General features: G+C 35.1%; 71 protein-coding genes and 5 pseudogenes (1 of these 76 cut by a window edge). 72 read left to right on the forward strand and 4 right to left on the reverse strand.

Translation table 11 applies throughout. The features are described 5' to 3' along the window. The 26 genes and pseudogenes from mutL to JKP73_RS09980 form a co-directional block, all read left to right on the forward strand. Nucleotides 1-1,626 carry the 3' portion of a DNA mismatch repair endonuclease MutL gene (gene mutL / locus JKP73_RS09865; RefSeq protein ID WP_200411162.1) on the forward strand. It extends 249 nt beyond the left edge of the window, so only the last 1,626 of its 1,875 coding nucleotides appear in the window; the start codon falls outside the window, past its left edge; it ends in the stop codon at nt 1,624-1,626. Nucleotides 1,627-1,682: 56 nt separating this feature from the next. Further along, complete coding sequence (locus tag JKP73_RS09870; protein WP_021291498.1) at nt 1,683-2,132, forward strand: Dps family protein; 450 nt, start codon at nt 1,683-1,685, stop codon at nt 2,130-2,132. A gap of 24 nt (nt 2,133-2,156) precedes the next feature. Next, the gene (miaA, locus tag JKP73_RS09875) at nt 2,157-3,092 is read left to right on the forward strand and encodes a tRNA (adenosine(37)-N6)-dimethylallyltransferase MiaA (RefSeq protein ID WP_021291497.1); all 936 of its coding nucleotides are present in this window, start codon (nt 2,157-2,159) and stop codon (nt 3,090-3,092) included. Between the two features lie 38 nt (nt 3,093-3,130). Then, on the forward strand, nt 3,131-3,355 hold the full coding sequence (hfq, locus tag JKP73_RS09880) for an RNA chaperone Hfq (protein WP_021291496.1): 225 nt from the start codon (nt 3,131-3,133) through the stop codon (nt 3,353-3,355). Between the two features lie 265 nt (nt 3,356-3,620). After that, the gene (locus JKP73_RS09885; protein WP_160807204.1) at nt 3,621-4,097 is read left to right on the forward strand and encodes an SRPBCC domain-containing protein; all 477 of its coding nucleotides are present in this window, start codon (nt 3,621-3,623) and stop codon (nt 4,095-4,097) included. A 197-nt stretch (nt 4,098-4,294) separates the two neighbouring features. Further along, entirely contained in the window at nt 4,295-4,789 is a 495-nt protein-coding gene (locus JKP73_RS09890; protein ID WP_200411163.1) for a DinB family protein, read from the forward strand. 63 nt (nt 4,790-4,852) lie between these two features. Beyond that, a complete protein-coding gene (locus JKP73_RS09895) occupies nt 4,853-5,215 on the forward strand; it encodes a hypothetical protein (RefSeq protein ID WP_021291493.1) in 363 nt (120 codons plus the stop codon). Nucleotides 5,216-5,288: 73 nt separating this feature from the next. Next, nucleotides 5,289-5,672 (forward strand): ASCH domain-containing protein, encoded by a 384-nt coding sequence (locus JKP73_RS09900; protein WP_438874668.1) that lies wholly within the window; start codon nt 5,289-5,291, stop codon nt 5,670-5,672. A gap of 444 nt (nt 5,673-6,116) precedes the next feature. Further along, a complete protein-coding gene (locus tag JKP73_RS09905) occupies nt 6,117-6,572 on the forward strand; it encodes a DUF4181 domain-containing protein (protein ID WP_160807203.1) in 456 nt (151 codons plus the stop codon). A 110-nt stretch (nt 6,573-6,682) separates the two neighbouring features. Then, nucleotides 6,683-6,847 (forward strand): hypothetical protein, encoded by a 165-nt coding sequence (locus JKP73_RS09910; RefSeq protein WP_021291491.1) that lies wholly within the window; start codon nt 6,683-6,685, stop codon nt 6,845-6,847. A gap of 243 nt (nt 6,848-7,090) precedes the next feature. Then, nucleotides 7,091-7,398, forward strand: a pseudogene (locus JKP73_RS09915) (hypothetical protein). A 47-nt stretch (nt 7,399-7,445) separates the two neighbouring features. Then, entirely contained in the window at nt 7,446-7,853 is a 408-nt protein-coding gene (locus JKP73_RS09920; RefSeq protein ID WP_021291490.1) for an NUDIX hydrolase, read from the forward strand. Nucleotides 7,854-7,938: 85 nt separating this feature from the next. Beyond that, nucleotides 7,939-8,142, forward strand: a complete 204-nt coding sequence (locus JKP73_RS23135; protein WP_074436658.1) for a hypothetical protein — start codon at nt 7,939-7,941, stop codon at nt 8,140-8,142. Nucleotides 8,143-8,205: 63 nt separating this feature from the next. Further along, nucleotides 8,206-8,418, forward strand: coding sequence for a hypothetical protein (locus tag JKP73_RS09925; RefSeq protein ID WP_021291489.1), 213 nt, complete (start codon nt 8,206-8,208; stop codon nt 8,416-8,418). Nucleotides 8,419-8,929: 511 nt separating this feature from the next. Further along, nucleotides 8,930-9,310, forward strand: a complete 381-nt coding sequence (locus JKP73_RS09930) for a VOC family protein (RefSeq protein ID WP_021291488.1) — start codon at nt 8,930-8,932, stop codon at nt 9,308-9,310. Between the two features lie 96 nt (nt 9,311-9,406). Beyond that, nucleotides 9,407-9,694, forward strand: coding sequence for a TIGR04104 family putative zinc finger protein (locus JKP73_RS09935; protein ID WP_021291487.1), 288 nt, complete (start codon nt 9,407-9,409; stop codon nt 9,692-9,694). Between the two features lie 516 nt (nt 9,695-10,210). Then, nucleotides 10,211-10,603, forward strand: a complete 393-nt coding sequence (locus JKP73_RS09940) for a group-specific protein (RefSeq protein ID WP_188941919.1) — start codon at nt 10,211-10,213, stop codon at nt 10,601-10,603. Between the two features lie 325 nt (nt 10,604-10,928). Next, on the forward strand, nt 10,929-11,675 hold the full coding sequence (locus JKP73_RS09945; protein ID WP_200411164.1) for a metallophosphoesterase family protein: 747 nt from the start codon (nt 10,929-10,931) through the stop codon (nt 11,673-11,675). 97 nt (nt 11,676-11,772) lie between these two features. Then, a complete protein-coding gene (locus JKP73_RS23140) occupies nt 11,773-12,051 on the forward strand; it encodes a GNAT family N-acetyltransferase (protein ID WP_234447095.1) in 279 nt (92 codons plus the stop codon). Nucleotides 12,052-12,689: 638 nt separating this feature from the next. Further along, nucleotides 12,690-13,274 (forward strand): GNAT family N-acetyltransferase, encoded by a 585-nt coding sequence (locus JKP73_RS09955; RefSeq protein WP_200411165.1) that lies wholly within the window; start codon nt 12,690-12,692, stop codon nt 13,272-13,274. A 313-nt stretch (nt 13,275-13,587) separates the two neighbouring features. Next, a pseudogene (locus tag JKP73_RS09960) lies at nt 13,588-14,452 on the forward strand (aminoglycoside 6-adenylyltransferase). An 81-nt stretch (nt 14,453-14,533) separates the two neighbouring features. Next, nucleotides 14,534-14,815 (forward strand): hypothetical protein, encoded by a 282-nt coding sequence (locus JKP73_RS09965; protein WP_188941925.1) that lies wholly within the window; start codon nt 14,534-14,536, stop codon nt 14,813-14,815. Between the two features lie 649 nt (nt 14,816-15,464). Continuing rightward, nucleotides 15,465-16,658 carry an NAD(P)/FAD-dependent oxidoreductase gene (locus JKP73_RS09970; RefSeq protein ID WP_200411166.1) on the forward strand — a complete coding sequence of 398 codons (1,194 nt, stop codon included), beginning with the start codon at nt 15,465-15,467 and terminating at the stop codon, nt 16,656-16,658. Between the two features lie 58 nt (nt 16,659-16,716). Then, entirely contained in the window at nt 16,717-17,574 is an 858-nt protein-coding gene (gene sigJ / locus JKP73_RS09975) for an RNA polymerase sigma factor SigJ (protein WP_200411167.1), read from the forward strand. 215 nt (nt 17,575-17,789) lie between these two features. Further along, a pseudogene (locus JKP73_RS23525) lies at nt 17,790-18,077 on the forward strand (GNAT family N-acetyltransferase); the annotation flags it as partial. 147 nt (nt 18,078-18,224) lie between these two features. Further along, the gene (locus tag JKP73_RS09980; RefSeq protein WP_200411168.1) at nt 18,225-19,088 is read left to right on the forward strand and encodes a DUF2268 domain-containing putative Zn-dependent protease; all 864 of its coding nucleotides are present in this window, start codon (nt 18,225-18,227) and stop codon (nt 19,086-19,088) included. Nucleotides 19,089-19,131: 43 nt separating this feature from the next. Here the strand turns inward: JKP73_RS09980 and JKP73_RS09985 are convergent, their stop codons facing one another. After that, the gene (locus JKP73_RS09985) at nt 19,132-19,896 is read right to left on the reverse strand and encodes a MerR family transcriptional regulator (RefSeq protein WP_021291477.1); all 765 of its coding nucleotides are present in this window, start codon (nt 19,894-19,896) and stop codon (nt 19,132-19,134) included. 434 nt (nt 19,897-20,330) lie between these two features. On the opposite strand from JKP73_RS09985, the gene copZ (JKP73_RS09990) reads away from it, so the two are divergent. The 46 genes and pseudogenes from copZ (JKP73_RS09990) (at nt 20,331) to JKP73_RS10215 (ending at nt 56,004) form a co-directional block, all read left to right on the forward strand. After that, nucleotides 20,331-20,537 (forward strand): copper chaperone CopZ, encoded by a 207-nt coding sequence (copZ, locus tag JKP73_RS09990; RefSeq protein ID WP_021291476.1) that lies wholly within the window; start codon nt 20,331-20,333, stop codon nt 20,535-20,537. A gap of 128 nt (nt 20,538-20,665) precedes the next feature. Continuing rightward, nucleotides 20,666-20,944, forward strand: coding sequence for a glutaredoxin family protein (locus JKP73_RS09995; protein WP_021291475.1), 279 nt, complete (start codon nt 20,666-20,668; stop codon nt 20,942-20,944). Between the two features lie 95 nt (nt 20,945-21,039). Continuing rightward, nucleotides 21,040-21,657, forward strand: a complete 618-nt coding sequence (locus tag JKP73_RS10000; RefSeq protein ID WP_021291474.1) for a nitrite and sulphite reductase 4Fe-4S domain protein — start codon at nt 21,040-21,042, stop codon at nt 21,655-21,657. A 121-nt stretch (nt 21,658-21,778) separates the two neighbouring features. Next, nucleotides 21,779-23,215, forward strand: a complete 1,437-nt coding sequence (locus JKP73_RS10005; RefSeq protein WP_188941929.1) for an MFS transporter — start codon at nt 21,779-21,781, stop codon at nt 23,213-23,215. Between the two features lie 187 nt (nt 23,216-23,402). Beyond that, nucleotides 23,403-23,705 carry a metal-sensing transcriptional repressor gene (locus tag JKP73_RS10010; protein WP_021291472.1) on the forward strand — a complete coding sequence of 101 codons (303 nt, stop codon included), beginning with the start codon at nt 23,403-23,405 and terminating at the stop codon, nt 23,703-23,705. Between the two features lie 15 nt (nt 23,706-23,720). Next, a complete protein-coding gene (locus JKP73_RS10015) occupies nt 23,721-26,108 on the forward strand; it encodes a heavy metal translocating P-type ATPase (RefSeq protein ID WP_438874669.1) in 2,388 nt (795 codons plus the stop codon). Between the two features lie 30 nt (nt 26,109-26,138). Beyond that, complete coding sequence (gene copZ, locus JKP73_RS10020; protein WP_200411169.1) at nt 26,139-26,345, forward strand: copper chaperone CopZ; 207 nt, start codon at nt 26,139-26,141, stop codon at nt 26,343-26,345. 316 nt (nt 26,346-26,661) lie between these two features. Then, a pseudogene (locus JKP73_RS10025) lies at nt 26,662-27,050 on the forward strand (NUDIX hydrolase). Nucleotides 27,051-27,226: 176 nt separating this feature from the next. Beyond that, nucleotides 27,227-28,048, forward strand: coding sequence for an aminoglycoside adenylyltransferase domain-containing protein (locus JKP73_RS10030; RefSeq protein ID WP_200411170.1), 822 nt, complete (start codon nt 27,227-27,229; stop codon nt 28,046-28,048). A gap of 259 nt (nt 28,049-28,307) precedes the next feature. Continuing rightward, entirely contained in the window at nt 28,308-28,796 is a 489-nt protein-coding gene (locus JKP73_RS10035) for a hypothetical protein (protein WP_200411171.1), read from the forward strand. A gap of 473 nt (nt 28,797-29,269) precedes the next feature. After that, on the forward strand, nt 29,270-29,743 hold the full coding sequence (locus JKP73_RS10040; protein WP_200411172.1) for a GNAT family N-acetyltransferase: 474 nt from the start codon (nt 29,270-29,272) through the stop codon (nt 29,741-29,743). 103 nt (nt 29,744-29,846) lie between these two features. Then, nucleotides 29,847-30,338: a GNAT family N-acetyltransferase gene (locus JKP73_RS10045; protein ID WP_200411173.1), complete on the forward strand. Its 492-nt coding sequence runs from the start codon at nt 29,847-29,849 to the stop codon at nt 30,336-30,338. Between the two features lie 137 nt (nt 30,339-30,475). Continuing rightward, the gene (locus JKP73_RS10050) at nt 30,476-30,961 is read left to right on the forward strand and encodes a tetratricopeptide repeat protein (protein ID WP_200411174.1); all 486 of its coding nucleotides are present in this window, start codon (nt 30,476-30,478) and stop codon (nt 30,959-30,961) included. Nucleotides 30,962-31,063: 102 nt separating this feature from the next. After that, nucleotides 31,064-31,492, forward strand: coding sequence for an NUDIX hydrolase (locus tag JKP73_RS10055; protein ID WP_234447096.1), 429 nt, complete (start codon nt 31,064-31,066; stop codon nt 31,490-31,492). A 267-nt stretch (nt 31,493-31,759) separates the two neighbouring features. Continuing rightward, the gene (locus JKP73_RS10060; protein WP_200411176.1) at nt 31,760-32,314 is read left to right on the forward strand and encodes a dihydrofolate reductase family protein; all 555 of its coding nucleotides are present in this window, start codon (nt 31,760-31,762) and stop codon (nt 32,312-32,314) included. A gap of 156 nt (nt 32,315-32,470) precedes the next feature. After that, the gene (locus JKP73_RS10065) at nt 32,471-32,980 is read left to right on the forward strand and encodes a YfiT family bacillithiol transferase (protein ID WP_200411177.1); all 510 of its coding nucleotides are present in this window, start codon (nt 32,471-32,473) and stop codon (nt 32,978-32,980) included. A gap of 162 nt (nt 32,981-33,142) precedes the next feature. Continuing rightward, nucleotides 33,143-33,859 (forward strand): GNAT family N-acetyltransferase, encoded by a 717-nt coding sequence (locus JKP73_RS10070; protein WP_200411178.1) that lies wholly within the window; start codon nt 33,143-33,145, stop codon nt 33,857-33,859. A 113-nt stretch (nt 33,860-33,972) separates the two neighbouring features. After that, nucleotides 33,973-34,414, forward strand: a pseudogene (locus tag JKP73_RS10075) (NUDIX hydrolase). Nucleotides 34,415-34,558: 144 nt separating this feature from the next. Next, nucleotides 34,559-35,263, forward strand: a complete 705-nt coding sequence (locus JKP73_RS10080; protein ID WP_200411179.1) for a metallophosphoesterase family protein — start codon at nt 34,559-34,561, stop codon at nt 35,261-35,263. A 182-nt stretch (nt 35,264-35,445) separates the two neighbouring features. Then, entirely contained in the window at nt 35,446-36,051 is a 606-nt protein-coding gene (locus JKP73_RS10085; protein ID WP_200411180.1) for a cysteine dioxygenase family protein, read from the forward strand. A 1,333-nt stretch (nt 36,052-37,384) separates the two neighbouring features. Further along, complete coding sequence (locus JKP73_RS10090) at nt 37,385-37,552, forward strand: hypothetical protein (protein WP_021291452.1); 168 nt, start codon at nt 37,385-37,387, stop codon at nt 37,550-37,552. Between the two features lie 832 nt (nt 37,553-38,384). Next, the gene (locus JKP73_RS10095; RefSeq protein ID WP_188941936.1) at nt 38,385-39,194 is read left to right on the forward strand and encodes a CPBP family intramembrane glutamic endopeptidase; all 810 of its coding nucleotides are present in this window, start codon (nt 38,385-38,387) and stop codon (nt 39,192-39,194) included. A 230-nt stretch (nt 39,195-39,424) separates the two neighbouring features. Further along, complete coding sequence (locus JKP73_RS23615) at nt 39,425-39,868, forward strand: YcxB family protein (RefSeq protein WP_200411181.1); 444 nt, start codon at nt 39,425-39,427, stop codon at nt 39,866-39,868. Between the two features lie 340 nt (nt 39,869-40,208). After that, a complete protein-coding gene (locus JKP73_RS10105) occupies nt 40,209-40,421 on the forward strand; it encodes a hypothetical protein (protein WP_200411182.1) in 213 nt (70 codons plus the stop codon). A 209-nt stretch (nt 40,422-40,630) separates the two neighbouring features. Continuing rightward, a complete protein-coding gene (locus tag JKP73_RS10110) occupies nt 40,631-41,569 on the forward strand; it encodes a DUF4030 domain-containing protein (protein ID WP_200411183.1) in 939 nt (312 codons plus the stop codon). 367 nt (nt 41,570-41,936) lie between these two features. Then, entirely contained in the window at nt 41,937-42,356 is a 420-nt protein-coding gene (locus JKP73_RS10115) for a DUF6220 domain-containing protein (protein ID WP_200411184.1), read from the forward strand. A gap of 1 nt (nt 42,357) precedes the next feature. Beyond that, nucleotides 42,358-42,555 (forward strand): DUF5957 family protein, encoded by a 198-nt coding sequence (locus JKP73_RS10120; protein WP_021291446.1) that lies wholly within the window; start codon nt 42,358-42,360, stop codon nt 42,553-42,555. 77 nt (nt 42,556-42,632) lie between these two features. Further along, nucleotides 42,633-43,721 (forward strand): sensor histidine kinase, encoded by a 1,089-nt coding sequence (locus JKP73_RS10125; RefSeq protein ID WP_038244114.1) that lies wholly within the window; start codon nt 42,633-42,635, stop codon nt 43,719-43,721. Then, complete coding sequence (locus JKP73_RS10130) at nt 43,718-44,404, forward strand: response regulator transcription factor (RefSeq protein WP_200411185.1); 687 nt, start codon at nt 43,718-43,720, stop codon at nt 44,402-44,404. The genes JKP73_RS10125 and JKP73_RS10130 overlap by 4 nt, the downstream gene beginning before the upstream one ends. Before the next feature lie 245 nt (nt 44,405-44,649). After that, nucleotides 44,650-45,117: a hypothetical protein gene (locus JKP73_RS10135; RefSeq protein WP_200411186.1), complete on the forward strand. Its 468-nt coding sequence runs from the start codon at nt 44,650-44,652 to the stop codon at nt 45,115-45,117. Between the two features lie 54 nt (nt 45,118-45,171). Further along, a complete protein-coding gene (locus tag JKP73_RS23400; protein ID WP_021291442.1) occupies nt 45,172-45,294 on the forward strand; it encodes a hypothetical protein in 123 nt (40 codons plus the stop codon). 237 nt (nt 45,295-45,531) lie between these two features. Further along, nucleotides 45,532-46,149: a DUF4352 domain-containing protein gene (locus tag JKP73_RS10140; RefSeq protein WP_021291441.1), complete on the forward strand. Its 618-nt coding sequence runs from the start codon at nt 45,532-45,534 to the stop codon at nt 46,147-46,149. 566 nt (nt 46,150-46,715) lie between these two features. Next, a complete protein-coding gene (locus JKP73_RS10145; protein WP_038244110.1) occupies nt 46,716-47,066 on the forward strand; it encodes a VOC family protein in 351 nt (116 codons plus the stop codon). Beyond that, nucleotides 47,067-47,327 (forward strand): DinB family protein, encoded by a 261-nt coding sequence (locus tag JKP73_RS10150; RefSeq protein WP_021291438.1) that lies wholly within the window; start codon nt 47,067-47,069, stop codon nt 47,325-47,327. 62 nt (nt 47,328-47,389) lie between these two features. Continuing rightward, on the forward strand, nt 47,390-47,785 hold the full coding sequence (locus JKP73_RS10155) for a VOC family protein (RefSeq protein ID WP_200411187.1): 396 nt from the start codon (nt 47,390-47,392) through the stop codon (nt 47,783-47,785). 681 nt (nt 47,786-48,466) lie between these two features. After that, complete coding sequence (locus tag JKP73_RS10165; protein WP_021291435.1) at nt 48,467-48,982, forward strand: GNAT family N-acetyltransferase; 516 nt, start codon at nt 48,467-48,469, stop codon at nt 48,980-48,982. Between the two features lie 226 nt (nt 48,983-49,208). Further along, nucleotides 49,209-49,535 carry a DUF3221 domain-containing protein gene (locus JKP73_RS10170; RefSeq protein WP_200411188.1) on the forward strand — a complete coding sequence of 109 codons (327 nt, stop codon included), beginning with the start codon at nt 49,209-49,211 and terminating at the stop codon, nt 49,533-49,535. A 376-nt stretch (nt 49,536-49,911) separates the two neighbouring features. Beyond that, a complete protein-coding gene (locus JKP73_RS10175) occupies nt 49,912-50,217 on the forward strand; it encodes a hypothetical protein (protein WP_021291432.1) in 306 nt (101 codons plus the stop codon). After that, on the forward strand, nt 50,218-50,427 hold the full coding sequence (locus JKP73_RS10180) for a helix-turn-helix transcriptional regulator (RefSeq protein WP_021291431.1): 210 nt from the start codon (nt 50,218-50,220) through the stop codon (nt 50,425-50,427). A gap of 304 nt (nt 50,428-50,731) precedes the next feature. Beyond that, nucleotides 50,732-50,971, forward strand: a complete 240-nt coding sequence (locus JKP73_RS10185; RefSeq protein ID WP_200411189.1) for a helix-turn-helix transcriptional regulator — start codon at nt 50,732-50,734, stop codon at nt 50,969-50,971. Next, a complete protein-coding gene (locus JKP73_RS10190; RefSeq protein ID WP_200411190.1) occupies nt 50,961-51,293 on the forward strand; it encodes a DUF2178 domain-containing protein in 333 nt (110 codons plus the stop codon). Before JKP73_RS10185 ends, JKP73_RS10190 begins: the two co-directional genes overlap by 11 nt. 318 nt (nt 51,294-51,611) lie before the next feature. Then, entirely contained in the window at nt 51,612-52,307 is a 696-nt protein-coding gene (gene vanR / locus JKP73_RS10195; RefSeq protein ID WP_021291428.1) for a vancomycin resistance response regulator transcription factor, VanR-F/VanR-M family, read from the forward strand. Then, nucleotides 52,300-53,394, forward strand: coding sequence for a sensor histidine kinase (locus JKP73_RS10200; RefSeq protein WP_200411191.1), 1,095 nt, complete (start codon nt 52,300-52,302; stop codon nt 53,392-53,394). Before vanR ends, JKP73_RS10200 begins: the two co-directional genes overlap by 8 nt. Nucleotides 53,395-53,527: 133 nt before the next feature. Further along, nucleotides 53,528-54,406 (forward strand): VanY-A/VanY-F/VanY-M family D-Ala-D-Ala carboxypeptidase, encoded by an 879-nt coding sequence (gene vanY / locus JKP73_RS10205; protein ID WP_038244070.1) that lies wholly within the window; start codon nt 53,528-53,530, stop codon nt 54,404-54,406. Between the two features lie 393 nt (nt 54,407-54,799). Beyond that, nucleotides 54,800-55,267 carry a VOC family protein gene (locus JKP73_RS10210; protein ID WP_200411192.1) on the forward strand — a complete coding sequence of 156 codons (468 nt, stop codon included), beginning with the start codon at nt 54,800-54,802 and terminating at the stop codon, nt 55,265-55,267. 200 nt (nt 55,268-55,467) lie between these two features. Next, nucleotides 55,468-56,004, forward strand: coding sequence for a GNAT family N-acetyltransferase (locus JKP73_RS10215; protein WP_021291423.1), 537 nt, complete (start codon nt 55,468-55,470; stop codon nt 56,002-56,004). A 249-nt stretch (nt 56,005-56,253) separates the two neighbouring features. Here the strand turns inward: JKP73_RS10215 and JKP73_RS10220 are convergent, their stop codons facing one another. From JKP73_RS10220 to JKP73_RS10230, 3 genes are read right to left on the reverse strand one after another with little or no spacing between them, the layout of a single operon-like run. After that, nucleotides 56,254-56,577 carry a hypothetical protein gene (locus JKP73_RS10220; RefSeq protein WP_200411193.1) on the reverse strand — a complete coding sequence of 108 codons (324 nt, stop codon included), beginning with the start codon at nt 56,575-56,577 and terminating at the stop codon, nt 56,254-56,256. Beyond that, the gene (locus JKP73_RS10225) at nt 56,571-56,855 is read right to left on the reverse strand and encodes a 2TM domain-containing protein (RefSeq protein ID WP_188941958.1); all 285 of its coding nucleotides are present in this window, start codon (nt 56,853-56,855) and stop codon (nt 56,571-56,573) included. The genes JKP73_RS10220 and JKP73_RS10225 overlap by 7 nt, the downstream gene beginning before the upstream one ends. Continuing rightward, a complete protein-coding gene (locus JKP73_RS10230; protein WP_200411194.1) occupies nt 56,852-57,661 on the reverse strand; it encodes a MerR family transcriptional regulator in 810 nt (269 codons plus the stop codon). The genes JKP73_RS10225 and JKP73_RS10230 overlap by 4 nt, the downstream gene beginning before the upstream one ends. Nucleotides 57,662-57,671: the final 10 nt, after the last annotated feature.

Genomic DNA, 57,671 nt, shown 5'->3' on the forward strand with positions numbered 1-57,671 from the left:
AATGATTTATTCCATGTTCAAACACTTGGTTTTCGTGGAGAAGCACTTGCTAGTATAGCTTCCGTTAGCCGATTAACGGTCCAGACTTCTACTGGTGATGAAGCAGGTACGTATTTGGAATTGGAAGGCGGCAAAATTACTCAGAAACAAAAGACCACTGCCAGACAAGGTTCAGAAATCACCATACGTGATTTGTTTTTCAATACACCTGCTCGTTTAAAATATATGAAAACCATTCATACCGAGTTAGGTCACATTACAGATTTACTGAATCGATTGGCTTTATCTCATCCTGAGGTTCGTTTTGAAGTGACTCATAATGGAAAAGGATTATTTAAGACGGCAGGAACAGACGATTTATTACAGGTTATTTCACAAGTTTATGGAATGAATGTTGCGCGCCAAATGCTTTATGTAAAACATGAAACATTGGATTTTACAATCGAAGGTTATATTGCAAAGCCGGAAGTGACTAGAGCATCAAGGAACTATGTTTCTACGATTATTAATGGAAGGTATATTAAGAGCATCCCGTTAACCCAGGCGATCATGCGGGCATATCATACGCTATTACCAATTGGACGTTCGCCTATTGTCGTCTTATCGATCCACATGGATCCAATACTGGTCGATGTAAATGTTCATCCAACCAAACTGGAAGTTCGCTTTAGTAAAGATAAGGAGTTATTTCAAGCGATCGAACATACCATAATTTCCAAATTCAGACAGCAGACCTTAATTCCAGAGGTTCAACATAAGCCGGAACCAAAAGAAAAATCCGTACAGCACCGGATGCATTTTGATGATCATGACTCCTATGCTGCATCCAATGTTTCAACTGATTCAGTTCAACCTTCTTTCGTTCAAAATGAACCGTTGATCAATCAATCCGAAGTTCCAATAATAAAAGAACCTCAAGAAGAAACGTATACGGATGGTCAAGAAGCGCAGAACGAAATGCAAAGCAATGTCAATTGGAATAAGGTAAACGACTTCACTTATCAGCAAGAAGATAGTTCTTCAATACAAGATACACATGATCCACGGATACCTATCATGTATCCCATTGGACAATTACAAGGGACCTATATATTGGCACAAAATGAAAATGGGTTATATATGATTGATCAGCATGCAGCACAAGAACGGGTAAAGTACGAATTCTTTAAAAAGAAACTAGGAAAGCCAGCGAATGAATTACAAGAGCTACTTATCCCGTTAACTTTTGATTTTTCTAAAGAAGAAGCAATATGGATCGATCAGTATAAAGAAGAATTAAAAGCTGCAGGTTTATTTTTTGAGTCATTCGGGCAACAAACATATATTATTCGCTCCCATCCTAATTGGTTTCCAACTGGATTTGAAGAAGAAGTCATTCGAGAAATGGTTGATCAAATTATGAATGAAGAGAAGATTAATGTTGAAACCATTCGTGAAGAGGCTGCAACATTAATGTCATGTAAACGATCCATTAAAGCAAATCACTACCTGAATCAAGATGAAATGTACCATTTACTTGACGATCTGAGGAAAACCAGTGATCCATTTACATGCCCGCATGGGAGACCAATTATCGTCCATTTTACAACCTATGAATTGGAAAAAATGTTTAAACGTGTCATGTAAAGTATAAAAATAGCTTCACCTCCAAACACTAATAGAAAATAAGTGAGGTGTACGCTATGGAAAACCAAAAATTAATCCAATTCCTGAATCAATTACTTTCCAATCAATTTGTACTATATGTGAAACTCCATCGTTATCATTGGTTTGTTCAAGGTCGTCATTTCTTCCAGTTACATTCCCAGTTTGAAGAAATGTATCAAGAAATGGCGAAAGACCTTGATGAAGTAGCTGAGCGAATTCTAATGATCAATGGGAAGCCATTTGCAACGATGATAAAGTATTTAAAAGAAGCAACACTAGTGGAAGCCAGTGCGGATGATAAAGAGAATGAGCTGATGAGCCAATTAATTCATGATTTTGAACAAATAATTACGGAAATTCGAAATCAAGGATTGCCTGAAGCGAGACAACTAAATGATGCTCCATCAGAGGATTTACTTATCGGTATTCAAGCGAAATTAGAGAAATATATTTGGATGTTAAAAGCTTACATTGCATATGAATAATGAGATAAAAATAGGGGAATACTCATGAAAAAAAAGGTTATTGCAGTCGTAGGGCCTACGGCTGTAGGCAAAACAAAATTAAGTATTGCAATTGCAAAGCAATACAATGGGGAAATTATCAGCGGAGACTCTATGCAGGTTTATCAAGGAATGGATATTGGGACAGCAAAGATTACCCACGAAGAAATGCAAGGGGTGCCTCATTACTTGATTGATATAAAAAAGCCAGATGAGTCTTTTTCGGCTGCTGATTTTAAGCATTATGTTATGGAGTATATTGATCACATAACAAGTAAAAATAAAATTCCGATTATTGTTGGCGGAAGTGGTTTATACATTCAAGCAGCTCTATACAATTATAATTTCCCAACGCATAAAAAGGATGATAGAATAATTCAACGAATCGAAAAAGAAATCGAAATGATGGGGATTGAACCTGCTTATCAGCGTTTACAGCAAATTGACCCACAACAGGCAAGCAGGATTCACCCAAACAATCATCGGCGAGTAATTAGAGCATTAGAAATCTATGAATCAACAGGAAAGACGATGACAGCTTATCAAAAACAACAGCAAACCGAATCGCCATACGATTTAAAACTGATTGGTTTAGAAATGGATCGGACCATGTTATATGACCGGATTAATCAACGGGTCAACGAGATGATTGAAAAGGGATTAGTTGAAGAAGTTCGTTCCCTTTACCAAGCTGGGTATGCACAGGAACAGGCAATGAGAGCAATTGGCTACAAAGAGTTTATCCCTTATTTTGAAGGTGAGAGCTCCCTCTCTGAAACAATCGAAACATTGAAACAGAATTCCAGAAGATATGCAAAACGGCAATATACTTGGTTTAGGAACAAGATGAATGTTGATTGGTATTCAATCATACCTGAAACAATTAATGAAAAATTTAGAAAAATTTTGTATGATCTTGCAGGATTCTTAAAAGATAGGTAGAAACTAATATATATAGACAGAAATGAGGAGGAAGTATGATGGCGCAAACCGTTAACATTCAAGACCAATTTTTAAATCAGCTAAGGAAGAACCATATCTCGGTTACCATGTTTCTAACAAACGGTTTTCAATTAAGAGGGGTTATTAAGGCTTTTGATAATTTCACAGTGTTAATGGAAACAGATGGGAAGCAACAATTAATTTTTAAACATGCGATTTCTACCTTTTCCCCAGTCAAGAACGTTGAACTGGAAAAGGAATAATATTGAGAATATGGGAATAGCCCAGTAAATAAAAAGGGTGGCACGTACTGCTGGATTAGTCGGTAAAGGTGCCGCTCTTTTCTATTGGCTACAACATATATCGATATTCTGTAATAGGGTGCTTCCCTCGGATAAGAACTGGGTCAAACGGCTATTTTGATGATTAATGGATAATTTTTAAGCAATCGAGAAGAAATTTCGAGCATTTATATGTGATAAACTAAAAAAGACTCAGTGACATAACGAAAAAAAGGAGGATTTCATCATGGCGAATCCATCCAATAATAAGAGAATAGATTCTGCTTCAAGAGTGATTATGGCTTCACCACAAACCATTTATCAGTCATTCATAAACCCGGAAGCATTGGTTTCTTGGCTTCCACCGAAAGGAATGGCGGGTCATATTGACATGTTTGACCCCCGTGAAGGCGGAGCTTATAGAGTAACCCTTACGTACGAAATGGATCACTCAAATTCTGGAAAAACTTCGGAAAACACCGATGTAGCCCAAGGGAAATTTTTGGAACTAGTTCCAGACAAGCGAATTGTTCAATCCGTAACGTTCGATTCCGAGGATCCAGAGTTCTCAGGTGAGATGACACAAAAATGGTTTTTGGAAACCATTTCAGAAGGTACAAAGGTCACTATCGTTTGCGAAAACGTACCTGAAGGAATACGAAAGGAGGATCACGATGCAGGTTTAATGTCCACACTGGAGAATCTCGCTATCTTTACCGAATGACATACTATAAAAATCATTATGACTTTATAAATAGGATCGATCTTAAGTAATCGGGTACAATGCTCGATTATAGAACTGTCCCTGATTTTTGAGAACAGAGCCATATTCTGGAGTAAGTCATTGTAAAATGAATTTTTGCAAAAATGAGATTTCCTGAGGGATTATCTTTAAAAGGAATAAATTGGAGGGAATAGAAAATGGAGGCAAAGACACTTTTGTTACAAAAATGGGCAAGCTGCTTAGATGAAAGAGACTGGTTTCCGCCACTTGAAAAAGCGCTAGAGGATATTACTTTTGAACAGGCAATTTGGAAACCAACTGATGGGGCAATGAATTCCATTTGGGAATTAGTGTGTCATTTACTTTTCTATGAAAAGAGATTTCTGATGCGATTTCTTGGTGAAACTGCGAATGAACCACAGGCAGAAAACAATGAATCTACTTTTCGATTACCAACGAAGACGGTAGATAATTGGAAGAAAACAAAACAAGAATACTTTTATGTTCATCGTGAGCTTGGAAAAATATTAGCAAAATCAGAACATGAGGATTTGTATAGAAAGGTTCCAGGAGAAGATAATTCATTAATGCTTGAACTGAAGAGTTTAGCAATGCACGACGCCTATCATATAGGGCAAATTGTATTCCTAAGTAAAATGCAAGGAGCTTGGGCAGGAAAATCCAGCTCTTAAAAAGCTTCATTAGCTTTACAGTCAGATCCTTGAATTACTAAAAAAAGAAAGTGAGGTTCGTATATGGTGGTTGCTAGCATAGAAATCCAAGATTTATCCATTAAATCCTTGGACTCAACTTTAAATAAACTTTCAACTGCTTATAAAAGCATGACTGAAAAAGTGTCAAATATAAGTCTTGTTAAAAAAAGGCGAAACGCAGTAAAAATTGGTTTAGAAAGTTTCAAAGACGATTGGAAAGGGGAAGCGTTTTTTTATGACGAAGAAATCATATTGGCCCCTAAGGATACTTTACAAGGTTTTATTGCATCTATCGAAAAACAGATAGCAAAAGCAAAAGAAGGCAGTTCGCAAAAAACAATAAATGAGCGTCGCTTAACTGCACTTAAACTGGCAACTGAATCCTTGGAAAACCGACTTAAATAATGCTATTCCACGATTTTTAGGTGTTTCAGAATAAGGTGCGAACCAGGTAAAGGATTGTGTTTGAAATATAGTAATGGGTATTTTTCAAGAATTAGTAAGGAGTGAAGAAATCGTGATTCACAAGATGGGATTATTTGAAATACCATTTAACTCCATTAAATTAGGTAGAAAAATTGTTGAAGTTCGTTTATATGATGAAAAAAGAAGAAAGTTAAATATTGGAGATAAAATTGAATTTGTACAAATCCCTGACAAAAACGATGCTGTAACAGTGAAAGTTACAGGTCTAAGAAATTATAATACATTCAAAGAAATGTACGAAGACATTTCCCCTAGCGATATAGATACGGTTGGCGAGTCTGTTGAAGAAATGGTGGAAAATACATATAAAATATATACTCCAGAAAAAGAAAAGGAATGGGGGACATTAGCCATATCAGTTAAGTTAGAAGCGTAATATTATTCTGCGATCGGTGCGCAAGTGCCACTCTTTTAATGTGATATCCCCTCGATTCGATATACTAAACAATAATTTTAGGAATACCCCCTTTTTCATCAACTGCTGTGCTATAAAATAGAGAGGGAACAGAATAAATTGGTCGTCCATTTTAGAGAGTTCTCGACCATAGGATAAGGTTACTCATTTCTATATGAAATAGGTTAAGTAAGAAGTGAAATATCTAAAGAGATTTGGGATTTATTGGAAGTGATGATGATCTAGTATAATGGGCTTGTACATGAAGGTTTATTTTCTGTTTGAATGAATACGAGACTTAATTTTAGGAACTGATTCAAAATATCTTTTGAAGAATTTCTTGTCTCCTCTATTGAATTCGTCTTCGACTTAGCGTTTCCCTTTTTAAGGTACATTTCATTAATTCAACTGTAAAGGGGAGGTTTAATGAGCAATTACTTGCTGGGCTTTATCCTTGTAGGGTTGGTTGGTACTCTTAGCTTAGACATACTCATCAGGAAAAAACATAACATTGTTTTTGGTATCCGTCTATATAAACCGGTTAATAATACCCATAAATGGATAGAAAATACTTTGTTGATTGTTTTTATCTTTAGTGTTCTTATAGCAGCTTTGTCTCTTTCCTATATAGCAATTTATGTATTATTGTTTTGTTTTCTAACAATCCTGATGAGTATTCGTACTGTGATGGAATATAAAAAAGGTATAGAGGAAGAAAAAGAATATATAATTAGCTTTGTTTGGGCTATAGGTTATAGTGTAATTTTTATTGGTTCAGCTTTTTTTATGTTTAGTTGCAGCTTTTGGTACTCCCTTTTAGCATCCTATGTTAAAAAGCTATTTGATTGTTCAAGACTCGGGACAGATCGTGGAATAACTTAAAAATTGGTCAATAATATGATGAAAAATCAAATTAAAACAGAACAATCGACGTATATCTGGAATAACCTTCGTCAGAAATAGAGTGATGCTTTTTATAGGAGGTATTAGCAATGAATTTAAAGAGGTTTTTGCCAGCTATTCTAGTAGGATATCTAATTACGATGTTGCTATTATATTTTATTTTTCATTATTTTTCTTGGGGATTTGTTTTGGGTTCTATACTCGGTTTAATCTTATTCGCGCTTATAATAACGTTATCTAAGAAAGCGAACTAAATAAAGTCGCAATTGGGCATTTTTTCTGGCAAAAGAAACATCCTTCTTCAGTTGGCCTAGGTTATGAAAGAAGAGGATAATATTAGCAAGCGAATACATCATCAGTAGCATCTTACTTTTACTAGGATTTATTGGAATATTTCTAGTCTTTTTTACTATTCAGGCTATTTATCTTTTAAGCGAAACGTTACTATTAAACTAAATAGCATTTTAAAGAATAAAGTTTAATGAAGGAGATTCTAAATGGGGTTTTTTATGGCAATTGCACTTGTTGTAATAGCTGGAGGAATCGGAGTATTTGTAATTGAAAGACTTAAATATAAATATAACCAAGGTACCCTAGGTAAGAAAAAATTAAAAAGCATTCAATATTTATTAGATAGTTTAATACCTTTAGGAATGTTCTGCGGTTGTAGCATAAGCATAATTTCAGGCATATTTGTCCCTGTTTTTTACTAATCACAGTTAGTTTAGGAACTGGATTAGGTTATTTATTTAGATATTTTGCTTATGAGATGTTTAGTAAACAAGAAATAATCATTGATAAATAACTACTTTTCTATATCGAGTGTTAAAATTTAAGAACGGGGGATCAAAGATGTCATCGCCGAAACATATTATATCAGCAGCAGTTATTGTATTAAATGACCATAAAGAAATACTATTAATTAAAGGACCTAAAAGAGGATGGGAAATACCTGGTGGACAAGTTGAAGTAGGTGAATCCTTAAAGAATGCGGCAGTTAGGGAAACAAAGGAGGAATGCGGTTTAGATATTGAGGTTACACAGTTTTGTGGTGTATTTCAAAATGTCACTGCTTCTATATGTAATACATTATTTTTAGGTAAACCAATAGGAGGAGAATTAACTGCGACTTCAGAAGCATTGGAAGTCAACTTCTTCCCTATCGAGAAAGCATTGGAAATAGTAACTTGGAAAAATTTCAAGCAGAGAATTCAATATAGTTTAAATGAGAAAAGCCACCCTTTTTACGTTGAATTTTAAAATAATTTGTTTTTAGATAAAGGCTAATTTATAAAATTATTTTAAAAGTGGGGTATGTATGTGACTAATCAGAGGAGATGGTTTATTGATTAATCTGTTGGAGAATATATTTCAACTATCGGCGATACTACTACTCCTATGTTCTTTCTATTATTATAGACATTTTAAGAAAATAAAGCGAGAAAGAAAGCTAACTTTCATTGAATTATCTATTTATATCCTAACTCAAGCTGCAATCTTTCTCTGCTCAGCAAGTTATTTGCTTCTTTTTTTAGATAGAAATTATTGAAAAATGTATTTCTTAAGAAGCGGACAGACTGCTAAATAAATTTGAATATCTAGGGGGATGTATTTGAGTGGGAAAAAGGTAACTTCTTTGATATTTATTCTTGGCATTTTATTAGGAATGTTTATTATTCCGTCCATTTTATCCTTCTTTGGAATCCCTACGTTTGGTTATCTGTTAGCGAGTGTATTCGGAAAAGATAACCCTTTGGTACTGACCATTTTATTATTAACCATCTGCTTGGTAATCTTTAGTGTTTATAAAAGACCAAGAATGTAGGTTAGGATTAGAATGAATTTGTGAGCGATTTATTCCCTGTTTTTAGATATATACAAACAGGTTTAAAACGCGATTAGATGATTTTATCAAAGTTAAGAGGTTGCAAATTTGCATAAGGTAAAAGCAAAGAATGTATAGGGGATTCTATCACTATCAACAGTGGTAGTGAGTGTTTTTTTCTTCTTAATAATAAGAGGTCCTAATGCAAACTTGATTCTAGTTATCTATGTATTAAGCAGGACTTTCAGTATTTGGGATTATTTTTGCTGTAATATCTTAAAAATGGTAGTTTGTGATAACAGGAATCGTACTGAATAGCGCAATTTTAGCAGTGGCTTATTTTCTTTTGCTTGCGGTAGGTATTAGTGAACCATAAAATATTCAAGTATTCTGGTATTATGCTGACTAATTATTACAATACGAAGAGTCAGGGAAGAAAAGATGACCAGCTAAACGTCGACTATGTATCTGCTCCTTTCTTGAATAAGAGCGGAAAAGGAGGAAGTTTAAAATGAAAAAAGCATTACCAGTTAAGAACCAAATGAATGGGGTGTTTGTTCACGTAACTAATCTGAAGATCTCAACAAAATGGTACACGGAATTGTTAGGGTTAGATGTTGATTTAGATAAAGTCGTTTCACCAGTCTATAATATACCTTTAGTCGGGACAACTTCTCTAACTCTAGATGACCATACGTTTGATCCTGAATTCAAACATAGTATAAGCCCAAGCCCAATTTTTAATTTATATGCTCCAAATATTGAGGAAGCGTATAAATATATTAAAGACAAAGGCATTGAAATTGTGAGAGAAATAGAGCGTGTAGGCGATACAGCCTGGTTTAATATAAAAGATCCAGACGGAAATGTCGTTATGATTTGTAATTGCTAAATATTCCTTTCTAAAAAAGCCCAATTGTTATTAAGCAAACGTGCGGAAGAAATCAGTCATTTCCTTTGTGAAGATTAATATAAAGGGGGATTAAAAATGCCAATTTGTCAAAATTGCGGTGAAAAATGGTCTTGGAAACAAACCATTAGAACTACCTTTAGATTAAAATGTCCATATTGTGGTAAAAAACAATACGAATCCGCTTCATCCAGAACAAGAGCTGGCGTGTTCGTGCTTATTCCTATAGTGTTTTTACCTATAAACGCTTGGTTAGAAATTTCTGTAAGCGCATCATTAATTATTGCCATTTTTATTTCATTTTTAGTATTAGGTTTGTATCCATTTGTTTTAAGTTTGTCTAATGAAGAAGAGCCTTATTGGTAAAAGGATGTTGTTAGAGTTAATTTAAATTAATGGACGAATCGCAAATAGGCAACACCCTAAGAAGGGTGCAATTTAAATCAATCATGCGATTCATAAATTAAATCAATTTTCTAACTTTAGATGTAATCCTTGGTTATTTAAGGGGGAGTTTGTTTGATATTCTTTGCAGAAATATTGCTGGTAGTCGCTTTAGCAATATTAGTTTTTAGCTCCTTTATGTATTTAAGAGATTTGACAAATAAGAAGAAGCATAGGAATCTTTCATCTTTTGAGTCTGTCATGTACATAATCATTGGGGTTGCAATTCTTACACTTGCTGTTAGTTTGCTGGCTTTAACATTTGTTGGGTAATCGTTGTGTCTGGCGGGTACATTTCTGGAAGAAAGGATATGCTTTCAGTATTGTTGAAACGAATCAGATTGCTAAAAGGAGGTTATTTTGCAATAGGGGATTCTGGAATAACTAATTGTGGGGAATCATAGAATTTTAATGCTGTTCTTAAGAGAGGAGAACAAAATGAAGTTTTATGTTGCATCAAGTTTCAAAAATATAGATAAAGTACGTTACGTTAGTGAACAGTTGAAAAATAAGGGTTATATCCATACATATGATTGGACTAAAAATAAAAGAGCTTCGACATTTAAAGAATTAAAACAAATTGGTCAAAAAGAAAAGAATGCTGTGATTGAATCTGATTTTATAGTGATTCTATTACCAGCAGGAAAAAGTAGCCATATTGAGTTAGGGATAGCCCTAGGACTAAATAAGAAAGTTATTCTCTATTCACCAAATGATCAAAGGAAAGACTTTGCAAAGTCAAGCACTTTTTATCATTTATCAGAAGTTTTAAAGTTTACTGGGACCTTAGATGAGTTGGTGAATTTTCTAACTGTAAAAGAAAAAGATTAAGACTATTGGATTTAGAGAAAAACTAAAAAGAAGGAAAGATGAAGACTCTTGTTAAAGCTAATATTGAAGATTTGGATGAAGGTAATTTTAAAATCATATACTTTAAATCAAAGTCGTAGTTATTCCTGAATAGAGGCATATTGTTGCTTGAAATATAGCCAAAGAGATAATTTCATTTGCTTATTCAAGGGTAGAGCTAGATTGGTGAAAGAGGATTCCAGCGGCCTCATTGAGAATTTTAACAAAGGCGTATCTTTTTATTTGAAATATTCGTTTACATAAGTAAAGCGAAAAAAAACGAAAATATTAGATTGGAGGACTTAGTATGAAAATTGCTGCACTTTATGATATTCATGGGAACCTACCAGCATTGAGTGCGGTACTAAAGGAACTTGAAGAAATTAAACCAGATTCAATTGTCGTTGGAGGGGATATAGTTTCTGGACCTATGCCTAGGCGGTCTTTAGAACGGGTTTTATCATTGGCTGATACGGTTAATTTTATTCGTGGAAATGGAGACAGGGAAGTGGTGATGGCTTTTGATGGTATACCACTCCCCTCTGCTATGTCGGAAAAGGGACGTGAAAACCAACAATGGGTAGCTAGTCAGTTAACCCGGTCTCAAAGGGATTTTCTATCAGAATTACCAACAACGATAACGCTTCCCGTTGGTGGATTAGGCGACGTTTTATTTTGTCATGCTACGCCGAGTAGTGATGAAGAAATATTTACGCCGCTTACCCCGCAGGAACGGATCACCAATATTTTCTCAGACGTCCAGCAAAAGATTGTCGTTTGTGGTCATACTCACATGCAATTTGAGAGACAAGCAGGTGATATACGTATTTTAAATGCTGGTAGTGTAGGGATGCCATTCGCTGATGAACCAGGAGCATACTGGCTTCTACTTAGTCCAATGGGAGTTGAATTTCGTCGGACGACATACGATTTTGAAATGGCTGCAAAATGGATCAAAAGAAGCGGAGACCCACAGGGGAAGGAGTTTGCTGAAAAGAACGTGCTTGAAGTTCCAACAGCTGCTGAGGCTGCAAGATTATTGGAGAAAGCATAATATACATTTATTTCAATAAAAGGGCGCAGTTGCTGAAGAAAAGTCTAATCTTTGGAGGGGAAATATAAATGTAGCTCCACTAATTAAAGGAAATGAAGTGTTTTTACGGCAACCAATAGAGAAAGATGTTGAGGATTTTTTTAATGTTGAGGTAAGCAAAGAACTTGTCAAAATGTACGGTGGAGATACAAAAAATATATCCCCAAAGACTATGGAACTAGCGAAAAATTTCATAGATGCCATAAAATCAAATAAGCTGGAATGGTGTGTAGAATTTGAAGGACGATTAGTTGGACAAGCAAGGCTATCAATTAATAAAGCTGATAATCGTGACGTTATGCTGTGGGTTTATTTGACCCCTCCGTCTGGAATTTAGGATTAGGAACAGAGATTACACAATTAGTATTACAGTATGCTTTTTAAGAACTTCACCTACATCGAGTCGATTTGCGGGTGCTTCAATATAATAAACATGCAATAAAGTGCTACGAAAAGTGTGGTTTTATTCAAGAAGGTGTAGAAAGAGAAGGAGCTTTAATTGAGGTAAGTATGAAACAGATGTATTTATGAGTATCTTAGACAGAGAATACCAATTTATAGAAGATACATTTATAGAAATGAGTTAACGGTAAGTTAGTTCGACAGGATAGAGTAGCAATCATTATCATTTTTGACTTTCTACAATCGTGCCCGTAGAATATATTTTAGCTTCATGAAGTAAATGAGCAAAATGGAAATTGCAAGTTAGAAAATGTGTTATTCGGACATTCCTTCCCTTTTTTAAGAATTATTTGTATAATTAAATTTGTTGGATATTAGGTGAGGGAGGGGATTCAAATGAAAAACTATAAAATTATAACAAAAATCCATACGATGGTTTATGCCCCCTCATTAAGAAGTTAATGATATTAAAAATTTAAAATTATTTTTTAAAAAGACCTTCGTATTAACGGAGGTCTTTATTTATTCCAAGAGTATCTAACAAAAAATAACAATTTAAGGAGAGAAGTAATTATGAAGATTAGGAAATACAGTGTAGATGATGAATTGGGATGGGTTCGATGTAGAGTGCTTTCTTTTTTGGATACAGCATATTATGATAACGTTTTCAGTGAAAAGGAAAAGTATGAAAATCCATCAATTGAATTAGTGGCGGTGATTGATAACGAAATTGTTGGTTTAATAGATATTGAATATGAGACAAAAGAAGGGGCGGTCTGTTCAAGAGGAAAGGGAATAGGTGGAATGATATGGCATGTAGCAGTCCATCCAGATTTCCGCAGGAGAGGAATAGGTAAAAAACTACTCCTAAAGGCTGAGGAAATGTCCAAGGATATTGGCCTGAATCGTCTTGAAGCATGGACAAGAGATTACTGGGTAAATAGTTGGTATGAGGCTAATCAGTTTGAAAAAGTAGAATCGTATCTGCATGTATATTTGGATCAAAAAGAAGAATTAAAGTCAGTTCTAAAAAGTGAGGTTCCAAAATTGTATCCAGTCCAAGCATTCGCACATTATCTTGGTGAAGATAGAGAGTGTGTGAAGAGTAAATTTAAGCGAGTTCACGAGTGTATTTGTTTTGTGAAAAAACTAATTTAGTTTATTCCTCAATCGGGGAGAAATTGTGGAACAAGGATTGAGGCCCGATATTGAAAAAAGCGCTATTTGTTGAATAACGAATTGAGGCCATTGGCACTACCTAGGAGGAATCGGTGTCTATATATAGAATAATGTAAATAAGGAGTATTCCTAATTAGAAAGGAAGAATAGCATGAAAAAGAGATTCGATAAATTATAAACTCAATGTGAAAGGTTAGGTTTACATCATTCAAGGGCCCTCCAGCATGAATCAACTATCTATTAAAATTATTAATTTTCGGAGGGATATAATATGAGAAATGAACAAGAAATGATGAACTTAATCTTAAACACAGCGAAGGATAATGAGCGAATTAGGGCCGTATATATGAACGGTTCCCGAACCAATTCTAATGTGCCAAAAGATATTTTTCAGGACTATGTTATCGTTTATGTGGTAACAGAAACAGCATCTTTTATACAAGATAAGAGTTGGGTTCATGCTTTTGGAGAGATACTCATGATGCAAGAACCTGACAAGAATGATGTCAACAGGGAGATGAATGTCGATTTCACTAAGTCTTATGGTTTTTTAATGCTCTTTATAGATGGAAACCGAATAAATCTTACTCTTGAAACAAAAGAAATGACGTTAGATAGGTATGGAGAAGATATGCTTACTCTTCCAATAGTGGATAAAGACAATCTTTTACCTTCAATCCCTAGTACTACCGATTTAGATTACCATGTCGACAAGCCAACTAAAGAGGAATATGATCATTTTACGAATGATTTCTGGTGGTGTTCACAAAACGTTGCGAAAGGCATTTGACGTGATGAACTCCCATATGCAAAACAAATGTATGAAAATACTATGAGAGCTTCTTTAGTTAAAATGGTTTCTTGGTGGATTGGCATACAGCAAGATTTTGAAATTACTACTGGAAATTTAGGGAAATATTTTAAAGAATACCTTCCAGAATCTTTTGGAAGTTGTACAAAGAAACTATTCTAATTCTGATTATACAAATATGTGGGAATCAATCTTTGTTACTTGTGAATTGTTTAGAATTCTATCTCAAGATGTTGCTGAACATTTTAATTTCACATATCCAATTAAAGATGATAGAAACATGACTAAATACCTTAAACATGTTAGAAAATTACCTTCAAATGCAAATGAAATATATATTAAGTAAATGAATGCACCCTGCAATGTATGTGGGGTGCTTAATCTTTCAGCAATAGGGCCATTTAATTGAGAAAGAGGAGGGATAAGAATGGATCAAAAAAAGCAAACAAGACCATTTACTATCACAGGTTTTGTGTTGCTCGCCTTTGCTTTTTTGTTCAGGTGGAAATTCATATATAGCGAACCTGTTGTTGATCGGTTGCTTGGCTTGATTGGTGTAACTGCGTGGTCTAATGGTGGTAATAGTGGTTTTCATATTAGAATTATTTCTCTTATACTATTATTCGTAGGTCTGTTTTTTCTGGTCAAACGATACAGCGGTAAAATGATTTTTCGTTTTCTTTCTTGCAATGATACTCATACCCACTAACTTGTTTGCAACCGTGTAGCAATCAAACTTTGCAAATGGTATTTATGCGTTAGAATTCCAACAGGACGGAAGCAATTGTGAATATGATACAAATGATTCAGATATTGTTGAAGGCAATTGTAAAATCTCCATTGTGTAGTAGCGATCCTGTTTCTTTTCGTGTTTCAATAGACCAAAAATATGATCACAGTAGTTTCAATGTAATGGATAATTAATCTGAAAGACCACCAATTAAAACTTGATGCTAATGAACATAGGACAATTGACATTAATTTTAAACATCGGCTTCAATCGTTAAAACATCAAAGTGTAGGCGGCCAACTTTATATATTTAATCTCATAATCGCTGATGATGATAATAAAAGGCGGTTGTAGACTTCCCCGTCGGGATTTTTATGCAGCATGGCTGTAGCGTGCACTTTAACAATAGCAACTAATATCAGAAAAGACTATTCAAGAAAAGGGCGCGAAAAATTGAATAACTCATGCAGTAAATGATCGATAAGCTTTATTTTAAAGCAACACAGATTATGGATAAAAAGGACAACCCCAGACTAGTGTGCCAACAGACATTATGTTTATGACATCTGTCACAAATCAGTGCCTTATATCGTTATAAGTGTAAAACGTAAAAAGGAGCTGGGGAACGATGAAGGATTTGACATGTATTATTATCGGAGGCGGTTATGCGGGGCTTGCCGCGCTTAAGGCAATAAAGAAAAAATTCCGGGGCATGGAGAAAAAAGGACGGCGGATTCGATTTGTTTTGATCGACAAGCAGCCCGGTCACTTGCGCAAATTAAGGTTGTTCCGTCCGACCACGGCCGAGGAAGAGATTATGATCCCCTGGAAGCAATTGCTTCTAGAAGGATTCGAATTCGTGCAAGGTACGGTTACGTCCGTGAATAGTAGGGGAAAAAGAATTCGATATACGAATGCAATAGGAAATGAAGCCCGAATTTGTTATGACCTTTTAGTCGTAGCAGTGGGTAGCACCGTTCGGCGATTGAATGCCGAGCAGGGCGGCATCGCCTTGATCGAACCGCAAGCAGCAGAAGACATCCGGGAACACTGGCGTACCAATCTGCGGAAGGCTGTTGATGAAAGGGACCCTGAGGAACGAAAAAGACTGATGACAATAACGGTCGCGGGGGCGGGCATCAGTGGCATCGAGACATCCGCCGAGCTGGCACTCGCCATGCGGAAGGAAGCAGCGACGCTAAGGCTGAATTCGGCTGATATCTCCGTCTATTTGCTGAATGCACAGGAACGACTGCCCCCAGAAGGGGGGGAGAAAGTTGGACGAAAGTTGGGTCAAAAGCTCAGCCAATGTGGAGTGACAGTGCTTCACAATCGTAAGGCAATGCGGGAGGAAACAGGAATCGTGATGTTGAACAATGGCGATTACCTGGCGGCTGGCCTATGTATATGGACGATTGGTCTGATGCCGAATCCGGTCCTTCAAGGTATGGGCTTGCCGCTTACTACTGAAGGCCAGGTACTGGTGGATGAATGTTACCGTGTCCAGGGAATGCCGGACGTATACAGCATTGGTGACTGTGCGAGAATCATCGATCCAAGAACGGACAAAGCGGATCAGATGACGTGTCTTGAAGCTGGAATGCAAGGGATTCGACTGGGGAAAATCGTGATGGCCGATTTGGAAGACCGTCCCGCGCCAATTCACAAATCGGTCAAATCAAATATGGACTACTTCAATATTGGCTTGGGGCAAAATGGGTTTTTTTGGATACGCAAATGGGGACTTGATATGACCATGACAGGTAAGGTTCCGGGGAAAATTAAGAACCTGGTAGAGGATTACGCCAGCATGCTACGATAGAAACAAAGAGACAAGCTTGCAATACTTTCTAACAGCCAGGAAAAGGAGAGACAGGCGAATGGAAGAACTGTACGATCAATATAGAGCACTGCTGTTCACGCTGGCTTATCAGTTTACAGGCTCTGCTACTGACGCGGAAGATGCGGTACAGGACGTGTTTTTAAAGGCGTATGACATACATCTCGAACGTTTGGAAGAGCCAAAGGCATACTTGTGCAAAATGGTAACCAATCGCTGTCTCGATCTGCAGAAATCGGCGCGGAAGAGGAGGGAAGTGTACATCGGTCCGTGGCTCCCCGAACCGATTCGGACACCCAAAGCGGATACTCTCCAAACGGTCTTACGCCACGATATGCTGTCTTACGCTATCCTTGTACTGCTGGAGCGGCTGACGCCAACAGAACGGGCGGTTTTCATCTTGCGTGAGGCACTGGGTTTCAATTATCCCGAAATCGCCGATCTGCTTGACAAGAGAGAGACGAATTGCCGTAAGCTGATGAGCCGTGCGAGAAGCAAGGTGGGAATATCCGAGGAGGAGCGAGTCACGGCCAAAACGGCCGATTTGAAATGGGTTAGCCGATTCATCACATCCCTTGAGCAAGGGAACGTTAATCATGTGATGTCTTTGCTGAGCGAGGATGTCACGCTCGTCTCCGACGGAGGCGGAAAAACAATCGCGTTTAAGCGTCCGATACAAACGCGCGATTATGTTTCCCGCATCCTGGCCAGCGCGTTCGACAGCATAAAGCCCTATTATCATGAGCTTCACTTCGAGGTCGCCCCTTTAAATGGTGAGACTGGTATAATACTTCGTTCGGTGGACGAAATTGTTGCCGCAATATTTCTACAACTCCATCGCGGAAAACTTGCCAAGATCTATATTGTACGAAACCCGGATAAGCTTACCCGGGTTTAGGTACAGTGATAGATCATAAGAGTTAATAATTTATCATAAATGACATGACAGGTATAACGGATTAATTTTTTGAATGTGAAATAGGTGACAGTGTTAATATTATGTGACACGCAATTTACAAGCTGTCGGTTATGCCGTTAACGGGTGCTGTTCTGGAATAAAAGCAGCGTCCCAATCACCATTGTTGGGCCAGGTTCACCTGAAAAAGATGCGTTAACAAGTTTTCACAAGCAAAATTAGGTGCAGCAGTTCAAATGTTTATTGGAAGCATTGATGAAATGACTGTAAGTACTGGTTTATTAATAGAAACCAAAGATAGTTCGGTATTTATGATGTGATGACAAAGGAAACATTTAGAGATAAAGGCTTTGGCAGCGAAATGTTTCAATTTCTTTTAAATACCAGAGGATCAAACAAAAACCAGTTGTATTACAGGCTTCAGTGATGGGAAGAAAACCTATAAAACATTTGAGTTTATAGATGTTGGAGAAATGATTATTTGAATAATGCCTCCTTCTGTTATAGAGCCAGTTTGTGGAATAATATTTCTCCTCTAATTACAATTGACATTGACGTAACGTCATAGCTTATAATCGAAATTGTTCTAAGTGATATCACGTTTTCAATTGAATAATAAGGAGATAATTTGAATGGAAATAATTATACAAGATACATTAAATCTTTATAAAGACATGCTTAAGTTACCAGAAGGCGAGAGAAGTGAATTTTTTAGCGAAGAGTTAATTAAACCTTTTAATAGGATGTTTGAAATCATGCATATGCCTAAGATGCCTGAAGCCATGGGATGTATTGAGATTTCTGGACGCGATTCCAAGATGATAGAAATGTTAGATAAGCTCGAAAAGACTGATGCATGGAATAATGCAAAAAGGACGATTGAAGCTGCAGCATCTCGCTTTGAAAATGCCGGCATTCCCTTACCGGAAAAAGTTGTTGTAGGAATCTTTTTAGGAGACCCAGAACACTTAGCAATGTTTGAAGGATACACGGGTATGGGATCTATACCTGGATATATATTGATAATGATAGATCCGAACGAAAAGAATCTTCCAAAGCTGAATGCATGTATTGCCCACGAGTTTCATCACAATGTGCTTTTCCATAATACAAATTGGAATTTTATGACTGACATAACAGTTGGAAGATACCTTGCTATTGAAGGCTTGGCTGAAAGCTTTGCAGCTAGTATGTTTGGAGAAGAGCATATTGGCCCCTGGGTAACAGGTGTACAAGGAGCGGATTTGGAAACCGCGAGAAGAATAATTTCAAAATCACTTGATGTCAGAGGGTTTATGGAAGTTCGTAAATATATATTCGGGGAGCACCCAATGATGCCAGAGACTCAAGACTTCGGAATGCCTTTCTGTGGAGGCTATGCTGTAGGATATCATGCAGTACAGGCATATCTGAGAAAGCCTGGTATTTCAATAGAAAAGGCTACGATTACTGATGGCGATGAAATCATAAAGGCATCTGGCTATTTTGAAAATTAAATTAATGTAATAAAGCATGCTGATTGTGCAGCATGCTTTATTACTACCTAATAGTTTTGCAATAATACATAATTGCTCGATAAACGAATCCACTCAAATCTTCATCACTAAATTGGTTGATATAGTTTTTCCATCTCTTATCAGATTTATAGGTATTAGCAATACATTTTAAAATTTCTGTATCACAAGTCATATTTTGTTCCATGTAATTTTTCCATTCTACTATTAGTTTCTGTATATCCTTAGAAGAAGGAAGTTTATGTATTTGTTCTGCTAATTTTTTAAATACTTTTTCCATATTGTTTGCAAATTCATCATATAAATTTTCTTTTTCCTTATCAGATAGTTTTTCTATATTCTTCTCATACTCTTTATATTTCTCTGTTTCACCAAATACCATTTTGGCTTCACGGCTATATTGTTCTGATAGTGGCAAAATTGGTGAGTTATTAAAGATATTCAAATTAAATATATCTTTTCCTGATACATAATCCTCTAAGTCACTAATAATTGCACCTAAACGTTGTTGTTTTTCGATCAGTGTTTGATCATGTATTTTTAAAATTTGTAGTTGTTCTTGTTTCGATAGCTGCATAATATCTGATATTTCTTTTAAAGAAATATCCATTTCTTTAAAAAATAAAATAGTTCGAAGGCTTTCCAAATCTTCACGGCTATATGCTCGATAACCATTATTAGACAAGCGAATTGGTTTTAATAAATCTATTTTATCATAGTAATGTAGTGTTCTAGCAGTGACACCTGTTATCCGTACAATATCTTTAACAGTAAAAATATGCTTTTTCATTTCGAAAACCCTCTAATTAATTTTAAAATTATGTGTATTTATATATTTCACTCATTTTGTAATATATATTATACGCTTTAACCTTACGTCACTGCAACAGGGTTCGGACTTTTGTTTATTTTATAAGTTCGCCTAAAAGGTAAAGGAAAGTTCTTATTAAAGTAAAAAGTAGCTTTAATAATATTTTAGTATCGGGCGCTTTAACGGAGTAACGAAAAAGGCGTATATATATGTTATAAATTGGGCTTTTTAATTTGGGAATTTCCTTAACGTTGTAAATCCGTATTTTCCTGACGCTACCCCGTAAATTAGATGAACTAGGAATGGTAGTCGTACCAAAAGAACTTCGAGATAACGAAATAAATTTTACACTTTACAATACCTAACTGGGGTATGGTAAGGTAAAAAAGAATTAAAAATAGGAGGTAATTTAAATGACAAATAAAACACTTAACGTACAAGGCATGTCTTGCGGACATTGCGTGAACTCTATTGAGGAGAGTGTAGGAGAACTGAACGGTGTTGAAACGCTAAAGGTTCATTTGCAAGATGGAAAAGTCGATGTAATCTTTGATCCAGATAAAGTGAATTTGAAAGATATTATAGAGGTTATTGAAGAACAGGGATACGATGTTGCCTAAGTAGGATGATCGTGCTTACGCAGAGCGATCCCCTTTTAACAAAATTTTGTACCTTTATGTTCAATAGCAATTGACCTGGGGCTATTTTTAACGCGCATTTTTATAAACTAAAGGGAGGTAAGGGTAGAGTGAAAAACTTTCACCTTGAAGTCTACACCAGGCCCACTTGCTCTGATTGCCAAGACTTGAAGAAATTCTTGCAAGTTCATCATATTCCTCATAAAGAATATGATTTAGCAAAACAACCATTAAAAGAGAAGGATCTTATAAAGATAACAGGAAATAGAATCGTTCCGGGGCTCGTATTTTCTAAGCCGTCCCTTTTGGGTTTGAGGAGAAAACCGAAGAGCATGATAGGGTTTGAGAGAAATAAGGATGAAATTAAGCAGTTATTAAATGTAAGATAGCTGACATTTAATAACTAGGTATGTTGGGGAGGTTTTTTTATTAAATTATACCCTTCCTACGTAAGGTAATTTTAATGAAAAGAGGGAGAAATTATATGAATACCGATGTCAAAAAAACGAAAATCGCGGTAAATGGTGGAATAGGGTTCGGGGCAAAACTAAATCCCAAGCAACTTGTGACAATCTCAAAATATATGAGTGAAGATGATGAACTTGAGTTAACTACTTTTCAACAACTCTATATAGAAATTCCGGAGAATAGAAAAGAGGAAACCATAGAAGAATTTGAAAGTGTTGGGTTGGCATGTTATCCAGTTGGAAACTTTGTAAAAAGCTTGAGAACCTGCAATTTCTGTAAAGGAGAAGAACGGGAAGGGATGCCAGTAGCAAAAGAATTAAATAAACGCTTTGCTGGAAAACCTGTACCCTTTACCCTAAAGATCGCCTATACAGGTTGCCCAATAGGTTGCGGAGAACCTATGCTAAGCGATATAGGTGTTATGAAATTTAAGGATCATTACAATTTATATGTTGGTGGAAAAGCAAAAGGAAAAGACGCTGCGGTTGGTTTCTTGCTGAGGGAGAATCTAACACCAGAGGAATTGTATGATATCGTAGATAAGATTATTTCTGCCTATTCACATCTGGGTAAAAAAAGGGAATCATTCTTTAAATTTTGGAAAAGGATAGGTAAGGATCAATTGATAAGTTAATATAAAATGCTTTATCCGTTGTGGATTAATAATAGGTAAGGACTTATAATTCACCTTTTCACAAACAATTATTTTAATATTAAAACAAAGATTAAACTGTAACACTGGAGGTAATATCATTATGTCTACACATTCACAGACACTTTCGCAACCTGACCCTAAAAGATGGAAGGCATTGTTTTTATTATGTTTTGCAAACTTTCTCGTAATAATGGATGCGTCTATTATTCAAATCGCATTACCGTCAATTCAAGAATCACTCGGATATACCCAAGAAAGTTTACAATGGGTGATGAGCGCTTTCCTTCTTATATTTGGAGGTTTCCTGTTATTAGGGGGTAAATTAGCCGATTTATATGGTAATCGCCGTATTTTTAACTTAGGTGTTTTTATTTTGGCTGTTTCGTCCTTGTTTGCAGGTTTAGCCTGGAATGAGATAAGTTTAAATATATTCCGTGGGATTCAAGGATTGGGTTCAGCATTAATTGCACCTTCAGCTTTGTCTATGGTAATGCGACTCTTCAATTTCAGCACTCCCGAAAAAGAAAAAGCACTTGCTTTTTGGGGCTTATCCGGTGCAGCAGGTGGTGCATTCGGAATTGTTTTTGGCGGACTCATAACCGGATTCTTCGGATGGCGCTGGACATTGTTCATCTATGTACCATTAAGTATTCTTGTTTTGATTCTTAGCCCTAAACTATTACAAAAATCCGGGCAAAGACTTAAAGGACGTATTGATTATGTTGGTGCTGCTTTAGCCACAGCATCTTTGATGTTAATTGTTTACGGCATTGTATCAGCGGAACACAGTGGCTGGACATCAAGTAATGTTGTGATTTCTCTTATTGTCGGAGTTGTTCTATTTCTGATTTTTCTTATCGTAGAATCCAAAATGAAAGAAGCGCTATTACCACTCAATATATTTAAAACACCTAACTTAGGTATCGGTAATGTCGGTGTCTTTTTAACACAGGCAGCATGGTTCCCATTAATATATATGTTGATCCTTTATCTGCAACAAGTGTTACAATACTCTCCGACAGCCGGCGCAATGGCAGTATTGCCTGTACCTTTGTTTATGGCTTTCTTCATAATTGTCGTGGCAGAAAAAGTATTGGCCAAATTGGGTATAAAAATGACTATGGTTGTTGGTTTCGTGATTCTCGGCTTAGGTAATATTTTATTTTCGCAATTTGCAACAGTAGATGGTACTTACGTCTTAAGTGTATTATTCCCTTCATTTGTAGCAGCACTCGGTAATGCACTTGCTTATTTAGCGTCTACGACAGCGTCTGTATCGGAAGTAGAGCCGAAAAAATCAGGACTTGCTTCCGGTTTATACAATACCAATTTCCAAATTGGTTCCGCAATTGGTCTAGCTATACTGGTGGCTATTGCTGGAGTAGCAACTGCTTCCAGTACAGCCGGGTCTCAGTTAGTTGCTTTGAATGAAGGTTTTCAGCAGGCATTTTTCTGGGGCGGTATCATAGCCTTTTTAGGTGCTGTATTAGCACTTCTGTTTACCCGTTCACCAAAGCAGGAAGAATCTAATAGGTAAAAATAGGGTAAGTCCCAGGGTTATATAGCCGGGACTTGACCTTGAAATAAAAGTGGTAAATTAAGCCTGTACTTTCAATCTAATATTAAAGAATTTTCTAGGTTATTTTACAAAATATGAAGCTTTTGTTGACAAATATACCATATGGGGGTATAGTATAAGTATAAACAAAAAGGAAGTGATTGAGTTGGATAAATTCTTACGTAATCAACCAAGTAAACCAAGAACACGAGATGAAAAGGAGAAAACCATTAACCGTTTAAAGCGAATTGAAGGTCAAGTTCGTGGAATACAGAAAATGGTGGAAGAGGATCGATATTGTGTAGATATTTTAGTACAAATTAGCGCCATTCAATCCGCATTAAAAAATGTAGGTTTCTCTGTCACGGAACGACATATCAATCATTGTGTCAGTGATGCGATCAGAGAAGGTGAAGGTACAGAAACGATTGAGGAATTAATGAGTGTATTGAAGCAGTTTTCCAAGTAATTAAGGGAGGGAACGATGATGAGCGAAACAAATCATGCAACACTTGGTATAACAGGAATGACCTGTGCTGCTTGTTCCAATCGCGTTGAAAAAGTTTTAAATAAAATGGATGGAGTAGAAGCCCAAGTCAATTTAACAACAGAAAAGGCGACCGTCGATTACGATTCAGAGAAGGCTTCTATTGAAGAGATTACAAAGAAAATAGAAAATACTGGTTACGGTGTACTAACGGAAAAAGCCGAATTTGATGTTTTTGGGATGACTTGTGCAGCTTGTTCTAACCGTATTGAGAAAGTTTTGAATAAACAGGATGGTGTTAAGCTTGCAACTGTAAACTTAACGACGGAAAGTGCAACGGTTGAGTATAACGCTGGATTAGTCGATCAAAAGGCTTTGATTGAGAAAATCCGAAATGTTGGCTATGATGCAAAACCTAAAGCTGAAGCATCAGAAAAGCAAACACACAAAGAAAAGGAACTAAAACATCAGAAGACGAAGTTAATCATTTCAGCTGTGTTAGCTTTACCGTTATTAGTAACAATGTTGGTTCATTTATTTAATATGACGATTCCAGATATATTCATGAATTCGTGGTTCCAATTTGCTTTAGCAACACCCGTTCAATTTATCATCGGATGGCAATTTTATGTTGGCGCCTATAAGAACCTTCGTAATGGTGGAGCGAACATGGATGTACTTGTTGCATTAGGTACGAGTGCTGCCTATTTCTATAGTTTATACGAAGCATTTAAGACTATCGGTAATCCTGAATATATGCCGCATTTATACTTTGAAACGAGTGCTGTATTAATTACGTTGATTTTATTTGGTAAATATTTGGAGGCAAGAGCCAAAAGCCAGACAACGAATGCACTATCCTCTTTGCTAAATTTACAGGCAAAAGAAGCTCGCGTAATAAGAGATGGAGAGGAAATCATGACGCCAGTTGAGGAGGTTGTCGCCGGTGATCGGTTAGTTGTAAAACCAGGCGAAAAAATACCGGTAGACGGTATGGTTATAAAGGGGAAAACTTCTGTTGATGAATCGATGATTACGGGGGAATCCATTCCAATTGAAAAGGACGTGGACGCAGCTGTTATCGGATCAACGATAAACAAAAATGGCTCGATTGAAATGGAAGCGACAAAAGTAGGGAAAGATACCGCCCTTGCATCGATTATCAAAGTCGTGGAGGAAGCTCAAGGGTCAAAGGCACCAATTCAACGGTTAGCTGATGTTATTTCAGGTTATTTCGTTCCAATTGTAGTAGGTATTGCCATCCTAACATTTATCGTTTGGATTTCATTTGTCCAGCCTGGTCAATTTGAGCCTGCCTTAGTTGCGGGAATTGCTGTACTTGTTATTGCTTGTCCATGTGCGTTAGGGCTTGCAACACCAACTTCTATTATGGTAGGTACAGGAAAGGCTGCTGAAAGTGGAATTTTGTTTAAAGGTGGAGAACATTTAGAAAAAACACATCAGTTAGAGGCAATCGTTCTTGATAAAACTGGAACGATTACAAAGGGAAAACCTGAAGTAACAAACTTTACAGGTGATGAGGAAACATTACAGTTGCTTGCGAGTGCGGAAAAAGGTTCAGAACATCCACTTGCTGAAGCCATTGTTGCTTATGCAACAGAGCATGATGTTGATTTTGTGGAAGTAAAGGAATTTGATGCTATACCTGGTCATGGTATTGAAGTTAAAATTTCTGGAAAACACGTTCTTGTTGGAAATCGAAAATTAATGCAAGATCATCATGTCGATGTTGGTGGTGCGGAACAAGAATTGATTGATTACGAAGTTGAAGGAAAAACAGCGATGTTAATTGCCATTGATGGAAACTATCGTGGAATTGTCGCGGTTGCTGACACCATTAAAGAAACCGCACCACAAGCAATTAAAGAATTGCAGGATCAAGGCTTAGAAGTGATCATGTTAACAGGGGACAACGAACGAACAGCGCAGGCTATTGCAAAACAAGTAGGAATCGACCATGTAATTGCGCAAGTATTACCTGAAGAAAAGGCAGATAAAATCAAAGAAATTCAGTCACTAGATAAAAAAGTGGCAATGGTAGGTGACGGTGTGAACGATGCACCTGCATTGGTTACTGCAGATATAGGAATCGCCATTGGGACCGGTACAGAAGTGGCAATTGAAGCTGCTGACATTACAATTCTAGGTGGTGAGCTATTACTCATACCGAAAGCAATTAAAATCAGCCATTCAACGATTAGAAATATTCGTCAAAACCTCTTCTGGGCATTCGGCTACAATACAGCAGGGATTCCAGTTGCAGCTATTGGGCTACTTGCACCGTGGATTGCAGGTGCGGCAATGGCATTAAGTTCGGTAAGTGTTGTTTCGAACTCCCTTCGCTTAAAACGAGTGAAACTATAAATAGACAAATTTAAAGGAGGTGAAAAAGTCATGGAGAAAACGTTAAATGTGCAAGGCATGACATGCGGTAATTGCAAAATGTCAGTTGAAGGCGCATTAAAAAAACTAGATGGCGTATCAGCAGCTGAAGTTAATTTAGATACTGGTAATGTAGAAGTTACTTTTGATGAATCAAAAGTACATGTTGATGCCATGAAAGAAGCTATTGAAGAACAAGGTTATCATGTAAGTGCCTAAATATAAAATAGGAAAGCTGGTTTTCTGTTTGGAAACCAGCTTTTATAAAATAAGATGGGAAAAATATAGCCATGTGGTTCCCCCCATTAATAATACCCCCAGCATTAGCCAAAGCCAACCTTGATTCCACAAACTTTGAGTCAGACGAGACATTTAAAATTTTGATTAATAAAAAGGAAGAACAGATCGAGACAGTTGACAATATGGATTTTGACAATGCAACAAACGGGGCCATTTAATGGAACAAGGAATATTAATTCTGAAGAGAGAATGTTACTAAGAGTAAAATGTTTTCCGGTAGAAAAGGGGTATTTATATGACAAAATGGTTAGGGTCTGCAGGAGTTTGTGTTATAGAAAAAAAGTGCTGATGGTACTTCAGGGAACAACGGATGAACCAAAGCGTTGGTCTATTCCTTCTGGTAGCTTAGAAGAGGGAGAGACTTTTGAAGAATGTTGTGTTAGAGAAATAAGGGAAGAAACGGGTCATGATGTTGAAATAATTCGACCTATTTTTAAAAAGGAAAGTCAATACGGAGAAGCTAGATATTTTGAAGTTAAGATTACTGGTGGAAAAGCAAAAATCCAAGACCCTGATAATCTAATTTATGATATAGCTTGGAAATCAGCAGAAGAAATAGAGAACTTAGATTTATCATTTCCAGAAGACAGAAAATTTTTAATCGATTACATTCAAAAAATATAAAATTAAATTACCTTCTTCCAAAGAGGGCTTTGCTGCGATATCTGTAGTTTAAGGCTATTAATACTGTTGATCGATCTTCCGTAATCGGGGCATTAAATGGAATAATGGAAACTTAAAATACTTGAACTTCGTCTAAGTATCATAACAAAACAATAAAATAAATTAACTTTCAGGAGTTGATTATCATCGCATTACACAGTTCAATTTATGAGGTTTTAAATGAGTATATAAGCCTTTGGACAGAAAGGTTACCGAATCAACTAGAGGGTTTATATTTACACGGTTCAATTGTACTGGATGCTTATACTTATGATTCAAGCGATATAGATTTTGTTGTTATAACAAAAAATCGCTTAACAGAAAAAGAGATACAAATACTAACAGATATTCATAAGGTTATTGCCTGCAAGTTTGTCAAACCCGATTTGGACGGTTTGTTTATTGTTTGGGAAGATTTAGGGGAAAGTCGCCCTGCCGATAATGTATCCTTCCCTTACTATAATGGAGGCAAGATAGGATTTAATACACATTTTAATCCAGTTACTTGGTGGCTCTTAAAAAAGAAAGGAATAAGTTTACTGGGTCCTGATATAACAGAAAGACCTTTTAATGTTAGTTCCAGATTACTAACTTCGTATGTATTAGAAAATATGAATTCTTACTGGGCAGGCAGGGTCATAAAAATTGAGAATTCAATAGAACAAATAAAAAACTTGCCAACCTCAGGTATCGATGAAGAACTTGAATGGATCGTTCTTGGTTTGCTGCGTCAATACTACACCTTAAAGGAATTAAGTATAATTTCAAAGGTTGGAGCAGGTGAATATGGCTTGTTAAATCTTCCAAGAGAATGGCATAACATAATCAATGAAGCTGTAAATATTCGAAGGAAAATAAAGGATACAGTTTTCAATTCTGATGAGAAACGAATTAACGAAACCTTGCAATTTTCTAAATATTTGATTCAACACTGTAATAACATTCCACAAGAACATTAATTTGAGGGTTGTCGCTTGCTTTTTCTGTTTAATTAGCCTGACATTGCAATAATTATAGATACTTTCTAAATTCAGCTAAAGGGGGCAATAGTGGAAGATCCTTATTAAAGTCTTTTAAGATTATCTTGAATTCGAGTCTTCCACATAAGGGCGCAATTGTGGCACTGAACTGCACCCGATATTGCTTTAATTAGCCATTTAATTCAGGAAGTTTTATTGCACGAACGAGCAGGATTATAGGATAAAGGGGTAATTTTAGTTGAATTTTAAAAGTGAAATAAGTCAAATATTATCAAGAAAAATTATATCTGCTACAATTTCTGGTTCCTTATTTGCAATATTTTTAGGTTTGTTTGTACCAAATCCATTTGGTGGAGATATTAGCTCTGTTGGTGAATATCTTCAGGCGTTCGTACTATCAGTTCCTATATATCTTATGTATAGTCTTCCAGTTATCTTACTGTATGGTACAATAACTTCTACAATAAGTGACTATATAGCTCGTTTAATTTCAAATTACACAAGTAAAAATTTAAAAATATACTTCTCAATGACTTTACACATTATTTTTGGTTTAATTATACTTTGGTACAGTTTATTAGCGTCTTTTTTATATTTTATAACTGATTATATTTTAAGTAAGAAGGATATTTGTAAATGGAATAATGCTCTTAAAAGCTTGGTAATTCCCATTTTAGTCTGGATTGTATTTATGGGGAGTGTATATATTATGGAGATGTTCAGGTGAATACTTATTCAAGAAAAGGGTGCACTTCTTGACTAAGTGCTTCCTTCTAGGTTGAAGCCATTTTGCTATAGGGAGTTGATGTATTATTTTAGAAGTGTTATTTGGTATTAATTATTTTTTTAGCCATACTTGCCATATGTTTTTTGCTAATATATTGGGGAGTTAGCCAAATATATAAAAGTACGATAAAGCCAAAGGTAAACTACCTTACGGAAATAAAAAAGAAGCTAGATTCCTTAGAAGAGAGAATGGAATCATTAGAAAGAAAAATAGATCAGAAATAGTAGTAATATAAACTACTTCTCATTTCCATAATCGTGCGCACATCTGGAATAAGAACTTAATCAATCGGGCCATTATATGGAATAACTTATTGTGCAAATTATAGGAATTTGAGATGATTGTTACTAGGCTGGAAAGAGGGTTTAATCAATTATAAATATAATCGTTGTTATTTTTAGGAGTGTGTAAAAGTGGAAATTCGTTTTGTGGAAAGTTCAGATTATTATGTTCTATCACCTCTAATTAATAAGTGGTGGGGTGGTAGGCAAATGGCTGATATGTTACCTAAGTTATTTTTTGATCATTTTAACAATACTAGTTTTATCGCAGAAGAAGATGGAGAAATTATAGGTTTCTTAATAGGTTTTTTATCGCAAACTCATTCAGATGAGGCGTACATACATTTTGTCGGAGTTCACCCTGAATATCGAAAGCATAATATTGGAAAGACCCTTTATAATCAATTTTTCAATGTAGTTAAAGAAGAAAATAGGAAGATTGTTCGAGCAGTTACTTCCCCAGTTAATAAAGTTTCTATTTCTTATCACACAAGAATGGGCTTTGATACTGAACAAGGCGATAAAACAATTGATGGTATTAAGGTGAAAGCAGATTATGATGGACCAGATCAAGATAGAGTATTGTTTGTGAAAGAACTTATTTAAGCAATTGGGGTGCAGTTCAGAATAGAAATAGCGTCCAAACCACATATAAAGAGCCAAAATGCATTGTGGAATAACGGTTTATCAGGTCATGGGGGTTATATGAGTGGATGTACAGATTAAAATAGCACAAGTAGAACAAAAAGTTGTAGTAAAACACTTACTCGAATTATACAAATATGATTTTAGTGAGTTTGATCCTGAGGATGTAAACGATCAAGGGTTATACGGTTACAAGTATTTTGATCATTATTGGACAGAGCCAGAACGCTTCCCTTTTTTAATTAGAGTTAATGGAAATTATGCTGGATTCGCCCTGGTTCGCAAAATAACTCAAGAGGGTGAAAACCCCGAATCTTATTTTTCGATGGCTGAGTTTTTTGTTATGAAAAAGTACCGAAAAGATGGCGTTGGTAGGAAAACGGCATTTTATTTATTTAATTCGTTTCCTGGAAAATGGGAGGTTGCGGAAATGGAGGAGAACGTACCAGCGCAAAAATTCTGGAGAAAGATCATTTCTGAGTATACTAGGGGTAATTATAAAGAAATTCAAAAAAACGATTGGGAAGGGCCAGTCCAAACGTTAATTACTGGCTAATTGTATGATAATATTCCTCTTTAGTGCCAGCCAATATCAAAATAGACTATTCCAGAATAGGGCGCAGTTGCGTAATAAATTTGTTTATCAGTTTGGGCCATATTGTTTATTTGTAAATTGTATAAGGGGGGTTATAAATGGTTATATACAGTTTAAATCAGGCATTAAACCTTCAGGAAGAAGGAAAACTGGAAGAAGCTAATAAGATATTATTTGAACTTATTCAAACGGATAACAACAATGGATACTTGCATTATCTTTATGCATCGAATTGTGACTCGTTGGGAAAGGAAAGAGATGCCTATCCATATTATGAAAAGGCAATTTATTTAGGGCTTGATAAAAATGATTTACAAGGTGCATATCTGGGTTTAGGTAGCACTTATCGGACATTAGGTATGTATAAAGATTCGGAACGGGTATTAAGTGAAGGAATTAAACAGTTTTCAAACGATAATGCACTAAAAGTATTCTATGCTATGACACTTTATAATTTAAACCGTTTTAATGAAGCTACAGAGCTGTTACTCAAGTGCATTGTGGAGACGTCCAATGATTCAAATTTAAATCACTATAAAAGGGCAATTGAATTCTACGCTACTAGACTGAATGAAACTTGGTAATGTGTTGATTGATCCGGAATCGGGCGCGAGAGCTGAAGATCAGCATAATATTCTTCAGCTTTTCTTATTCAAGAACAAGGCAGTTATCTGGAAAAGTGAGGAGTGAATATTTTGAAACCTATTCAAAAAGCATATGGTTATGTGACTCGGGTTAAAGAAGGAAAGCCACAAGTGTTAGTATTTCAGCACCCTATTGCTGAAGCTGGTATTCAAATACCCAAGGGAACAGTAAAAGAAGGTGAAGATACTTTTAACGCAGTAATAAGAGAAATAAAAGAGGAAACTGGATTAGACAATTTTGAGGTAGAGGATTTAATAGCTGAAGATTTTTGGGAAAATGATGATGGAACCATACATAATAGATTTTTTTATAAGATAAAAGCGACAGAAGTTAAAGACGAGTGGGATTACCAGCCAACTGGTGGAGGGGAAGAAGATGGTCTTATATTCCGTTTCTTTTGGATATCATCTAAAGATGAAATCAAACTAATAAGAGGTCACGCAGATTACTTCGACTACATATTTAATTAATGAGTCCTAGATAATACCAACAGGTATTGTTTCTTACCTTATTCAACATAAGGGCGCTTTCCTTGAATTAGGAGAGGGTCTTTCTTAATGAATAGGGCCATTTAATTGAATAAAAGAAAAGCTTTTGACCAAAACGATAAGAAATTTTTTCCTTTAAATATGATAAACTTAAAGAAATTGACTCTGCAACATTAATAAAAAGGGATTTTCCCTGGGGAAAAGTGTTAAGTAACAGAGGTTACATAAGTGTAAGTAGGAGGGGAAAAAATGAGGAAGATCATTAGTCAAATGATGATATCGCTTGATGGTTTCATCGAAGGAACGAATCAGGAGTTGGACTGGCATCATGTTGATGATGAGTATCATAAGTATGCGGAAGAGATGCTGCATTCTGTTGATGTCATTTTGTATGGGAGAAAGACTTATCAACACATGAAGGATTTTTGGTCCACTGAATTTGCAATAGAGAGTTTTCCTGTTATCGCAGAAAGAATGAACCATTTGCCTAAAATTGTGTTTTCAGAGACGTTGAACGATGTGGACTGGAATAACACAACACTTATCAAGGAGAAAGTTAACGATTCCATTATGAAGCTTAAGCAACAGCCGGGGAAAGATATGATTATCTTAGGAAGCTCGGACTTTGTATCCTTTTTAACAAACATTGGTTTGATCGATGAATACCAAGTAATAGTTAATCCGACCATTTTAGGTGGAGGCAAGCCTTATTTCAAAAACATCACGAACCGAAAACTATTAAGGTTGGTGAAAACTAAAGAGTTTCAATCAGGGAATGTCCTACTTTGTTACCAATTAGCATGAGTAACTCGTCGAACAAAGGCGAGTAGCATAGCATCAACCATTAACAAATAAGATTCAATAGGTTTATTCCGCAAATTAGTAACTTATTGTGAAAATAATGGTAATTTAAAATAATTGTTATTAAGTTAAAGAGCAGAAAAGTGAGGGGAATTTATAATGGATAAGAGATACCCAATTGGACGATTTGATTATCCTCATGAAGTACAAGAAAAAGATATTCAAATGTGGATTAAAGAAATGGCAACACTACCTAGTCGTTTAAATGCGTTAACTGTATCCCTTGATGAATTGAAATTAACAAAAACGTATAGAGAAAATAGCTGGAATGTACGTCAACTTATTCATCATATTATCGATAGCCATTTAAATGGGTATATTCAAATGAAATTAGCCTTGACAGAAGAAAATCCAGTGGTTAAAACGTATGAAGAAAGTGAATGGGCAAGGCTAATAGATTATGAGTTGCCCATAAAAGTTTCATTACAGTTATTAGAAAGTCTTCATGGACGCTGGACATATTTACTTAAAAATCTAACAGCTACTCAATTACAGCGTACATATCAGTATCCTGATGGTAGTAAAATGCGAGTTGAACAAAGTATCGCACTTTACGCATGGCATGGTAATCACCATTTGGCACATATTCAGCAAGCTTTAAATAATTAACATTTTGGTTGCTTTTCTTGAATATCTATGCAGCATGGTATTCAAGAACAATATTCCATTATCGGGCGCGATTCTGGAGTAAGAATCTGCGCTCTATTTATGAACCGGACCACGATTGTTGAATAATTAAAATATTGAAATGTATTGGGAGGAACGGACTGTATGGGGGGGAAAATGGAGTTAACAAAGGCTGTAGATTTTTTTGTTCGAGGTGAGTATTACTGTAGTCGCCAACCTGTATCCCAAGTTCATGCTTACGATTCTATAAAACATCTTGCTTTTGGTACAAATGTTGATGGCAGAACTGACGAGTTTATCGTATATAATTCAAATCCTACTCACGTTATTGATACCATAAATAAACTAGACATAAAAAAAGACTATTGGCTTACAGTGTTTTCTGATGAAGGACTGCATATTTATGATGCTGAGGGATATACGATCAAAAGAACAGAGTTTCTTATGAGTTTAAATCTGGATAGCTGGTCTTTTGAAACAGAAAATAAGATCATCAAGTGTGTCAAAACTGAGGAAGAAGCGCGACGTATCAATCATTTTTTCAATAATTCAGTTATCGATCTTAAGAAATTAAATGATCCAAATCTGCATTTTTACGTTGTTGAGGAAAACGGGCATCCTGTATCTCATGGAAGCTATGCACTACTAGATAAAACCGTATTTTTAAATAATGTATTTACTTCAAAAATACATAGGGGTAAAGGAATGGCCATAGAACTTTGCCGAAAAATGCTTATTGATGCCAAGCAGGAAGGTGCTGTCCAGAGTGTACTTATTTCTAGTCAGATGGGGCATCCTTTATATCTAAAATTAGGTTATCTAGATGTATCAAAGATGTGGGTGTTCGAAAGAAAACCTTAAACAATCGGGCGCAGTTGTTGAATAAAGACTGCGCCTCAATATTGGAGAAAAGGGCCATTTAGCCCAATAAGTAGTTACGTATGTATCAATTATCCAAGGAGGTTGGAAAAACTTTGAAGAGAGTGGATGTTGCCTATGTACTTCTATATGATAGTGATGAAGAAAATATATTGATGGTGAAAAATAAAGGAAGCCAATCCGCTTACTATACACTACCTGGTGGGGAAGTGGAAAATGGAGAAACTTTAGAAGACGCAGCTATTCGCGAAGTTAAAGAAGAAACAGGGTTAAACGTTGAACTAGACGGTGTTTTTGCAGTAAGTGAAGCTTTTTTTGAAGAACGAGGGCACCACGCAATATTCTTTTACTTTTAAAGGTAGAATTATAGATGGTGAAATAAATATATTATTTCCAGAAGAGATTGAAGAGGTAACTTGGATGGAGGCAAAAATAGCAAAAAAGTATGCATATATACCGATTGTAGAAAAAAATCTTATAAATGGTGAGTCCATTATTCCATATATTCTTCGTGGGAAGGTAGTTCATAACGCTTAAAACTTCTTCAACATTCGGGCGCTATTCACTAATAAGGAATGGCGCCAATATGGCGTATAAGGGCCAGTTTACGGAAGAAATGAAAGAGTCTTTCTTTGTATATTGGGAAAGGCAATTAATTCAATATGGGGGAGGGTATTACGAATGCGTGTGGCTGCAATTTACGATATTCACGCGAACTATTCGGCATTAGAAGCTGTTTTAGCAGAAATCAAAAGAATAGATGTTGATCTAGCTGTTGTGGGGGGAGATTTGGCTTGGGGACCTGAGCCACGTCAAGTAATGGATTGTTTGATGGATTATAAAGAAGAATTCACTTTTATCAGGGGAAACGTTGATCGTGAGGTTCCCTATCGCTACGGGAAAGAAAAAGGATTGGATGACTTTACAGCAGAATTAAACCACTGGTGTGCAGATCAATTAACAGAAGAACAGTTGAAGTTTCTAAAAGGGCTGCCCGAAAAGGTAATTTTGAACATAGATGGGTTGGGAGAAATCCTATTTGTACACGGTTCGCCTCGCAGTGATGAAGAGGCAATTCGTATGGATACTCCTGAAGAAGAGATTCTACCAATGATCGAAGGTGTTCCGCAGGATATCATTGTTTGTGGTCATACTCACATTCAATTTGACCGTACAGTCGGTGGAAAACGCATCATCAATGCAGGAAGTGTCGGATTACAAAGCCGGGCTAACGGTGCTTGTTGGGCTGTATTTGGTCCTAATGTTGAATTAAATGTCACTACGTACGATACAAAAACGGCTACCGAAAGAATTCTCAAATCCAATGCACCTTTCAAAGAGGATTTTACTGATCATTATTTAAATCCACCTTATGAAGGACCTTAACCAATGTACATTGCAATTATTTGACTACACATTGCTTATTCAAGAATAGGGCGCAATTCCGGAATATGAATAGCCAAATAACTTCTTTTATTATTTTCCCGTTGTTTTTCACCGTTGCATTGTATTTTTACCAAAGAAATTATGATTTGATGTTGTTTAACTTTAAAGAGGAGGAATATTTTATGAACCATTATAAACTGTCAGACTTCATTCGGGATTTAACTAATGTAGTAGAAACAACTAATTCTGATAGTGAACGAGTTCCACAGGCTGAGCACCATCTCAGTAAATTATTGTCCAGTAAGTCATGGCTTCCCATGGAAAAAATGTATGCAGGAAATAACAGTTATGGTCGTCATTCTCTTTATCGCGATCCACAAGACCGCTTTGAGATTCTTGCACTCATTTGGGAACCTGAACATAGTACACCATTACACGACCATGATGGAACATGGGGGGTAGAGGGAGTTTTTTCAGGTCGAATGAAGATTTTTAATTATTTACAATCAGAATCGTATTCTAATCAAACTACTAAACTAAGATATGCTGGTACAATGACTATAAATGAACAAAGCACTGGAGAGCTATTGCCACCAGCGGATTGCCATATTTTGAAACCTCAAGGGGAAGAAACGGTCATCACCATTCATGTTTATGGAAAACAGCTTAAAAAGTTTCGGGTATTTGAACAGACTGATCAAAAAGACATCTACCTTACTCATCAAAAAACTGTTGGATATACTACAGAAACATGTCTTGAGGGCAACGAAATTAACAAGATAAGATAAAAGGTTTATTCAATTATCGGGCGCGTTTGTGGCATAAAAAGAATGAGTCTAATTATTACTACCCAATCAAGTGGTATTAGTAACCGGCACGTACGCGCGTACATCGTGCCGGTATTTTTCATGCTTGCAGGTGTTACTCTTGGCGTAATTAAAAAAAGATGGATAGCGATTTGGAAAAAATTTGATACAATTTATGTGTGGTGCATGGAATACTTTGAATTCAACCATCAAGTTATTTAGATGAGGAAACAATAATTTTATAAAAATCCCTAAATTAATTACTGGAACTATTTAATCGTTTAAAAAGTTAATAACGACAGAAAGTGGTTAAAATGCAGGAATATTATTATGCAATAAAATTAAATGGTTTCTCTACAAAATAATATCAATAGAGGGATCAGTAAATTGGCGTCATTCAAGGATATTTTGGCAATATATTAAAGAAAGTGATAGATGGGCTCGTAGCTGATGTACCTATGTACAAAAACCTAGAACATTTAAAGGACAAATTGCTGTAACTTACTCTGACGGTGACTGCGGTAAATATGAAATTCTCATGAGAAACAGTAAGGCTGTCACATTCGGTGCCAATAAAGTAAATTTTAAGTACAGTGATAAACATTATATATTATACAAAAAGAGGTCATTGAAAAAAGGTTTGACTCTAACACCTGATCCAGCAAAACTATTTTAGGAGAAAAATTAATAGCTGATTGAAATATACAAGTTGGCGAGCAAAAAATACTTGAAATTTTTCATGCTATTCTTTTCTATACGCAACAAAGGAGGAATGCAATGTTCTCTAGCGTCAATATCGTATATAAGGATCATTTTGCGGAAAAGAGAGGGAAAATATGAACTGGACAATCGGAGTTAAGATGTGGATTGGTATTTTATTTTTTGTTGTTTTATCTGCTGTTGTTTTCTATTCTACCTATGTCGTGGAGCAAAAAAGTCTAATTGTATCCTTATTTGGATTCTTCTTTGTGTTAGTTTTGGGTATATTTGCTTTGATGTTGGATCGTTCGCCCAAATGGAAAAATTATAATTTATTGTTGAGGACAGCAATAGTCTTACTTTTGGTGAACATCACATTTTTTATAATAGATTTCGTTTTATTTTCTGGAGGTTTATCCAATTTTCTTATTTCTTCAATAACCTTCACAGTGGTTTATTCCGGTGTGATGTTTTTTAGGTATAAGCGTGGGTTGGAATAAAACGCCACTTAAAAGTCTTCTAATCTTTAAACCAATCTTCTTCAAATCAGGTGCTATTCTTAATATAGAGATGCGTTTAAATTGCTTATAAAGACTAGTTTATGGAGGGATTAGTGATGAAGCTAAAGCGTTTTTTGCTGGCTTTTGTGGCAGGATATCTTTTATGTATGTTAATTGTATATCTTGTTTTTGATTTCATTTCTTTAGGTTTTGCTCTGGGTTCTGTATTAAGTATAGTTTTATTTGCGATTATAATAACCGCATTAAAAAAAAGAACGAAATAAAGAAACAATCGGAAGCAAGAGTGTGAGAAGATTTTGTGTAGGATAACACTACATGAAATAATTCGGGGTGATAATATGGGCTTTTATCAAAATTGAAAAAACACTTGTGGTACTTGTGAAGAAATTAAACTTGATGAGTTCATGGCAGCAATCGCAAAATCGCCGGAAAAGGGTGCTCTGGAATAACAGAGTCGATCACTAATTAATGGGTGGAATCCACAAATGGGAGTATTTATTGTGAAATTTGCTTTACAAACAAATATAAACAAATTTAAGTTACTTCGATAATCTTTCAGCTATTGAGCGAAATCTGGAATGGAAATTGAACAATAGGATCAGTTAGTGGAAGAAATAGCAAAAGGATAAAAATATTAAATATTAGGATTGATATAGTTGAGTAAGAAGGCATTTCATTATATAACATTATTATTTTGCTTTTATTATTGTCGTATATCGTATTAGGCTTATTCGGGACTGGAATGAGTGAAGGGGGAATTGGCTCCGAGATGTATATGCTACTGAAGTTTCTTTCGCATCTTAGTCATCTTTTATATTATTCAATTTAAATACCCCAAAAAGACTTGGCGATTTCTTGGTTTCTCATTATGGTAAAATTTTTATGTTCTTGGGCAACAGATCTTGGTGCAAAGGTTGGTCTAATGATTGCATAACAATCGGGCCAGGTTTTGAATATGAAGCTTGATATTTATGTTAAGATCATAGTTACATTGTGAGACATGAACTTAAACTAACGAGGAAGGATTGCGAAAGGAGAATTGAATATTAGGAAATTAAAATCTAAAGGGTGAGAGCGGAGAGGAAAGTGAATTGGGTGAAAAATTATAAAATGAAAGACATAATAATAAGGATTGCTGCAGTGTCGGCTTCAAGTATTATCATTTGGAATTTTATAACCTATCTTAGTGATACGTTTATGGCTCAACAATATAGTCCTCTTAGCCACTTCATAATTGCTCTAATCACAACTGTTTTAACCGTTATTCTCTTACAGATTGCACTAAAAACTGACAAAACTTCATGGAACCAACTTGGGCAGTTAACTGTTAGAACAAATATTTTTTCATTTCTTCTTGGTTTTTTTCTCTGGACAATTCCTGCATTTATTGGCTTATATATTTGTTTAATGCTTGGGTGGGTTGAAATAAAAGTTTATACAGATTTGAGTTACCTATTGATGAGTATTTTGATTTTATTCATAACTGTATTTTTTATAGAAGCCTTGCCTGAAGAACTTGTTTTTAGGGGATATATCTATCGTTACTTAAATGCGTTATTCCCTCATTGGGGGACAATCATCTTACAAGCTTTGTTGTTTTCCTTATTTGCCTCTTTTATAGGGGCGATGTATTCTGTTGAACAGCTTCAATTTATCCCAGGTTTTGCAATTATTTTAGGTGTGCTTAGGGCTATATCTGGAAGTGTGTGGACATCAATTGGATTTCATGCTGCAATTATGACAGCAACACAAATTTTAGGACCTATTCACGGACATTTTGATGTGAGTGGGATGTTCACACTTCAATTTTTATCATTTATTTTGCTACCAAGTGTTGTTGGAGCGATTGTATTGTCATTTATTTATTCAAACCACAATTGGAAAAGAAAAGTACCTTTTAATTAAAAACAAAATGGATTTCTTCAACAAAGGGCGCGTTAACGCAATTAGGCTATGGAATTATTTTGAAAAGGGAGATATAGTTTGTTATTGTGGATACTTATTATTAAGAATAAAACTATGATAGAGAGGCAGAGAAGTAAATGGAAAGAGAAAATGCAGAGATCTTGTTAACGGGGAACATTACATATGAGGATTTTAAACTGCATAATGCTTAACATATAAGAAAATATCTTATGGGGAATTTTATATTTCAGGTAATCATATTAAGTGCTATAATTGTCTTACTTTTTTATAAAATAGGGATTTTCTTATCTTTCTTATTTGGGTATTCAATTTTCGTGGCTTGGATTACTATAATATTATCTTCTTTACTTACAGCTTCTTTTATTACGGTTCCGTTAATATTGATACTTAAATTCATACTACGGATAAGAGTTCGTAAAGAATTTCAAAGCGATACACAAATAAGACACGATCTTTCTTATTTGATTAGTGAACAAAGAATTCATCAGAAAAGAGGAAGTTCGAATACATATTTTGAATGGGGAGATATTTTTAAAGCATACGAACATAAGAAAATGTTTCGTTTATATGTTTCTAGGAATAAAGCCATTCTTTTACCTAAGAGATTTTTTAATACTAATAAAGCCATCGAATTATTAAAATATGGTCCATAAAAATTTAGACGATAGAAGTGTAATCATGAAATTAGTCTTTCATTAAAGGGCGCGAATCAGGAATAATGTTGGAAAAATTAGGGGTGTTTTTATTAAATATTTAGTTTCAATTCTAATCCTTTTTGCAATTATATTAAGTGCCTGTTCTGATAATGAAAAAGTTAAACAAGTAAAGGATAAAGATTTATCGGGGTCGTTATTGATTCAAAAATCGGTAAATAATTCATCATCTGAAGAATTGACTAAAATGGTGAATGAAAAACAAAAGATAAAACAAATATTAACTATTATAGAGGGACTTAAGGTAAAAAGAACAACTTCTGAGTAGGTATTTGAGAAAATGAAAACACAGGATAATTATACGTTTGCCTTTTCTGAAGGCAAAGAATTAAAAGTAGGTAAGAAAGCTTCGTATGCTTTTTACGTATTAGATGATGGAACCTTTATATTTCCATATAGTGATGTTAATTCACTACAAGAACCTCTAATTACGATTAAAAAACACAAAGAACTATTAGGGGAAATAAAAGAGCTAAGTGAAGTAGATTTCTAGAAAATGTTTACTATCCTCTCAAAGTTAAATCGTAGCTGAAGGACATCAGGCAAATAATACTGTACCTTCTTATAAACGGATTTTACGAGTTACCATAGGTGTACCGCAATAGCCTGCATATCTGGAATCGAAATAGAACCTCCGAATAAATCGTTAACTAAGGGTAAATATAACTATAAATAAAGTGAATGTACCTAGGAGGTCTACGGTTGAATAAACGAATTGTTAGGAAAATAACAGTGCTGCTGTTAATAGGCTTCGTTGGTCTTGACTTTACCGGATTCAGTGAAGTTACGTCAGCAAAAGTTAAAGGCAGTTCAAATCAATTAATTACCCATTATGAAATGATTAACGAAAACATCAAATTGGAAAATGCTATACACGACTCTTTAAAAGAGGTATTTAAGAAAAAAGGCTTTCCAGATGGCCGTGAATTAACCATTTCCCATGCCCAAAAAGAAATTATTTTTGTATATAGGCCTTATGCCAAGAGTGATTTAAATTATTTATACGACCTTAAACAACGTATTGAACAGGTCCTGAAATCAAAAAATTATAAGGGTTATGATGTTAAAGTTCTTGCTTATGCCAATGACACCAATGTGACAGAAAGGTTAAAACGAGAGCAAAAAATGATGAAGGAAGTTGCACAGAAAATGGAACAGATCCATCAAATACAGGTTCACGCAGGAGGTGGGATTACATCCACCGATGGCCGCCATGAAACACTTAATTTGTCTTTTTATAAAAAACATAAAAAGATTAAGGACCCTCAAAAGATTAACAACTATCATAAAGAATTTATCAAGCTTGCTGAAGAAAAAGGGCTTAATGTTAAGGACTTCCCAACATATTTTACTGATGGTATAAAACGAAACTGGGAGTTGAAAATTATTCCAGCCATCAACCAGGGATTGAAGGATATAGAAGGTCTTCAAATTACGTCTACGACCGTATTAACTCCTAATGATCCTGTCTTTATTAATACCTCGATAAACAGCTCAGATCCAAGTGCCAAGGAAATTGGAGAACATATTGAGAAGCTCGTGAAAGGATTATTTCAATACGACAATGTAAGAAAATCGTTTCCCGGCACTCAAAAAATTTATGTTCTAAGTGAAGATAATAAGAAAATAAATGAAGGGTAATTAAACGGGCGCAAGATTAGAATAAAGAGGTGAAAAGACTCAAAAAATTTTGTCACTATTTGATAAAATAGCGCAGCATAATAAAGCTTATTCTTTAGGTAGAAGTAGTCTTATACGCCCCATTATTAAAATGATTTCTCGATCACCATAATGCTTAGTAATTTATTCATATAGGAATATTTGGTTGAATGGAAAGAACGGAAAAGCGTATTAGTGTAATGAAACCAACGGTAGCTCCAAATGAGCTACCGTTATTTTAGTTGAAATATCCTGTTTTTATTTAAGAATTATTTAAGAATTACCTAAGAGTGATTTTATATTTGGTTTGTATGATTGATACAGTGTTCAAATACAGGGAGGAAACAATTTGCGAAAAATAGATCAGAGAGTTCGTATAGGTAGGATTGTCTACCTTGTATTAGCCATTATTTTTACATTAAGTGTAGTCACTCAAATCTTTTTGGCAGGCATGGCTATTTTTATAAGTCCGGCGAATTGGATGAAGCATATGACATTCGTTCACTTATTTGGATTTAATATACCGGTTTTCATGTTGGTCTTTGCATTTATCGGTGCCTTACCACACTGGGCGTATTGGCAAGTGTTAGGGATTCTAATTTCGATGTTCCTAATGTATTTCACCGCGAATATTTCAGCTAACTTACCATTGTTAGGTGCGATGCATCCCGTTTTTGGTGTTCTATTTTTTGTAATGTCCTACTCAATGGTTTCAAAAGTATGGAAATTCACATTCGATAACAAAAATAATCTGAAGGGAAAGGCGTAATATGAGAATATTTCTAGGAATACTTGTCGGCTTAATCGGAGGATTTGTTCTTGGAATTGCGTTATCAAGTTTTATTGGAGTATTGGGAATGATATTATTTAACGAACCAATTGGTATTAAGTATCTTTCGTATTTTACGACCATTATTTGTGCAGTTATCGTACCGATTATTGACAAAAAACAATCTGAAATTAAATAAGTGATATGCTAAACTCATCTTAACGACTAGTTTAAATTCATAGTTGATAGTAACAATAATGTAAGTAGGTGAAGGTCATGTCCATTAAGCAACGATTAATATTATCTAACATAGGGATGGTGATGCTTCCGATTGTTGGGTTTTTATTAGTAGAAATAGTATTAGGATACGTTATGTTTGTTATTCTTAATGGCAGCATAGAAGGTTCGGATTTACAGTTATTTTTTAATTTGCGATTGATTTCGATTGTACTCATTTTGATTGTTACGAATGGTTTACTGACGTATTACGTGTCCAGGAGTATTATTATACCGATAAAGCAACTAATCTTTTCGGCGAGGAAGATTAGTGAAGGCGATTTGGAATATAGAATTGTAACTAATAAGAAAGATGAGCTTGGTGAGCTTTCCAATACGTTTGAATTGATGAGGTTAAGGCTAAAACAGGCAAAAGAGAATCAAGCAAGGTATGAACGCAACCGCCAGGAGCTGATTGCGAGTATTTCACATGATTTATCGACGCCATTAACATCGATAAAAGGCTACGTAAAAGGAATTCAGGATGGAGTTGCAAATAACCCGGAGAAACTGGAACGGTATATGGATATCATTTATAAAACGGCTAACAATATGGATGGTCTTATCGATAATTTATTTCGATATTCCAAATTAGATATCGAACAAATCCCGTTTACGTTTGAAGAAGTAGACTTATATTCTTTTTTCACAGATTTTATTGATGAATTGGCTTTTGACCTGGAAAAAGAAGAGGGGATAGCTGCTCTGAGGGCTGATAAAAATGATGATTATATCGTGAAAGCAGATCGTGAGCAATTAAGGCGGATCGTGACCAATATTGTTCAAAACAGCCTGAAATATATGGATAAAGAGTATAAGAAGATTGGGGTCTACTTAAAATCTGAGTCCCGACAGGTCAAAGTTGAGATTAATGATAATGGAAGCGGGATCGCTAAGCAAGATGTTCCCCGTATTTTCGAAAGCTTTTATCGAACAGACACTTCAAGAAATTCCTCTACAGGGGGCAGTGGACTTGGGTTAGCGATTGTTAAAAAAATAATCGAAGAACATGGTGGTAAGGTTTGGGCTGAAAGCGATCAAGGGGAAGGGACAAGTATTTATTTTACACTTAGGAAGGTGTCGTCTTGAAAAAGATTCTAATCATTGAGGACGAAATGCATATTGCTGAATTGGAAAGAGATTATTTAGAAGTAAACGGATATTTCTCTGATATTGCAACTACTGGTGAAGAAGGAATAAAACTAGCTTTACAAAACAATTACGACCTTATTATCCTGGACTTATTGTTGCCAGGTGTTAATGGTTTTGACATTTGCAGACAATTGCGAGATTGCTTGGATATTCCTATTTTAATGGTCACTGCACGAAAAGAAGATATTAATAAAATACGCGGATTTGATCGTGGTGCTGATGATTATATCCAGAAGCCTTTTAATCCTAGTGAACTTGTCGCTAGGGTGAAAGCCCATTTGTCCAGATACGAACGGCTCGTTGGAAAGAATCATGAACCAAATGAAATTCGTATAAAAGGTCTGCACATCGATTTGAATTCACGTAGGCTTTTTGTTAACGAAGAGGAAAAAGAGTTACGTGCGAAAGAGTTTGATTTATTAATATTGTTTGCTTCAAATCCAGACCGCGTGTTTGCGAAAGAAGAATTATTTGAACGGATTTGGGGGATCGACTCATTCGGAGATATTACAACTGTAACCGTCCATATCAGAAAATTAAGGGAGAAAGTAGAGAAAGATCCCTCCAATCCAAAGTATATACAAACAATATGGGGAGCAGGCTACCGGTTTAAAAAATAAATAAGGAATTATAAGAGCGAAGTTCATCGAGAGCTTCTTTTTTTATACCTAAAATGAATTAAGGATTCGTTAAGAATTGTATAAGAAGAATTTAAGCTTTATTGATTATGATGGTTTTAGAAAAATAACAAAGGGACACATCCTTGAGTGTCAAATAAAGGAGCTTTGATTATGTTAATAAAATTTACGTTTGGAACAGTACTAGTCCACCTCTGGTTCAATGGCTTTTGTTGGGAAGTATTTTGGTGGATACGTTCTTGTTGTATCCGAATATTTTTCATAACATTCCCAAGTCGTTGGAGCTCGGAATGGAATTTATGGCAGTGGCAAGCCCGCATACCTATTTTCCACCCTTAGGAGCAGCAAGTATTTTAACAGGAATTCTGGCGTTGATGCTAGCCTGGAAGACCGAGCCAGTCCGATATTGGATTTTATTCAGTATCCTTATGATTGTGTTAGAAGGAGCGACATCCATTGTATTTGCATGGTCACGTAACGAGATTCTGTTCATCGAAGGGGTAGATGTTCATTCTGTTGAATTCTTAAAACGAACAGCACAAGAATTCCTTATCGTTCACGGATTCCGCGTTGCCTATAACATCATCGGTTCCATTTTAATGTTTGTTGGATTTATCAAGTACTACAAACACAATTTTATATCTAAAGAGGCGGTTAAGGGAAATGTTTTATATTGGACAGGTAATAGGTTATAATAAAAGTAAATCAGAGAGATGTTTGTCTTGTCATGATAAATAGGAGGATGAACCATGTCAAAATTGACGAAGGTTGTAAAATTGCTGAACAACCCCAAAGTGAAAAAAGCAGTTAAAGAAAAAGGTGTACCGATGATTAAAAAGGAAATTGAAAAGAGGAAAAATAGATCGAAGTAAGGCGATCGCAGATTGTTGCGGTTGTCTTTTTTGTGGGGAAAATTAGCGTCGTTAAGGGCGCTATAAAACAGGTCCGATTTTGAGAATCTTGGTTTGACTATACCACAAACGATGCTTTTCTGGAATAAGAACTTGATCAATCGGGCTAAGTTTTGGAATAGGCTTAGGGTTTAAAATACATATTTATCTGATTTTATGTTAAATTTTGGATAAATACTTTTTTATGAAGGTGGTTGTATGAAGAAAAAAATATTTGGACTCTCATGTATAGGTATCATAATTATGGGATTATTTTTGGTTAATGGAATGATTAGTACATCAGAAAATGAATCCAACGTAACGAAAGCAAAAGAAGAAAATAACATGGATAACAAAATGAACGAAGATAATGAACAAGGGCCAGCAACAAAACCTTACGGTGATCAAGAGCGTATGGAACGATTAGAAAAGGGGATTATGTTGTATGGTGAAGGATCTAAAGGTGGTTATTATGGCACAACAGTAAATAGTGCTTATTCTGAAAAAATAAAACCAGAAGAATCAACATCTAACAATAATTATTCTGTCGTTGTTAGTTTTACTGTGAAAAATGTTCGTGATGATGGGAAGACAGTTAACCCTTCGGAATTACAGTTTGAATTGCGTGAAGAACCAGGGGACAAATCTTATGAAGGACAAGTTCTTCCTGACAAAAACGCTTTAAACGTTCAAATCGAACCAAACGAATCAGTGACATTGGATGTTTCTTTTGAAGTTCCAAATGTTGCAGATGAATACATGTTTTATGTTGTAAGTTCTATTGACCCTACCGATGTACACTGGAAAGTTAATGATTTAACATCAAGCACAAATTAATAATAAGTAGTAAAAAGGCTCTTTTCAGGGATCACCACCAGGAAAAGTCTTTTTTATTGCTTATAAACGTCATTGTATTACTTGATTTGTTTAGAGTAATCAAATCTAGCTTCTCTTCAAGATGTTTCATTTAATCCTCCACAATGGAGGCAGATCTGGAATAAGAACTTGATCAATCGATCCGATTTGACGGAAAGATAGCATCTTAAAGGATATTTTATTCATTTGTCGAATTTCTTACTAAGGATAATAATTAAGGGAGTTGATCTCTGTTAAAAGAAAATTGGAAAATTACTTAGGTTCTATCGGGATATAGGCTTTGAGTCATCCTTCATGGGTAGTGAAGAACAGCCTGTCATTGTGTTTGGAATATTAGGGGAGAATCAGTTTGCAGTTTGGTATTATTTCAAATGTACTTATGACTTTTAGTTTTTTACTTTGGTTATTTAATTGCTGGAAATTCTAATGTATAACTCTTTACATTAACGGGCGCTTATCTGGGGTAAGAGGCGCCCTTTCTTCTGTATTTGTAGAACAAATTTATGATAGCGCTGGAGGAAATAAGGATGAAGATTAAACGGATTGTTGCCAATGTGGAAACTCAGGATTTTACAAAAGCTAAGCACTTTTACGAGGAAGTTCTTGGACTTGATCAATTAATGAATATGGATTTTATTGCAACATACGGATCACATGAAAAAATGGAAACGCAAATTAGTTTCCTTTCAGAAGGTGGTTCCGGCACTCCGGTGCCCGATTTGTCAATTGAAGTTGATGATCTTGATGATGCATTAGCCCGCATAAAAGAAGCAGGTATTCCAGTTGAGTATGGACCGGCTAATGAGCCATGGGATGTACGCCGTTTTTTCGTTAGGGATCCGTTCGGAAAGCTTGTCAATATTTTAGTCCATCTATAGATGAATGCTTTAAAACCTGTATATCAAGATGCTATCGAGCCAAACTCTAAGAGTCAAGAGAATACCTTTAAAGGGGCCCTCTTAGCCTATCTTTCCGAATTGGTTCAGCATATTGTCAGCCACGGCACATATCATCGCAGAAATCTTACGGATATGATATGTCAACATGGTTATTCGAGTTCACCTACTGAGTATGCTTTGTATCCTTATGAAATCAACTCAACGAAAAAGTTTTTTAAATTCTATACGGATGGTAAATAAAGTTTATATCTAACTTTCGCAATCGAGCGCAAGAACAGAATAAGGGGAAGGAGGGTTATTTCTTGTCAAACGGATTACTTCATCATATTGAGATATATGTTTCCGATTTAAAAAGGTCAATTGATTTTTGGTGTTGGTACCTTGAGGAACTAGGATACGAACCTTTTCAAAAATGGGAAAGTGGACAGAGTTGGAAAATTGAGGATACCTACATTGTTTTTGTCCAAACAGAAGAACGATTTCTTGACGTTCCATATCATAGATGTAGAGTAGGTTTAAATCATTTGGCTTTTTATGCGGACTCACGCCAACACGTTGATGAGATGACTAAGAAATTGAAGGATAAAGGAATTACCATACTTTATACAGAGCAGCATCCTTTCGCCGGGGGAGATGACCATTACGCCATTTACTTTGAAGACCCAGACAGAATAAAAGTAGAACTCGTAGCACCTTAAAAGTTCTGCATACAGGCGCTTTTTCCCGGATAGGAATCTATGCTCTATGTTAGAACAAAGCCATTTTGTGGAATAGGAAAATATTCAAATTCGCCTAGAGAAGGATTATTATGAAATTTTATATTTTTGATGTCTTTGCTGGGAACAAATACCAAGGAAATTAATTGGCAGTCTTCCTCCCTGAAGGGGGTATAAGACAAGAGGAAATGCAAAGGGTTGCAAAGGAGATGAACTTTTCTGAATATAATATTAGGATTACAAAAGAATGGGGGATATAATGTAAGGTTTTTACCCCTGATTCACAGATACCATTTGCAGGCCATCCGACAATTGGTACTGCTTATGTCATTCAACGTGTGATTGAGAAAGATAAAAAATGAAATTAAACTGAATTTTAAGGTTAGAACAAGTCCCAGTGGAATTTAAAGACCAAAATGTATGGATGGCACAGAGGTAGCGATTAATCCGAATTTAGCATATTACTAATTTGAGAAAGTACTAAAAGATAATGTTTTATTCATTGATTTAAAAGAAATGGTAAATAGATATAAAACACAAGGCCTTTGTGGGGATCTTTGTAATCAATTATTAGAAAGTTAGCTGAAAAAGTAATTGTTCCATATAGGGCTCGTTTATTAATAACGTGTTTTTTTCCAAACTTCAATTTTTAAAGGAGAAAGAATGTACATAAGAACAGAAAGATTAATTATACGTAATTTTGAATTACTTGATTGGGAAGAAGTACATACGTATACTTCCCAAAAGAATGTGATGAAATATATGCCAGAAGGTGTATTAACGAAAGAAGAAACAAAGGAGCTTATTAAGAAAAATCTTGGTGATTCAGCTGAGAAATTCCCAGTAATACTAGCTGATGAAGATAGTTTAATCGGGCATTTAGAGTTTTTTAACTATTTTGGTAATCATTCTTATGAAATAGGGTGGGTATTTAATCCTGAATATTATAATAAAGGTTACGCATCCGAAGCTGCATCTGCAGTAATAAAATATGGCTTTTCGGATTTAAAGATACATAGAATTGTAGCTACATGTCAGCCAGAAAACATTCCTTCTTATCGTGTAATGGAAAAGATTGGAATGAGAAGAGAAGGTTATTTTAAAAAATGCATCCCTCATGGTGATCAATGGTGGGATGAATATTCCTATGCTATTTTAAAGGAGGAATGGGATAAGTAAATGTTTTCAATGCTTTTTATGTATTAAGTGATATAACTTCTAACCTTTTTCCTTACAAAGATTTCAATTCTTTGCAGAAGCCTTAAATCTTTACTGAAAAAACATAAGAAACGATTTAAAGATATCAAGCGGTTACTAGATATACGTTTTTAATATTAATCCATAAATAAAAGGGTGCATTCCTTAATAATAAGGATCCCTTACGCCATAAAGAAGGGAGAAATCGATGCTTAGATTACGTATAGGCTTGGCTATTATTTTCTTGTTACCTATTTTGGGGTGTTCAAGTTCAATTAATGGAAGTGATGAAAAAACTAATGACATTTATTCAGGAAGTGTCTATTTCACTGGGACAATCAATGAAATTACAGGTAACACGGCGCTCGTGTACGGTAAATTAGGAAGTACAGAAGGAAATGTATATGTGGATCTTTCCGTGAATAAAGTTGATAAATTTCAAGTTGGGGACAAGATAAATGTTGAATATGATGGTATTATTTTAGAATCGCATCCCGCTAAAATTAATACACTTTCTGTCGAATTGATGGAGTAACTATAAAGAAGGTTTCCTGACAGACAAGGAACCTTTGTTGAATATAAAATCGGTGTTTATCATTGGGGCGTAATGCTGAATAATTAAGATTTAAATAATAATATAAAACTTTAGAAATTACACACTAAAGGGGTATTTATTTAATGGATTTATTAGAAGTTCTAAATTTAATAATAGTTGTAATTATTATTATGGCGATATTTATCACATTTTTACTTCAATTGGGCCATTTCATCGGATATAAACAGTTAGTAATCCTCGTTAAAGAGGATTCTCTTTTGCTGATGATGTAAAGTATATTTGACATTTTAAGTACATATGATATGATGAAAATATGTAAAATATTTTTGACATTTCGGATGAGGAGGAATGAAATATGGATTGGATTTTTTTCACTTTATTCATCATTGCTTTGATGATTAGTGTGATTTTAATTATTTTTACGCTTGTATCTTTGACGCCTTTGGGAGACGAAAGAAAAAACTTTATCAAAATGAAAACCCAATCTTACACGTTTGCAGTAGTTATCGGATATGTATTAATCGAGCTTTTTAGAAAAGGATATTTGAACATTGAGATAGAAGGGGCATACGAAGGGATAAATCCATTTACTTTTCTTGTGACAATATCAATTGTGTATTTGATCTCATTATTATTTTTCAAAAAGAAGTACGGTGGTTAAATGAAAAATTATATTAAAGAGTTAAGAAGTTCTTCTAAATTATCTCAAGCAGAATTGGCTAAAATTTGCAAAGTATCCCGGCAAACAATTAATGCAATCGAAAACGACAAGTATGACCCTACCTTACAATTGGCTTTTAATATAGCAAATGCATTAGATACTACGGTGGATAGGCTATTTGTCAATAACCCCAAATATTCAAAAACCTGAGACCGGATGTTTATCAGTATGCGAAGTAGAACTTTGCCAAAGTCCCCCCTTAACCAGACGATCGCGATAATCGAACAACTGTATGCTGGGATAGAACCGTTTTATTGAATAAGGCTTAAGCAGTGGGTTGGATTCTAATTTGAATCTGCCCTTTTTTTGTTTTTAATATTGACCAACAAACAAACACACACATATATAAACTTTTATATGATTATATTTTATTTTAATTTTGTATAATTTTACTTTACTTTTATATAAAAATAATTTATGATGCGATTATAGAGGAAAAAGGAGGTTAGCGACTTTGAAGGAGGATTTTGAAGATTATATTGAAAACAAAGTGTACGAACATAGGGTTTTAAAGAGAATGTCACAAAAAGAGTTGGCGGATGCTGTTGGCGTGTCTAAACAAACCATATTTGTTATGGAAAAAAATAATTACTCCCCTTCTCTTGTTTTAGCTTTTCGAATAGCTGATTTCTTTAACGTAGATGTTAACGATATTTTCACTTATGTGAAAAGCAGTGATCAAAATGAAAATTGAGTCTGTTTTTAATCCTTTAAAAACCTGGGTGGAAGAATCAACTGCTAATTGGAATATGCTTATTGGCATCGGTTTTGTAATGCTTTTAATCGGATTGGCTCTAACGTTCGTATTTCTACTAAAAATGGGAAAAGCTGATGAAAGAACAATTCAAATACAATTAAAAAATACCCTTATTATGTTATTTGGAGTAATTTTATGCGATATCATTTTCCCAAAAGAATATATGTGGCAAATTTTCTTCTTATTTAAATATTCATTTGCATTCATCGCTTCAGGAATATATCTAGCTTTTCGATATAAAAAAGATTTTTTAAACTAAACAAGAGGATCAGACATTTGAAACGCAATTATCTAAACACAAAAACACATAACATTATGCTAGCTGAGGCTGATCATCAATAAGAGGAGACGTAGAACTTAACAGTTCAACTAAAGGGCCAAATTGTGGAGTAGCGCTTAAAGGAAAATACAGTATTTTTCAAAGATATGGTTAAGGATTTAATGGAAATAAGGGAAGTTTAGTTGAAGAGCTGTGTTTATTTTAAGCCCAATAATACGTCCATTTTTTTGGAAAAAGTTAAGATACAATAGAAAGTGAATAGAATCTATATGCTAAACTTTATGTAGGGGTGTAAATATGAAAAATATTTCCATATTAATTGCTGATGACGAGGAGGAAATTGCTGATTTAATTGCTTTTCATTTAGAAAAAGAAGGGTACCAGTGTTTTAAAGCATCGGATGGACAAGAGGCTGTTCGTTTTGTCGAGACTCAGGTCTTTGATTTGCTGATTTTGGATATTATGATGCCGAAAATGGATGGATATGAAGTAACTCGTCGCATTCGCGAACAGCATAATATGCCTATCATATTTTTGAGTGCTAAAACTTCTGATTTTGATAAAGTACAGGGGCTGGTAATTGGAGCAGATGATTATATGACTAAACCATTCACCCCCATTGAATTGGTTGCTCGTGTAAATGCTCAATTGCGACGCTTTATAAACCTGAATCATCCCCAAAAGGATAATAAAACGCAACTAGAATTTGGTGGGTTATTGATTTCCCCTGACCAACGCACGGTTACTCTATATGATGAGGACATTGAGCTAACACCAAAAGAGTTTGATATTTTGTATCTACTGGCCAGTCATCCAAAGAAGGTTTACAGTGTAGAAAATATTTTTCAGCAGGTGTGGGACGAAGCATATTTTGAGAGTGGGAATACCGTTATGGTCCATGTTCGTACAATAAGGAAAAAGCTTAAAGAAGATAATCGAACACACAAATGGATTAAAACTGTGTGGGGCGTGGGGTATACATTCAATGGTTAAATTCTCAAGAAGTTTTCGTTCCAAAATGATTATAATATTTGGCTTAAGTATGCTACTGTCAGGTACCATCACGTATATCATTTATAAAACCCTTCAATATTTTTATTACACGGTTGTTGATTATAAAAGTCCATTAGCCCATTTCCGTCAAATCATTGGAGAAATTGGAGACATTAACTTTTTTTTACTAATATTTATCCCACTTTCGATATTGTTTTTCTTCTTACTCACGAAGCGCTACGTGACCTATTTTAATAATATTTCTAACGGAATTCACTATCTCGCTCAAGGCAACTTTAATCACCGTGTTCAAATCCTTTCAGATGATGAATTCAGGGATATTGCGCAAGATATTAATTTAGCTAGTGAAAAATTGAAACAGGCAACTGAAAAAGGAGAATTCTCGGAAAGCAGTAAAGATCAGTTAGTTGTAAATTTAGCTCATGATCTGCGTACACCGCTCACCTCTGTATTAGGCTATTTAGATTTAATCCTTAAGGATGAAAATTTGACGAAAGACCAAGTTAAACATTTTTTAACGATTGCTTATACTAAATCTCAGCGTTTAGAAGGTCTTATTGATGAATTATTCGAAATAACGAGAATGAACTATGGCATGTTGCCAATTGAACAAAAAAATATTAATTTAAGTGACCTCCTTAATCAATTGAAAGAAGAATTATATCCTGTCTTTACGAAAAATGATTTGATCGCCCGAATGAATATGACTCCTAGCTTACCTATTACCGGTGACGGAGAGCTGTTAGCACGTGTGTTTGAAAATCTTTTGATCAATGCGACTCGGTATGGATACGATGGTCAATTTGTAGATGTTAATGGCTATATTGAGTCGAGAGAAGTGGTTGTACAAGTTGTGAATTATGGAGATAGTATTCCTGCGGAGGAACTCCCGCATCTCTTTGATATGTTCTATACTGGAGACAAAGCAAGAACTCAACACAAAAATAGCACTGGTCTTGGATTGTTCATTGCGAAGAATATTGTAGAGCAACACAGCGGATCAATTACTGTTCAAAGCAGCTTAACACAGACAGTTTTTGAAGTTCGATTACCAAAAGGAAAGTGAAGCTTTACGAAATAATGAAGATAGAATAACTTCAGATACCTGATTTAAGAAAAATTTAAAATTTACCCCACTCTTTTTTTAAGAAGTTTTCGCTACCCTTTTAAGCAAAGAGAAAATAGGAGGAAGCTAAAATATGAAGAAGTGGGGATTTTTAATTTTATTACTAGTGTGCTCATGTTTCGTTTTCGCAAATAATGTTTCTTTTTTTGAATCAAAAGAAGATATAGCAAACGTAGAAGTACAAGAGTATGATCAAGAAGAGGATAGAAAGGCTTATGATAATATCCAAAAAATAAAGATTATAGAAGAACAAATCTATCAAGGAAATCTGCTTTTAGTCAATAGTGAATATCCTGTTCGCCAAGAAGGTATTAAATCAGATGTCGTCAATCTTTTTACGCACAATGAATTGGTAAAGGGATTCGGATTGTTATATAACGATACGTATTTGTCAGTGGATATAGCACGTGAATTTTCAGAAATGATTACTGCCGCAGAAAAAGAAGGAGTTGATAATTTTTGGATTACTAGTGGCTATCGGAATTTTGATGATCAAAGGCAACTTTATCAAGAAAAGGGCTCTGGTACTGCTTTGCCAGCCGGATATAGCGAACACAATTTGGGCTTATCGCTTGATGTAGGAACCACTCAAACGACGATGGCTAAAGCACCTGAAGGGAAGTGGATAGAAGAAAATGCTTGGGAATACGGGTTCATTTTACGCTATCCAGAGGATAAAACGGACATTACTGGCATTCAATATGAACCGTGGCATATCCGCTATGTTGGTTTGCCTCACAGTGCGATTATGAAAGAAAAGAATTTCGCTCTAGAAGAATATTTGGATTACTTAAAAGAAGAAAAAGCCATTTCTGTTAGTGTGAAAGGGGAAAAATATCAGATCTCTTATTATGCTGTTAATAAAAATACGACCATTCATGTGCCTTCCAAACTTCATTATGAGATATCAGGCAACAATATGGATGGTGTGATTGTGACAGTGTTTCCCTGATAGGCATGCACTAGCATCAGCATCGCATCAATGTTGATATCAATACCAATTTTGTCGATAATCAAATTACAAAAAGTGCTTTTTCCACTACCGTTATTACCTGCAAATAAAAAGAATCACCGTCTTTATTTAAATATATCAGATTGGTGGTTTAGTTATAATATTTTTTGTCTTTTAATTTGTTTTCTTCACATTCTAATGAGTATCGATCAGTGTTCAACAAAAGGCGCGCTTGTCGAACAAGGCGACCTTTTTGAATCCATATTCTGGGGTAAGAAAGATAATAAGATAGTTCATCTTGAATTTGTAAGTATGCCATTAAAGTTGCGGTTTAATTTTAAATGAACTGAATATTATTTATAATTAAATTAGGAAACGAAAGGAGGGAAGAAATTGATTAAAGGAATTTATGAAGCACATTTACCTGTCAGTAATCTTGAAACATCTATTGAGTTTTATAAAAAATTAGATTTAGAAATTGCATACCAACAAGAAAACTTAGTATTTTTCTGGATTGAGAAAGGGAGAAGCTGGTTAGGGTTATGGGAGACAGATAAAGTTAATACACCTTACCATCCCTCATTAAGACATTTAGCCTTACAAATAGATAGAGAAGATATGAAGAGTATTAAAGAGTGGTTAAAAAAAAGAGGAATAACTGTCTCAACTAATTTTGGCTTCCCACCTGAAAAACAGCCATTGGTACTACCGAATAATCCTCAGGCTCATGCAGCTATTTATTTTAAAGACCCCGATGGTAATAGTCTTGAATTAATTACTCCTTTGAGGATAGATTTCGAAGAACAATTTAACATGATGACTTTAGAAGAATGGGAAAAAGATAATAAGGTTGAGAAGTAATGTACGTAAGCTATAGGGGAAAAGCAGTAGATTGTTTTTACTATTATCTTGAAATCAAGTCTTCCATAAGGGCGCAAAATGGAATAAGAATTTGCTCCTGTATTGTGCATAAGGGCCTAAAAAGGAGTTTTTACTTATGATGGAGAACCCTACAATATAAAACTATTCTTAACAAAGAGAAAAGGAAAGTAGGAGTCGCTATGGTAATACTGGGAAAAGTGGTGTACTTAAGACCAATCAAAGATGAAGATTTCGAAAGTATTTATAATTCTTGTCAGAATGAAGAGTTCCTTTATATGACTGGAACTCGTAAGACATTTACACTTGATGAAATCACAGAAAAGTATAAACAGTTCAGCAAAGACCCTACCCGCTATGATTTCGCCATTTGTCTGTTAGATAATGACCAGATTATAGGTGATTTATCCATTTTAGAAATTGATTCAGATAATAAAAAAGCAGGGTTTAGAATATCGCTACATAGTCGAAATACTGTAAACAAAGGTTATGGTACTGAAGCAACTCAGCTTGCACAAAAGTTTACTTTTGAGGAGCTTAATTTAAATCGTTTAGAATTAGAGGTGTTCTCTCACAACATTCGTGGCATTAAAGCATATGAAAAAGCAGGGTTTAAAAAAGAAGGGACACTAAGGCAATCACTATATATGAACAATACATACTCTGATGAAATTCTTATGGGAATGCTTCAAAAAGACTATAAACAAGGTTTGTCGTAGTTCTTGTGATACCAGTCATATTTGGATAAACTACAGTTAAGCAATCGGGCGCTTTAACTTAATAACACAAGCAGAAAATGATCAAACTTTTTTATGAAAATTCTCCGGAACGAAATATTTTGAGAACCTGTTTTGATCAATCTTTTTTCAAAAACAGGTTCTGATCTTTTTATTGAATCAGACTTTACAGCCCTATTTTAAACTAACAAAAGTTTCCTCTGTTCGATTTTATTTCGTTTCTGATAGAGGTTAGCTTTGCCATTTTGTTATCGTTCGGTTGACAAAACCGTCAAGCTTTTTTATATCTTTTTTACCTTCGGTAAACGCATAAATAACGGCAATAATGATTAAAATTTGAAACGTATTAAAATGTCCTGTTCTCATAAAATCGAGAATACCGAGTGTCAATAGCCACAAATCACTTAGCAACCATAGTAAAATAAGATATTTATTTAGCCGGTTTAGTTTGAACACATATCTTAACAATAAAAATCCAATGATACTGCCCCAAAAAATAATTTCCCCTGCAACAAAAAAATACCATTTGTAATCAAGAATGAAATCGATCACCAATCGTTGCCCTCTTGTTTAATTGTATTTTTAATAAAAAATACATAGAACCCTTGTCCTATTAGAATAACAAACCAAATAAATGTGATAAAGATCCCTGTTTGCTCCTGGTAAAACCATATTTCACCTTCCAAAATAGATTGTTGTATACTAGGAAAAAATTGAGGCATAGATTCCGTTCCCGTTCGTAACAACATATTGATGATGATGTGAATAACGATAAACAACGTTATATGTTTTATAAAATCCTTGTGAGCGCTCGTTTCTCTTGGTAAACTCATGATTTATCAATTTCCTCTTGACTTAAGTAATACAAAGTTTGGTCCATATATTTAATGAGCTTTTCATCTAATCCAAATATAATTTGGTTATTTTTGTTGGTGGAATCAATAAAGTTAAAATATTTTTCTTGTAGTTTTACATCTCCTTTGAACCAACTAGATATACAATGCTTCCATTGTTTTGCAAGTTCTTGCGCGATAGGTGAGCTGGGGTGGGCATGCATATTCTTACGTGTTTCTTTAATAAGTTCGATTGTCCATTGTATACGTGAGTCGTCACTTCCTATTAAGGGTAGCTGTTCAAGAATTTTTATTTCATCAACAGTAAATATATCTTGTGGAAAAGTTGCTGGTATTTCACCATCAGTAAAATCAGTTCTATCCAATCTCTTTATCAATTCAAAAATATGCGCTTCATTATAGTGACCAGACATTTCAATTGTTTGGGACATACTCCTTAAGATAAATTGTTTTCGTCTTAATTCATCAATCTTGTTTGATGCAAAATTTATTTGTTCACTTAATGAATGAATCCAAGCATCTTCCGGTTTTATAAGAGCTGCTTTTTCACTTTTGTCAAGTAATTCTTTAATCTGATCTAACGTATAGTCCATTGATTTTAACGCTAGAATAGTCTGAAGTTTTATTAACGCTTTAGTATCGTAATAACGGTAACCACTATCTTTGACTTTGGTCGGTTTCAAAAGTTCAATTTGGTCATAATAATGCAATGTTCTTCTGCTCACATTTACTCTATTTATGATCTCTCCAATCGAATAAATAGGATTCAACTCCTCATCCATCATTCTTATTTTA

This window comes from Virgibacillus salexigens (genome assembly GCF_014905415.1).
Classification (GTDB): Bacteria; Bacillota; Bacilli; order Bacillales; family Amphibacillaceae; genus Virgibacillus; species Virgibacillus salexigens.

Excerpts from the sequence above, each read along its gene's own strand:
- JKP73_RS09870 (WP_021291498.1), top strand. The coding sequence starts at position 1,683 with ATGGAAAACCAAAAATTAATCCAATTCCTGAATCAATTACTTTCCAAT.
- miaA (WP_021291497.1), top strand. The coding sequence starts at position 2,157 with ATGAAAAAAAAGGTTATTGCAGTCGTAGGGCCTACGGCTGTAGGCAAA.
- hfq (WP_021291496.1), top strand. The coding sequence starts at position 3,131 with ATGGCGCAAACCGTTAACATTCAAGACCAATTTTTAAATCAGCTAAGG.
- JKP73_RS09885 (WP_160807204.1), top strand. The coding sequence starts at position 3,621 with ATGGCGAATCCATCCAATAATAAGAGAATAGATTCTGCTTCAAGAGTG.
- JKP73_RS09890 (WP_200411163.1), top strand. The coding sequence starts at position 4,295 with ATGGAGGCAAAGACACTTTTGTTACAAAAATGGGCAAGCTGCTTAGAT.
- JKP73_RS09895 (WP_021291493.1), top strand. The coding sequence starts at position 4,853 with ATGGTGGTTGCTAGCATAGAAATCCAAGATTTATCCATTAAATCCTTG.
- JKP73_RS09900 (WP_438874668.1), top strand. The coding sequence starts at position 5,289 with ATGGGTATTTTTCAAGAATTAGTAAGGAGTGAAGAAATCGTGATTCAC.
- JKP73_RS09905 (WP_160807203.1), top strand. The coding sequence starts at position 6,117 with ATGAGCAATTACTTGCTGGGCTTTATCCTTGTAGGGTTGGTTGGTACT.
- JKP73_RS09910 (WP_021291491.1), top strand. The coding sequence starts at position 6,683 with ATGAATTTAAAGAGGTTTTTGCCAGCTATTCTAGTAGGATATCTAATT.
- JKP73_RS09920 (WP_021291490.1), top strand. The coding sequence starts at position 7,446 with ATGTCATCGCCGAAACATATTATATCAGCAGCAGTTATTGTATTAAAT.
- JKP73_RS09930 (WP_021291488.1), top strand. The coding sequence starts at position 8,930 with ATGAAAAAAGCATTACCAGTTAAGAACCAAATGAATGGGGTGTTTGTT.
- JKP73_RS09935 (WP_021291487.1), top strand. The coding sequence starts at position 9,407 with ATGCCAATTTGTCAAAATTGCGGTGAAAAATGGTCTTGGAAACAAACC.
- JKP73_RS09940 (WP_188941919.1), top strand. The coding sequence starts at position 10,211 with ATGAAGTTTTATGTTGCATCAAGTTTCAAAAATATAGATAAAGTACGT.
- JKP73_RS09945 (WP_200411164.1), top strand. The coding sequence starts at position 10,929 with ATGAAAATTGCTGCACTTTATGATATTCATGGGAACCTACCAGCATTG.
- JKP73_RS09955 (WP_200411165.1), top strand. The coding sequence starts at position 12,690 with ATGAAGATTAGGAAATACAGTGTAGATGATGAATTGGGATGGGTTCGA.
- JKP73_RS09965 (WP_188941925.1), top strand. The coding sequence starts at position 14,534 with ATGGATCAAAAAAAGCAAACAAGACCATTTACTATCACAGGTTTTGTG.
- JKP73_RS09970 (WP_200411166.1), top strand. The coding sequence starts at position 15,465 with ATGAAGGATTTGACATGTATTATTATCGGAGGCGGTTATGCGGGGCTT.
- sigJ (WP_200411167.1), top strand. The coding sequence starts at position 16,717 with ATGGAAGAACTGTACGATCAATATAGAGCACTGCTGTTCACGCTGGCT.
- JKP73_RS09980 (WP_200411168.1), top strand. The coding sequence starts at position 18,225 with ATGGAAATAATTATACAAGATACATTAAATCTTTATAAAGACATGCTT.
- JKP73_RS09985 (WP_021291477.1), bottom strand. The coding sequence starts at position 19,896 with ATGAAAAAGCATATTTTTACTGTTAAAGATATTGTACGGATAACAGGT.
- copZ (WP_021291476.1), top strand. The coding sequence starts at position 20,331 with ATGACAAATAAAACACTTAACGTACAAGGCATGTCTTGCGGACATTGC.
- JKP73_RS10000 (WP_021291474.1), top strand. The coding sequence starts at position 21,040 with ATGAATACCGATGTCAAAAAAACGAAAATCGCGGTAAATGGTGGAATA.
- JKP73_RS10005 (WP_188941929.1), top strand. The coding sequence starts at position 21,779 with ATGTCTACACATTCACAGACACTTTCGCAACCTGACCCTAAAAGATGG.
- JKP73_RS10015 (WP_438874669.1), top strand. The coding sequence starts at position 23,721 with ATGATGAGCGAAACAAATCATGCAACACTTGGTATAACAGGAATGACC.
- copZ (WP_200411169.1), top strand. The coding sequence starts at position 26,139 with ATGGAGAAAACGTTAAATGTGCAAGGCATGACATGCGGTAATTGCAAA.
- JKP73_RS10050 (WP_200411174.1), top strand. The coding sequence starts at position 30,476 with ATGGTTATATACAGTTTAAATCAGGCATTAAACCTTCAGGAAGAAGGA.
- JKP73_RS10060 (WP_200411176.1), top strand. The coding sequence starts at position 31,760 with ATGAGGAAGATCATTAGTCAAATGATGATATCGCTTGATGGTTTCATC.
- JKP73_RS10065 (WP_200411177.1), top strand. The coding sequence starts at position 32,471 with ATGGATAAGAGATACCCAATTGGACGATTTGATTATCCTCATGAAGTA.
- JKP73_RS10070 (WP_200411178.1), top strand. The coding sequence starts at position 33,143 with ATGGGGGGGAAAATGGAGTTAACAAAGGCTGTAGATTTTTTTGTTCGA.
- JKP73_RS10080 (WP_200411179.1), top strand. The coding sequence starts at position 34,559 with ATGCGTGTGGCTGCAATTTACGATATTCACGCGAACTATTCGGCATTA.
- JKP73_RS10085 (WP_200411180.1), top strand. The coding sequence starts at position 35,446 with ATGAACCATTATAAACTGTCAGACTTCATTCGGGATTTAACTAATGTA.
- JKP73_RS10090 (WP_021291452.1), top strand. The coding sequence starts at position 37,385 with ATGAAGCTAAAGCGTTTTTTGCTGGCTTTTGTGGCAGGATATCTTTTA.
- JKP73_RS23615 (WP_200411181.1), top strand. The coding sequence starts at position 39,425 with ATGGGGAATTTTATATTTCAGGTAATCATATTAAGTGCTATAATTGTC.
- JKP73_RS10105 (WP_200411182.1), top strand. The coding sequence starts at position 40,209 with ATGAAAACACAGGATAATTATACGTTTGCCTTTTCTGAAGGCAAAGAA.
- JKP73_RS10120 (WP_021291446.1), top strand. The coding sequence starts at position 42,358 with ATGAGAATATTTCTAGGAATACTTGTCGGCTTAATCGGAGGATTTGTT.
- JKP73_RS10125 (WP_038244114.1), top strand. The coding sequence starts at position 42,633 with ATGTCCATTAAGCAACGATTAATATTATCTAACATAGGGATGGTGATG.
- JKP73_RS23400 (WP_021291442.1), top strand. The coding sequence starts at position 45,172 with ATGTCAAAATTGACGAAGGTTGTAAAATTGCTGAACAACCCCAAAGTG.
- JKP73_RS10140 (WP_021291441.1), top strand. The coding sequence starts at position 45,532 with ATGAAGAAAAAAATATTTGGACTCTCATGTATAGGTATCATAATTATG.
- JKP73_RS10145 (WP_038244110.1), top strand. The coding sequence starts at position 46,716 with ATGAAGATTAAACGGATTGTTGCCAATGTGGAAACTCAGGATTTTACA.
- JKP73_RS10150 (WP_021291438.1), top strand. The coding sequence starts at position 47,067 with ATGAATGCTTTAAAACCTGTATATCAAGATGCTATCGAGCCAAACTCT.
- JKP73_RS10165 (WP_021291435.1), top strand. The coding sequence starts at position 48,467 with ATGTACATAAGAACAGAAAGATTAATTATACGTAATTTTGAATTACTT.
- JKP73_RS10170 (WP_200411188.1), top strand. The coding sequence starts at position 49,209 with ATGCTTAGATTACGTATAGGCTTGGCTATTATTTTCTTGTTACCTATT.
- JKP73_RS10175 (WP_021291432.1), top strand. The coding sequence starts at position 49,912 with ATGGATTGGATTTTTTTCACTTTATTCATCATTGCTTTGATGATTAGT.
- JKP73_RS10180 (WP_021291431.1), top strand. The coding sequence starts at position 50,218 with ATGAAAAATTATATTAAAGAGTTAAGAAGTTCTTCTAAATTATCTCAA.
- JKP73_RS10190 (WP_200411190.1), top strand. The coding sequence starts at position 50,961 with ATGAAAATTGAGTCTGTTTTTAATCCTTTAAAAACCTGGGTGGAAGAA.
- vanR (WP_021291428.1), top strand. The coding sequence starts at position 51,612 with ATGAAAAATATTTCCATATTAATTGCTGATGACGAGGAGGAAATTGCT.
- JKP73_RS10200 (WP_200411191.1), top strand. The coding sequence starts at position 52,300 with ATGGTTAAATTCTCAAGAAGTTTTCGTTCCAAAATGATTATAATATTT.
- vanY (WP_038244070.1), top strand. The coding sequence starts at position 53,528 with ATGAAGAAGTGGGGATTTTTAATTTTATTACTAGTGTGCTCATGTTTC.
- JKP73_RS10215 (WP_021291423.1), top strand. The coding sequence starts at position 55,468 with ATGGTAATACTGGGAAAAGTGGTGTACTTAAGACCAATCAAAGATGAA.
- JKP73_RS10225 (WP_188941958.1), bottom strand. The coding sequence starts at position 56,855 with ATGAGTTTACCAAGAGAAACGAGCGCTCACAAGGATTTTATAAAACAT.
- JKP73_RS10230 (WP_200411194.1), bottom strand. The coding sequence starts at position 57,661 with ATGATGGATGAGGAGTTGAATCCTATTTATTCGATTGGAGAGATCATA.